Source organism: Raineya sp. (assembly GCF_053497555.1).
Window position 1 is genome coordinate 1 of record NZ_JBRCWE010000084.1, and the last position, 53,080, is coordinate 53,080.

The 53,080-nt window shown below is 38.2% G+C and carries 50 protein-coding genes; 15 read left to right on the forward strand and 35 right to left on the reverse strand.

The features are described 5' to 3' along the window. Window positions 1-232: 232 nt before the first annotated feature. The 3 genes from ACWITO_RS10965 to ACWITO_RS10975 all read right to left on the reverse strand — a co-directional run bounded on the left by ACWITO_RS10965 (window position 233) and on the right by ACWITO_RS10975 (window position 3,545). A complete protein-coding gene (locus ACWITO_RS10965; RefSeq protein ID WP_448530037.1) occupies window positions 233-1,216 on the reverse strand; it encodes a carboxypeptidase-like regulatory domain-containing protein in 984 nt (327 codons plus the stop codon). 531 nt (window positions 1,217-1,747) lie between these two features. Then, the gene (locus ACWITO_RS10970) at window positions 1,748-2,773 is read right to left on the reverse strand and encodes a quinone-dependent dihydroorotate dehydrogenase (protein WP_448530038.1); all 1,026 of its coding nucleotides are present in this window, start codon (window positions 2,771-2,773) and stop codon (window positions 1,748-1,750) included. A gap of 25 nt (window positions 2,774-2,798) precedes the next feature. After that, entirely contained in the window at window positions 2,799-3,545 is a 747-nt protein-coding gene (locus ACWITO_RS10975) for a Uma2 family endonuclease (RefSeq protein ID WP_448530039.1), read from the reverse strand. A gap of 114 nt (window positions 3,546-3,659) precedes the next feature. On the opposite strand from ACWITO_RS10975, the gene ACWITO_RS10980 reads away from it, so the two are divergent. Then, a complete protein-coding gene (locus ACWITO_RS10980; protein ID WP_448530040.1) occupies window positions 3,660-4,937 on the forward strand; it encodes a metallophosphoesterase in 1,278 nt (425 codons plus the stop codon). On the opposite strand, the gene ACWITO_RS10985 is transcribed toward ACWITO_RS10980, so the two are convergent. The 11 genes from ACWITO_RS10985 to ACWITO_RS11035 all read right to left on the reverse strand — a co-directional run bounded on the left by ACWITO_RS10985 (window position 4,934) and on the right by ACWITO_RS11035 (window position 18,670). After that, window positions 4,934-6,334 (reverse strand): anthranilate synthase component I family protein, encoded by a 1,401-nt coding sequence (locus tag ACWITO_RS10985; protein ID WP_448530041.1) that lies wholly within the window; start codon window positions 6,332-6,334, stop codon window positions 4,934-4,936. The genes ACWITO_RS10980 and ACWITO_RS10985 overlap by 4 nt on opposite strands. A gap of 50 nt (window positions 6,335-6,384) precedes the next feature. Continuing rightward, window positions 6,385-7,272 (reverse strand): cyanophycinase, encoded by an 888-nt coding sequence (locus ACWITO_RS10990; RefSeq protein WP_448530042.1) that lies wholly within the window; start codon window positions 7,270-7,272, stop codon window positions 6,385-6,387. A 71-nt stretch (window positions 7,273-7,343) separates the two neighbouring features. After that, window positions 7,344-9,206 (reverse strand): tRNA uridine-5-carboxymethylaminomethyl(34) synthesis enzyme MnmG, encoded by a 1,863-nt coding sequence (gene mnmG, locus ACWITO_RS10995; protein ID WP_448530043.1) that lies wholly within the window; start codon window positions 9,204-9,206, stop codon window positions 7,344-7,346. A gap of 75 nt (window positions 9,207-9,281) precedes the next feature. Then, window positions 9,282-9,929, reverse strand: coding sequence for an RNA polymerase sigma factor (locus ACWITO_RS11000; protein ID WP_448530044.1), 648 nt, complete (start codon window positions 9,927-9,929; stop codon window positions 9,282-9,284). Beyond that, window positions 9,920-11,059: a glycosyltransferase gene (locus ACWITO_RS11005; RefSeq protein ID WP_448530045.1), complete on the reverse strand. Its 1,140-nt coding sequence runs from the start codon at window positions 11,057-11,059 to the stop codon at window positions 9,920-9,922. The genes ACWITO_RS11000 and ACWITO_RS11005 overlap by 10 nt, the downstream gene beginning before the upstream one ends. Window positions 11,060-11,098: 39 nt before the next feature. Continuing rightward, window positions 11,099-11,404 (reverse strand): DUF4286 family protein, encoded by a 306-nt coding sequence (locus ACWITO_RS11010; RefSeq protein WP_448530046.1) that lies wholly within the window; start codon window positions 11,402-11,404, stop codon window positions 11,099-11,101. A 56-nt stretch (window positions 11,405-11,460) separates the two neighbouring features. Then, the gene (gene recA, locus ACWITO_RS11015) at window positions 11,461-12,591 is read right to left on the reverse strand and encodes a recombinase RecA (protein WP_448530047.1); all 1,131 of its coding nucleotides are present in this window, start codon (window positions 12,589-12,591) and stop codon (window positions 11,461-11,463) included. A 224-nt stretch (window positions 12,592-12,815) separates the two neighbouring features. Continuing rightward, a complete protein-coding gene (dacB, locus tag ACWITO_RS11020) occupies window positions 12,816-14,240 on the reverse strand; it encodes a D-alanyl-D-alanine carboxypeptidase/D-alanyl-D-alanine endopeptidase (protein WP_448530048.1) in 1,425 nt (474 codons plus the stop codon). Beyond that, entirely contained in the window at window positions 14,237-15,859 is a 1,623-nt protein-coding gene (gene lnt, locus ACWITO_RS11025; RefSeq protein ID WP_448530049.1) for an apolipoprotein N-acyltransferase, read from the reverse strand. Before lnt ends, dacB begins: the two co-directional genes overlap by 4 nt. Then, window positions 15,831-17,408, reverse strand: a complete 1,578-nt coding sequence (gene bshC / locus ACWITO_RS11030; RefSeq protein ID WP_448530050.1) for a bacillithiol biosynthesis cysteine-adding enzyme BshC — start codon at window positions 17,406-17,408, stop codon at window positions 15,831-15,833. The genes lnt and bshC overlap by 29 nt, the downstream gene beginning before the upstream one ends. A 98-nt stretch (window positions 17,409-17,506) precedes the next feature. Further along, window positions 17,507-18,670, reverse strand: coding sequence for a formimidoylglutamase (locus ACWITO_RS11035; RefSeq protein WP_448530051.1), 1,164 nt, complete (start codon window positions 18,668-18,670; stop codon window positions 17,507-17,509). Between the two features lie 109 nt (window positions 18,671-18,779). On the opposite strand from ACWITO_RS11035, the gene ACWITO_RS11040 reads away from it, so the two are divergent. Both ACWITO_RS11040 and ACWITO_RS11045 read left to right on the forward strand, forming a co-directional pair. Then, window positions 18,780-19,040, forward strand: coding sequence for a type B 50S ribosomal protein L31 (locus ACWITO_RS11040; RefSeq protein WP_101359547.1), 261 nt, complete (start codon window positions 18,780-18,782; stop codon window positions 19,038-19,040). A 74-nt stretch (window positions 19,041-19,114) separates the two neighbouring features. Further along, the gene (locus tag ACWITO_RS11045) at window positions 19,115-20,140 is read left to right on the forward strand and encodes a FecCD family ABC transporter permease (RefSeq protein ID WP_448530052.1); all 1,026 of its coding nucleotides are present in this window, start codon (window positions 19,115-19,117) and stop codon (window positions 20,138-20,140) included. On the opposite strand, the gene ACWITO_RS11050 is transcribed toward ACWITO_RS11045, so the two are convergent. From ACWITO_RS11050 to trpC, 3 genes are read right to left on the reverse strand one after another with little or no spacing between them, the layout of a single operon-like run. Then, window positions 20,130-21,335, reverse strand: coding sequence for an MFS transporter (locus tag ACWITO_RS11050; RefSeq protein ID WP_448530053.1), 1,206 nt, complete (start codon window positions 21,333-21,335; stop codon window positions 20,130-20,132). The genes ACWITO_RS11045 and ACWITO_RS11050 overlap by 11 nt on opposite strands. 1 nt (window position 21,336) lies before the next feature. Next, window positions 21,337-22,458: a hypothetical protein gene (locus ACWITO_RS11055; RefSeq protein ID WP_448530054.1), complete on the reverse strand. Its 1,122-nt coding sequence runs from the start codon at window positions 22,456-22,458 to the stop codon at window positions 21,337-21,339. Further along, on the reverse strand, window positions 22,445-23,314 hold the full coding sequence (gene trpC, locus ACWITO_RS11060) for an indole-3-glycerol phosphate synthase TrpC (protein WP_448530055.1): 870 nt from the start codon (window positions 23,312-23,314) through the stop codon (window positions 22,445-22,447). Before trpC ends, ACWITO_RS11055 begins: the two co-directional genes overlap by 14 nt. Window positions 23,315-23,454: 140 nt before the next feature. Here trpC and ACWITO_RS11065 point away from each other — a divergent pair, with 140 nt between their 5' ends. Next, complete coding sequence (locus ACWITO_RS11065; RefSeq protein WP_448530056.1) at window positions 23,455-24,597, forward strand: cysteine desulfurase family protein; 1,143 nt, start codon at window positions 23,455-23,457, stop codon at window positions 24,595-24,597. Window positions 24,598-24,758: 161 nt separating this feature from the next. On the opposite strand, the gene ACWITO_RS11070 is transcribed toward ACWITO_RS11065, so the two are convergent. The 4 genes from ACWITO_RS11070 to ACWITO_RS11085 all read right to left on the reverse strand — a co-directional run bounded on the left by ACWITO_RS11070 (window position 24,759) and on the right by ACWITO_RS11085 (window position 27,537). After that, window positions 24,759-25,856, reverse strand: coding sequence for a chorismate mutase (locus ACWITO_RS11070; RefSeq protein WP_448530057.1), 1,098 nt, complete (start codon window positions 25,854-25,856; stop codon window positions 24,759-24,761). 34 nt (window positions 25,857-25,890) lie between these two features. Continuing rightward, complete coding sequence (gatC, locus tag ACWITO_RS11075; RefSeq protein ID WP_448530058.1) at window positions 25,891-26,178, reverse strand: Asp-tRNA(Asn)/Glu-tRNA(Gln) amidotransferase subunit GatC; 288 nt, start codon at window positions 26,176-26,178, stop codon at window positions 25,891-25,893. 117 nt (window positions 26,179-26,295) lie between these two features. Continuing rightward, window positions 26,296-27,090, reverse strand: a complete 795-nt coding sequence (locus ACWITO_RS11080; protein WP_448530059.1) for an SDR family NAD(P)-dependent oxidoreductase — start codon at window positions 27,088-27,090, stop codon at window positions 26,296-26,298. Between the two features lie 105 nt (window positions 27,091-27,195). Then, window positions 27,196-27,537, reverse strand: coding sequence for a hypothetical protein (locus ACWITO_RS11085; RefSeq protein ID WP_448530060.1), 342 nt, complete (start codon window positions 27,535-27,537; stop codon window positions 27,196-27,198). A gap of 139 nt (window positions 27,538-27,676) precedes the next feature. Between ACWITO_RS11085 and lpxK the strand changes: the two genes are divergently transcribed. The 3 genes from lpxK to ACWITO_RS11100 all read left to right on the forward strand — a co-directional run bounded on the left by lpxK (window position 27,677) and on the right by ACWITO_RS11100 (window position 30,885). After that, a complete protein-coding gene (gene lpxK / locus ACWITO_RS11090) occupies window positions 27,677-28,723 on the forward strand; it encodes a tetraacyldisaccharide 4'-kinase (RefSeq protein WP_448530061.1) in 1,047 nt (348 codons plus the stop codon). 75 nt (window positions 28,724-28,798) lie between these two features. Then, window positions 28,799-29,599 (forward strand): DUF4476 domain-containing protein, encoded by an 801-nt coding sequence (locus ACWITO_RS11095; protein ID WP_448530062.1) that lies wholly within the window; start codon window positions 28,799-28,801, stop codon window positions 29,597-29,599. A gap of 86 nt (window positions 29,600-29,685) precedes the next feature. Continuing rightward, window positions 29,686-30,885 (forward strand): M20 metallopeptidase family protein, encoded by a 1,200-nt coding sequence (locus ACWITO_RS11100; RefSeq protein ID WP_101359556.1) that lies wholly within the window; start codon window positions 29,686-29,688, stop codon window positions 30,883-30,885. A gap of 34 nt (window positions 30,886-30,919) precedes the next feature. Here ACWITO_RS11100 and ftsZ read toward each other — a convergent pair whose 3' ends face one another. The 5 genes from ftsZ to ACWITO_RS11125 form a co-directional block, all read right to left on the reverse strand. Beyond that, complete coding sequence (gene ftsZ / locus ACWITO_RS11105; protein ID WP_448530063.1) at window positions 30,920-32,470, reverse strand: cell division protein FtsZ; 1,551 nt, start codon at window positions 32,468-32,470, stop codon at window positions 30,920-30,922. A 360-nt stretch (window positions 32,471-32,830) separates the two neighbouring features. Next, entirely contained in the window at window positions 32,831-33,025 is a 195-nt protein-coding gene (locus tag ACWITO_RS11110; protein ID WP_448530064.1) for a cold-shock protein, read from the reverse strand. Window positions 33,026-33,097: 72 nt separating this feature from the next. Next, window positions 33,098-34,720, reverse strand: a complete 1,623-nt coding sequence (gene pafA / locus ACWITO_RS11115) for an alkaline phosphatase PafA (RefSeq protein WP_448530065.1) — start codon at window positions 34,718-34,720, stop codon at window positions 33,098-33,100. 69 nt (window positions 34,721-34,789) lie between these two features. Next, a complete protein-coding gene (locus tag ACWITO_RS11120; protein WP_448530066.1) occupies window positions 34,790-35,221 on the reverse strand; it encodes a YbjN domain-containing protein in 432 nt (143 codons plus the stop codon). Between the two features lie 93 nt (window positions 35,222-35,314). Then, window positions 35,315-37,345 (reverse strand): M3 family metallopeptidase, encoded by a 2,031-nt coding sequence (locus ACWITO_RS11125; RefSeq protein WP_448530067.1) that lies wholly within the window; start codon window positions 37,343-37,345, stop codon window positions 35,315-35,317. Window positions 37,346-37,767: 422 nt separating this feature from the next. On the opposite strand from ACWITO_RS11125, the gene ACWITO_RS11130 reads away from it, so the two are divergent. Beyond that, window positions 37,768-38,391 (forward strand): DUF6252 family protein, encoded by a 624-nt coding sequence (locus ACWITO_RS11130; RefSeq protein WP_448530068.1) that lies wholly within the window; start codon window positions 37,768-37,770, stop codon window positions 38,389-38,391. Between the two features lie 28 nt (window positions 38,392-38,419). Continuing rightward, entirely contained in the window at window positions 38,420-38,977 is a 558-nt protein-coding gene (locus tag ACWITO_RS11135) for a hypothetical protein (RefSeq protein ID WP_448530069.1), read from the forward strand. Between the two features lie 229 nt (window positions 38,978-39,206). Here ACWITO_RS11135 and ACWITO_RS11140 read toward each other — a convergent pair whose 3' ends face one another. The 7 genes from ACWITO_RS11140 to rpsF all read right to left on the reverse strand — a co-directional run bounded on the left by ACWITO_RS11140 (window position 39,207) and on the right by rpsF (window position 44,407). Next, the gene (locus tag ACWITO_RS11140) at window positions 39,207-40,502 is read right to left on the reverse strand and encodes an aminopeptidase P N-terminal domain-containing protein (protein ID WP_448530070.1); all 1,296 of its coding nucleotides are present in this window, start codon (window positions 40,500-40,502) and stop codon (window positions 39,207-39,209) included. Between the two features lie 47 nt (window positions 40,503-40,549). Then, entirely contained in the window at window positions 40,550-41,827 is a 1,278-nt protein-coding gene (locus tag ACWITO_RS11145) for a hypothetical protein (RefSeq protein ID WP_448530071.1), read from the reverse strand. Continuing rightward, window positions 41,824-42,348, reverse strand: a complete 525-nt coding sequence (locus ACWITO_RS11150) for a hypothetical protein (RefSeq protein ID WP_448530072.1) — start codon at window positions 42,346-42,348, stop codon at window positions 41,824-41,826. The genes ACWITO_RS11145 and ACWITO_RS11150 overlap by 4 nt, the downstream gene beginning before the upstream one ends. A 69-nt stretch (window positions 42,349-42,417) precedes the next feature. Further along, the gene (locus tag ACWITO_RS11155) at window positions 42,418-43,188 is read right to left on the reverse strand and encodes a glycosyltransferase family 2 protein (RefSeq protein WP_448530073.1); all 771 of its coding nucleotides are present in this window, start codon (window positions 43,186-43,188) and stop codon (window positions 42,418-42,420) included. Between the two features lie 122 nt (window positions 43,189-43,310). Then, the gene (rplI, locus tag ACWITO_RS11160) at window positions 43,311-43,754 is read right to left on the reverse strand and encodes a 50S ribosomal protein L9 (RefSeq protein WP_448530074.1); all 444 of its coding nucleotides are present in this window, start codon (window positions 43,752-43,754) and stop codon (window positions 43,311-43,313) included. 16 nt (window positions 43,755-43,770) lie between these two features. Further along, complete coding sequence (rpsR, locus tag ACWITO_RS11165; RefSeq protein ID WP_448530075.1) at window positions 43,771-44,028, reverse strand: 30S ribosomal protein S18; 258 nt, start codon at window positions 44,026-44,028, stop codon at window positions 43,771-43,773. 13 nt (window positions 44,029-44,041) lie between these two features. Next, window positions 44,042-44,407, reverse strand: coding sequence for a 30S ribosomal protein S6 (rpsF, locus tag ACWITO_RS11170; protein WP_448530076.1), 366 nt, complete (start codon window positions 44,405-44,407; stop codon window positions 44,042-44,044). A gap of 132 nt (window positions 44,408-44,539) precedes the next feature. Between rpsF and ACWITO_RS11175 the strand changes: the two genes are divergently transcribed. The 6 genes from ACWITO_RS11175 (at window position 44,540) to ACWITO_RS11200 (ending at window position 51,575) form a co-directional block, all read left to right on the forward strand. Beyond that, a complete protein-coding gene (locus tag ACWITO_RS11175; RefSeq protein WP_448530077.1) occupies window positions 44,540-45,295 on the forward strand; it encodes an SDR family NAD(P)-dependent oxidoreductase in 756 nt (251 codons plus the stop codon). A gap of 64 nt (window positions 45,296-45,359) precedes the next feature. Continuing rightward, a complete protein-coding gene (gene ffh / locus ACWITO_RS11180) occupies window positions 45,360-46,700 on the forward strand; it encodes a signal recognition particle protein (RefSeq protein ID WP_448530078.1) in 1,341 nt (446 codons plus the stop codon). A gap of 119 nt (window positions 46,701-46,819) precedes the next feature. Then, window positions 46,820-47,422 (forward strand): hypothetical protein, encoded by a 603-nt coding sequence (locus ACWITO_RS11185; protein WP_448530079.1) that lies wholly within the window; start codon window positions 46,820-46,822, stop codon window positions 47,420-47,422. Window positions 47,423-47,424: 2 nt separating this feature from the next. Continuing rightward, window positions 47,425-48,966: an HsdM family class I SAM-dependent methyltransferase gene (locus ACWITO_RS11190; RefSeq protein ID WP_448530080.1), complete on the forward strand. Its 1,542-nt coding sequence runs from the start codon at window positions 47,425-47,427 to the stop codon at window positions 48,964-48,966. 50 nt (window positions 48,967-49,016) lie between these two features. Next, on the forward strand, window positions 49,017-50,294 hold the full coding sequence (mraY, locus tag ACWITO_RS11195) for a phospho-N-acetylmuramoyl-pentapeptide-transferase (protein ID WP_448530081.1): 1,278 nt from the start codon (window positions 49,017-49,019) through the stop codon (window positions 50,292-50,294). 45 nt (window positions 50,295-50,339) lie between these two features. Beyond that, window positions 50,340-51,575, forward strand: coding sequence for an ABC transporter permease (locus tag ACWITO_RS11200; RefSeq protein WP_448530082.1), 1,236 nt, complete (start codon window positions 50,340-50,342; stop codon window positions 51,573-51,575). Here ACWITO_RS11200 and ACWITO_RS11205 read toward each other — a convergent pair whose 3' ends face one another. Further along, window positions 51,576-52,493, reverse strand: a complete 918-nt coding sequence (locus ACWITO_RS11205; protein WP_448530083.1) for an AEC family transporter — start codon at window positions 52,491-52,493, stop codon at window positions 51,576-51,578. Beyond that, complete coding sequence (locus tag ACWITO_RS11210; RefSeq protein WP_448530084.1) at window positions 52,484-52,975, reverse strand: hypothetical protein; 492 nt, start codon at window positions 52,973-52,975, stop codon at window positions 52,484-52,486. Before ACWITO_RS11210 ends, ACWITO_RS11205 begins: the two co-directional genes overlap by 10 nt. Window positions 52,976-53,080: the final 105 nt, after the last annotated feature.

Genomic DNA, 53,080 nt, shown 5'->3' on the forward strand with positions numbered 1-53,080 from the left:
TTTCTTGGTGCAATTCTACAGCGAATACCAACTTTTTTCAAACTTTTTTCAAACTTTTTTCAAACTTTTTTCAAAAGTTTTTCAAAAGTTTCACCTTTCAAAGAAATTGATGATATTTTTCAAATATTTCAGGTTCAGATAAGTAGGTTTAATCCTTGTAAAATGCCATCTACTGCCAAGCCAAAAAGCACATATAACAAAGCGATAAAATCACGAAAGTAATATTATTGCTTCAATAAGCAACCTCTACTGCAAAACCATAAGTGTATCTTTTTTCCTTAAATTTCATTCCCATTTCTATTGCCTCTTCACGAGAAACTACCCAACCGCTTTTATTATCCAGATAGCCTTGTGAGATATTATTCCTTTTCCATTTTCCTTTCGTAAATAAGTAATCATAATGCATTTTTTTTGAAAAAAACATAGGAATACGCACATTTCCCCATCCATCTTTTCCATTTACCTCTATCACTTGCATTCCTGCAAAAACGCCATTTTCGGGAAACGGAACGTTAAATGTTGAAACATCTATCCACTGACTTTTAAATTCTCGGATTTCTAATACAATAGGCTCTTTGGATAAGTTTTGATAGGGAATAGTATCCTTTGCCGAAAAAAATAAAATCTTAATTTTCAAATATTCAGGAGGTTGAATTGAGAAATTTTGTTTCTTTTGAGTAAGACTTGGATTGATATGTGTCTTTTCCTTGACTTTATCTTGATAAATCTTTATGAATACTTTTTCAATAAAGCCTTCTTGTTTCCTTGGGTTAGGAATAAAAGTTACAATCGGAGAGTATGATGTAAAAAAGTATTGTGTATTTCTTACAAGAAAATTACTTTGAGGAACTCTCAAATCCCCAATTTTTACTCTTTCAGAATATTTCTTTTTTCTTGGCGTAATGGTAATCGCTTCAATCTCTTCATCAGTTTCCAAATAGCAATTAAACGGCACTTGAAAAGAGCTTAACGGAACTTCTATGTTTTTGTATGCGACTTGGCTAATTAGCAAGGTATCATCATTTTTTTGACTTTTTATAGAAAAAAAGCCTCTTTCATCAGTAAAGATAACTTTATTCTGACTTTTCAAATAAATGCTTACACCTTGTAAGGGCTTTTGAGTATTTTTTTCAAATACAAACCCTTCTAATAACCTCTGTGAGTATCCTCTGCTTGCAACAATTAGCAAGCAGAGGATAAAAACATTACCTTTCATAGTTTAATCCACAAAAGTACAAGGGCAAAAGTCGCCACATTCACAATTGGGGGTTACTGGATCTTCGCTGGTAGAGTAACTACAAAAGAACAAAAAACAACTTTGCGTAACTGTAATAATGGAAGTACATTGCCCATCGCAATAATTGATACTACCTTGCCAAACTACCTTTTTTCTAGTATCAATGTTTGTAGTAGGAAATCTATTCTCGGATGTCAAAGTAGCTCCTTCCAAGAATATTTTTTCTTTAATTTGAGAAAGGATTTTTTCTAACTTCTCATCATCACAAGTTATACAATAGTTAGAACGCACATTTTTGTGAATGTTGTAAACAGATTGAGAGGAAAAGCTAAATAACAAGCTGATACTGAAAATTAAACTCTTCAACATAAAACTTGAATTTTAAGGTGGAAAATAAAACTCGAAATTTTGAGCTCAAAAATTTCTTGGTGCAATACTAAAGCAAGTACAAACTTTTTTCAAAAATTGCACTATTCAAATATTTTCTTGTATAAATGCGAGAATGTTAGTTTAGTTTTTCGCTAAAAACATCTTGATTTTCCTAACCAAACTTACACCTTCATACACGAGTCCTGTATAGAGTTGGATAAGGTCGGCACCTGCGTGGATTTTTTCAAGAGCATCTTGTGGCGAGAAAATTCCCCCCACACCAATAATAGCAAAACGCTTCTGTGCTTTTTGAGCAAGGTAAGCAATTACCTGTGTAGAGCGTTTTTGTAGAGGTTTGCCGCTCAAGCCGCCTGTTTCTTTGCATAATTCAGGCTCACTTTGCAAATTTTCTCTGCTAATGGTAGTGTTGGTAGCTATCACACCTGCAATTTGTGTTTCAAGTACAATCTCCACAATATCATCAAGCTGGCTTTCCGAAAGGTCGGGAGCTATTTTAAGGAAAATAGGTTTGGGATTATTTTTTTGTTTATTTTGGGTTTGTAGAGCAAGTAAAATTTGCTTCAAAGGTTCTTTTTCTTGCAAGGCACGCAAATTAGGCGTATTCGGCGAACTAACATTTACCACAAAATAATCTACATAAGCAAATAGATTTTCAAAACAGAAAAGGTAATCGTCCAGAGCTTTTTCGTTGGGGGTATCTTTGTTTTTGCCAATATTGCCTCCTACAATTACTTTGGATTGGCGTTTTTTGAGATTTTCAATAGCTTTCACTACGCCGTCGTTGTTGAAGCCCATTCGGTTGATAATGGCTTTATCTTTTTTGAGCCGAAACAAACGGGGTAGGGGGTTGCCACTTTGAGGGCGAGGGGTAAGCGTTCCTATTTCTATGAAACCAAAGCCAAAAATAGCCAGCTCATCAATGGCAATAGCGTTTTTATCAAAACCTGCCGCCAGCCCCACAGGGTTAGGGAAGGTGATACCTGCTACTTGCCGAGCCAATTGGGGGCTTTCGTAATGATAAATTCGGCGAAAAAAAATTCTAATAAGTTTGAAACGAAAAAGCGTTTTGAGCAAGCTGAATGTAAAGTAATGAGCCTTTTCGGCAGACATCAGAAAAAGAAAAAAACGTAAAATTTTGTAAAACATAAGATTCTGCAAATGGCTTGCAAATCTACGCTTTTCTGAGAATATCTTCAGGGTTTATGCCTAATTCTTTGAGTTTTTGGGCAAGCAGACTTTTTTCTTCTTGTGTTTTTTCAAGGTTCTCTTGTGTTTTTTCAAGGTTTTCTCGTGTTTTTTGTAGATTCTCTTGAATTTCTTGTATTTTCGTTTCGGCTTCTGTCAGAAATTCGCTCATTTCGGTATAAGAGGCAAAACGCTCGCCTGTGGGGCGGTAGATGTGCATAGTGTTTTCATCAAGCACAAAGCGAATACCCATAAGGGGACTTTGCCAGTCGTTTGGGTTTTCTATTTCTTTGAAATGCTCGCCTTCACGCACCCAAACTAAAAGTTTGTTGCTATCGGGGTCGTAGAAATAGTATTCTTGTACGCCATAGTTTTGGTAAAATACAAGTTTCTGAGACATTTCGGCAGGTGTATTGCTTGGAGAGTTGATTTCAAAAACTACCTGCGGTGCAATGTTGTTCTCTTCCCATTGTTTATACGAGCCTCTGTAACCTTTCGGTCTGCCGAAGGCTACCAATACATCAGGGGCTTTACGGATATGAGGCTTGCCTTCCACAGGATACCAAAGCAAATCGCCTGCAACAAAAACATCAGGGTTTTTGGAATACATAGCCTCTAAACCCTCTTTGATAAGTACAATCCATTTGAATTGTTCGGTGTTATCTGCCATAGGTTTGCCATCGGAGTCGGGGTAAATGATTGTTTCTTTGCTATGTTTGCTGATGCTTTGCATAAGGAGCAATCTTTTTCCAAATTTACAAAAATTTCGGAGCTATGCCAAGAAATTACTTCTTACTGCCAAACTATTCTTACTTGTTTTGCGTTTATCTTTTGAATTTTTGAAATTATGACCTACCTTATTCCTCGCTTTCTGACTATTTTGCTCTCTTTACTTCTGATAGATTACATCACTTTTCGGGCTTTGAAAGTTGCTTTGCGAGATGCCACTGCTTTCAAACGCAGGTTGTGGTTTCGTGTGTATTGGACTATCAGTGCTTTTTGCCTTTTGAGCATAGGTTTGTACTTTTTTGGGATTTTCAAAGATATGTCGCCTCTGCGTGTGTGGGTACAGGGTTTTGTTTCGGTGGTGTATATTTCCAAAATTTTTGTTGTGTTCTTTGTGCTTTTTGAGGATTTAATTTTTTATGCAAGAAAAATACTTGCTTTTTTTACCCAAAGAGCCAATAAAAAAGCTACCGAAAATCCAGAAGCCAAGAAAATCACGAGAGCAAAATTCATTCATCAGGCAGGTCTGATAGCAGGATCAATTCCTATGGTTACGCTTAGTTGGGGCATTATTTCGGGGGCTCACGACTACCAAGTACGCAGACGAAAAATTTACTTGCCACATTTACCCAAAAGTTTTGAAGGTTTCACAATTGCCCAGATTTCGGATATTCATTCAGGCAGTTTTTACAACAAAACTGCTGTAAAAGGTGGGGTAGAAATGCTTTTAGCCGAAAAGCCCAATCTCATACTTTTTACAGGAGACTTGGTAAATAATCACCCTGACGAGATGAAAGAATACGTTAGTGTTTTTGATAAGTTCAAAGCTGATTTTGGTGTTTTTTCTGTAATGGGCAACCATGATTATAGCGATTATATTTTTGGAATTTCATTGGCAGAAAGGCATTTGCTTCGCAAAAAACTACATCAGGTTCATAAAGCAATGAACTGGCGACTGCTTCTTGATGAAAATATCTTTGTTGAGCAAAATGGTGAGAAACTTGCTATCATTGGCGTACAAAACTGGGGAACAGGGAATTTCCCCAAATATGGCAATCTTGCCAAAGCCTATCAGGGTGCAGAGGAAGCCGCTGTAAAAATTCTGCTTTCTCACGACCCCAGCCATTGGGACGCCCAAATTCGTCCCGAATTTTCGGATATAGACCTCACGCTTTCAGGGCATACACACGGAATGCAGTTAGGCATTGAATACGGAGATTTCCGATGGAGTCCTGTTCAGTATCGCTACAAGCAATGGGCAGATTTGTACCAAGAAAAAAGCAACTTGGGCAAAATGCAATATTTGTATGTAAATCGTGGTTTTGGCTATATTGGCTATTTGGGCAGAGTAGGTATTTTACCCGAAATCACCATTCTAACCTTAACGGCAAAAGCCTAAATCTGCTCGGCATCTTTCAAGGCTTTTCGCAAAGCACCTACTTTGTTGCTTACTTCTTGCAATTCGCTTTGCGTATCCGATTTTGCCACTACACCAGCACCCGCCTGAAAGTAGAGCATATTATTTTTGCTCAAAAATGAGCGTATCATAATGGCTTGGTTAAATTCACCATTGAAGCCCAAAAAGCCTATACAACCCCCGTAATAACCCCTATTACCTTTTTCGTAAGTATTGATAAGTTCCATAGCTTTGTGCTTGGGGGCACCCGAAAGCGTACCCGCAGGAAAAGTATCGGCTACGAGTTGTAGCGTAGGGATATGTTCGGGAATATCAGCTGTTACTTTGGAAACCAAATGAATAACGTGAGAATAATACTGAATTTCTTTGAAGGTTTCTACCTTTACATTAAAGCCGTTTCGGCTCAAATCGTTACGAGCCAAATCTACAAGCATTACGTGTTCGGAGTTTTCCTTGGGGTCGTTGAGCAATTTTTGGGCAAGGGCAAAATCCGCTTCATCGTTGCCTGTACGTTTGAAAGTGCCTGCTATCGGAAAAATACTTGCTTTGCCGTTTTTTACAACAATTTGGGCTTCGGGTGATGAACCAAAAATTTTATAGCTACCGTAATCAAAATAAAACAAATAAGGTGAAGGATTTATAGAACGCAAACAACGATATACATTGAATTCATCGCCTTGAAATTTTTGTTCAAAACGTCTTGAAACGACCATCTGAAAAACATCACCTAATTGGCAATGGTTTTTGGCTTTTTCAATGACAGCCAAAAACTCTTCATCTGAAAAGTTAGACTTCTCTGCGTCAAGAGTTTGGAAATGATATTGGGGAATATTTCTGTTGAAAATTAAATTTTCTATTTCTGTCAGATGACTTTTTTCCCCCTCTAAAAGGTGTTCAAAAAGATAGAGTTCATTTTTGAAATGGTTGATAGCAATAATGTACTGATAAACCTGATACACTATCGTAGGAATGGCACGATTATCATTTTCAAAATCTTTGATAGCAATATCTTCAAAATACTTTACGGCATCGTAAGCCATATAGCCAAAAAGCCCATTACTGATGAAATTGAAATCATTTTTTTCTACCTCAAAAGATTGAATAAACTGCTCCAAAGCAGTTATTACTTCTTTTCCCGAACTAATTTTCTGACTTTGAGCTTTGGTTTTGGGAAATTGCGTAAGAATAGTGCCATTTTTGACTTCAAATCTGGCGATAGGGTGAAAGCAAATATACGAAAAACTATTCTCATTGCCGTGATAATCAGAACTTTCCAAAAGTATGGAGTTGGCAAATTTATCACGTAGTTTCAGATAAATGCTTACAGGCGTAACCGTATCGGCAAGTAGTTGTTTGTAGCGAGTGTATAATTTGAGCATAGCTTGGTTTTTGAGGAATAAACTCAAAAAATGGTTTTTTATTGCAAAAATCAATATTCATCATCAACGCTGACGTGTTCGTGCATTGTGATAGTGTGGGAGTCTAGATAGTAGATGTCGTGCATACTAAGCACGTGTACGATAAGGTTTTCAATAGAAATAGGGCTACCCAAAGGCACTTGGGTTATATTAGTATGCTTGATAAATCTACCATCAACCAGTATCACCAGCCCCGAACCTACCACTTCCATTGATTTATTTTCTTTGATAACTAAGCCTGTGTCTTCACCCAAACCAATGCCCAGTACCTTCGGATTGCTCACAACTGCCTGAAAAAGCCTTCCGATTCTGCCTCTTTGTACGAAGTGCGTATCAATAATTACATCTTGAATAAGTCCTAAACCGCTTGTAATTTTTACTTCGCCTTTGAGCAGAGCTTCGCTACTACTGCCTTGGTAAATCATACTATCCGAGGCGGCGGCGGCACCTGCCGAAGTTCCTGCAATGACAAAATTTTCTGTAAAGTATTTTTTTAGAAGTAAGTCGTGGAATTTTGTTCCTCCGAGAAAAGTTGTGAGGCGAAGCTGGTCGCCCCCTGTGAACATTACGGTATCGGCACTGGCAAGTCTTTCCAAAAAGGTTTCATCATTTGCTTGCTCACGTTTATCAATATTGAGCATATCTACATTTTTAGCTCCCAGATAGTTAAAGGCTCTTACGTATTCGGTGCCTACTTTTTTGGGAATTTTGGAAGCCGTAGTGATAACTTCAATGCGAGATTCTTGTTTTTTTGAAGATTCACGAATAATTCTATTCAAAATGCCTTTTTCAAAAAAATTGAGATTTTTTTCTACATCGGGGTCAAAATTTTGTTCAGTGAAACTGCCTTTATCTACTGCACCACCAATAATAATGAGCGTTCCTTTGGGTATATTCATTGCTTTATGTGTTTGCGTTCAAAAAATATTTTGCAAATTACTGAAAAAATAATGATGTCAAAATTTTTATTTCATTTCCCCATATATACCATCAAAATAGAAATATCAGCGGGCGAAACACCACTAATGCGTGAGGCTTGTCCGAGTGTTTCGGGACGAATTTTTTTGAGTTTTTCTCGTCCTTCTGCCGAAAGAGCCTTTACAAGGTCGTAGTTAAAATCCTCACGTATTTTATAGTTTTCAAGTTCTTTCATTTTTTGGGCAGTTTCCTGTTCTTTCAGCAAATAATCTTCATATTTGATTTGAATTTCGGCTTGTTCCAATTCCTTTTCATCATATTTGCTCAAATAATTGCCCAGCTCTTTGTACATTTTGCCGAGTTCTTGCAAGGAAATTTGCGGTCTTTTGAGTAGATTGTAAAAAGATATTTTCTCCCGAATAGGCGAAGTTCCCATTGCCTCCAAGGCTCCGTTGATGTCCTCGGGTTGTACTTTTTTCTGTTTCAGGTCGTTGAGCAGATGAGCTACGGCTTCTTCTTTCTTTTTTAAGCGTTGCAAACGCTCTTCAGAGGCAAGCCCGATTTTGTAACCTAATTTGGTAAGTCTGCTATCTGCATTATCCTGACGCAAAAGCAAGCGGTATTCGGCACGAGAAGTAAACATTCGGTAAGGCTCTTCGGTGCCTTTGTTGATAAGGTCATCTATCAGTACGCCAATATAAGCCTCGTGGCGTTGAAGCATGAAAGGCTCTTGTTCTTTGATTTTCAGATGAGCATTGATGCCCGCCATAAGTCCTTGGCAGGCGGCTTCTTCGTAGCCTGTTGTGCCATTGATTTGCCCCGCAAAATAGAGATTTTCAATCAATTTGGTTTCAAGGCTAAGTTTGAGTTGGGTAGGAGGGAAGTAGTCGTATTCTATGGCATAGCCAGGGCGAAACATTTTCACATTTTCCAATCCGGGTATTTTGCGAATAGCTTTATATTGCACATCTTCGGGCAGGGAAGTAGAAAACCCATTGACATACACCTCTACGGTTTGCCAGCCTTCGGGTTCTATAAAAATTTGGTGTCGCTCTTTATCTGCAAAGCGATTGATTTTATCTTCAACCGAAGGGCAATACCGAGGACCTACGCCTTGTATTCTGCCCGTAAACATTGGCGATTTATCAAAACCTGTTCGTAAAATTTCGTGAACTTCGTGATTGGTATAAGTTATCCAGCAACTTAATTGTTTTTCAAGCAATGGAGTATCCAGAAAAGAAAACCGTTCAGGTTTTTCGTCGCCGGGTTGCTCTTCCATTGCTTGATAGTTGATGGTTCTGCCGTCAAGGCGTGGGGGGGTGCCAGTTTTCATTCTGCCTGCTTCAAAACCCAGTTCTACGAGTTGTTCGGTGATGCCTGTGGCGGCTTTTTCACCTGTTCTGCCACCCCCAAAGCGTTTTTCGCCAATATGTATGACACCATTTAGGAATGTTCCGCTGGTCAGGATAACGGCTTTGCTCCGAATTTCCAGTCCCATACTGGTTTTTACGCCTACTACTCTTTTATCTTTTACGAGTATCCCCGTAACCATATCTTGCCAAAAATCAAGGTTACCGATAGCCTCCAAAGCCAAACGCCATTCTTCTGCAAAACGCATTCTATCGTTTTGGCTACGAGGGCTCCACATTGCAGGACCTTTGGAGCGGTTGAGCATACGAAACTGAATGGCGGTTTTATCGGTAATAATTCCTGAAAGTCCTCCAAGAGCATCTATTTCTCTTACAATTTGCCCTTTGGCAACTCCCCCCATAGCAGGATTGCAAGACATCTGCCCAATAACCTGCATATTCATTGTTATCAGAAGCACTTTTGAACCCATTGCAGCGGCGGCGGCGGCGGCTTCGTTGCCAGCGTGTCCTGCTCCTACTACAATCACATCATATTCAGGAAACATTGCATAAAAATTTAGGTGCGATAAAAAATTTGTTTCACGTGAAACAACACGCAAAGTTACTAAAATTTCGTAGAATTAGCCTAAATTTTCGTGTTTGCGGATAAGTTCGTTGAGCAGTTCTTTAGCTCGGAAAAGTTGGGCTTTCACGGTGCCCATCGGGATATCCAGTTCATCAGCAATTTGCTGATAGTCCATATCCTCAAAATAGCGTAAGGTAAGCACTTTACGATAGTTGGTAGGTAATTTATTGATAAGCAAACGCAAAACTTCTATTTGTTGGCTTCGGATAGAGTTTTCTTCAATATTTTGGGCTTCATCAATTACATCATTGGTTTCTTCTTTGTCGGGTTTCTTTTCATCGGTTTTTTTCATAAATTGTTCAATGCTAATGACTTCTACGCGTTTTTTTCGGCGTATAAAATCAATGCAGTGGTTTGTTCCTATTCTGAAAAGCCAAGAGCTGAAAGGGTGTTCAAAGCGAAATTTATCTAAATTCTGAAAAACTTTTACAAAAGTTTCCACGGTAATATCTTCGGCATCATCTACATTGCGAACAATTTTGAGAATTACATAATACAAAGCCTTATTGTAACGCTTCATAAGCGTTGTCATTGCATTGTGGTCGCCTTGTTGAGCCTTCCGAATAAGCTCAAACTCTTTCTGAACCCGAGGGTTTTCAAATTCAAAATCTTCGGTAGGTTCTTTGTTCTCGTCTAAATCCATTGTTCAGGTTTGCTGAAATACGATTTTATGCCTACAAATACGATAAAAAACACATACAAAAAATCATACACCCACCAGCCTACAAAAGCAGAAACAAAATACAATTTTTTTGCGTTCAAGTATTGTACCAAAGTCCAAAAAATAAGCCGAAAGCCGCAAATTCCCCACAAGGCAATTTCTTGCCACTGCCAAGTTTCTTTTTGAAAAGGATATACACTTGCTAATAACGCAAAAGCTAACCAAAATAGTACGTGAGTGCCATTTTGTAGTGCCAAAAAAAACTGATGTTTTTTTCGGTAAAATTTTCCAACGCTCAAATGTCTTTTTTTCTGCCGAAACCAAGCCTTCCAAGTTCGTTTGGGTACAGAAAAAACTTGTGCCTGCAAGTGCGTACAAACACTGGTATTAGAAGCGTTTGCATTGGCATTAACGAATAAATCATCATCACCCCCTACAATTTTCAGATGATTTTGAAAGCCTTTGCTTGCAAGAAACAAACTTTTGCAGTAGGCAAGGTTTCTTCCTACGCCCATATAAGGCAATTTTGCCAAAGCATAACTAATATACTGAATAGCCGTAAAAAATGTTTCATAACGTATGAGCCAATTCAGAAAGCCTTTTTCTTTTTGGTAAGGGGAAATGCCCAAAACAATTTGTTTTTCCTTTGAAAATTCTTGTGCCATAAGGGCAATCCAATTTTCGGAATTGGGTAGGCAATCGGCATCTGTAAAGAGCAGATGCTCGTATTTAGCGGCACGAATAGCAAGCGTAAGAGCATATTTTTTGTGGCTAATGTGGTCGGGGGTGTGGTCTATGTGTAAAACCCGCAAGCGAGGCTCTTTTCGTCGCTCATCTCGTAAAAAAAACTCTGTTTCATCAGAGGAGCGGTCGTTTGCAACAATAATTTCAAATTCAGGGTAGTTTTGTCTGTACAAAATGGGTAAAAGTTTTTTCAGATTTTCCAGTTCGTTGTGTGCCGCTACAATAACAGATACAGGCTTTTGGAAATCAAAATCAATTTCTTTTTTGGTTTTATGAAACAGAATCCGTAAGAAAAAAAACAATAGGTACAAAATTTGAACCAACGCAAACGAAGCCGTTGCGTACAAAAGAATTTCCGAAAATAACATAGCGTAGAGGTGTTTTAAGTTAGAAATGTTGCAAATCTATCATTGCACTATTTCCAAAATGCTTCTGAAAGCCACAAATTTATCTTTGTAACGCTCAGAATGTTCGGCTTGGAGTTTGGGAGCAAACTCTTTCTGATAGCGTTCTAAATCCTGCATTGAGGCACAAATATACTGAAAGGCATACGTAAAACCATCGTTTTCGGTTTCTGTAAGCAAACGCATAATTTTATTTTCCAGAAAACAGCCTGTACGCATTACATCAGGAATATGCTGGTTGAGCATCCAATTGAGCCACTCCTCGTGGATATTTTTATCAATATTTACCGTAACGTTATAGACTATCATTCTTTCAAGGTTTTTGAATGCCTTTTAATGAGCATTAAAAGGCATTTAAGTGATTTTTACTCTTCGCTTTCCAATTCTTTTACTTCTGTTTCGGCATCTTGCTCTTCTTTTTTCACTTTGGCTTTCTCTTCGCTTGTGATTTCCCCGATTTTGGCACCTGATGCTACTTTTTCTTTAATTTTTTGCTTCAATTCTTCTACCAATTCGGGATTTTCTTCCAAAGTTTTTTGGAGTTTATCTTTGCCGAGAGCAATTTTAGTTCCGTTGTAGTAGTAATTAGCCCCCGATTTTTTCAAAATATCCAGTTCTGTTGCCAGTTCTGCTACTTCGCCTATTTTGTTGATGCCTTTTCCGTAAAGTATTTCAAACTCTACTTGCTTGAAAGGGGGAGCTACTTTATTTTTTACAATTTTTACGCGTGTTTTACTGCCAATGGGGTTATCGTCAGAATCTTTGAGTTGCCCAATTTTGCGAATATCTATACGTACCGAGGCATAATATTTCAGAGCATTACCGCCCGTAGTAGTTTCGGGGCTACCAAACATTACGCCAATTTTATCGCGAAGTTGGTTGATAAAAATGCAGCAGCAATTTGTTTTAGAAATGAGGCTGGTGAGTTTTCGCATAGCTTGCGACATCAGGCGAGCTTGCAAGCCCATTTTGCTATCGCCCATTTCGCCGTCTATTTCAGCTTTGGGAACAAGAGCGGCAACAGAGTCAATTACAACAATATCAATAGCTCCTGAACGTATGAGTTGTTCAGCAATTTCAAGAGCCTGCTCACCGCTATCAGGTTGAGAGATAATGACTTTTTCGGGGTCCATACCCAATTTTTCGGCATAAAACCTATCAAAAGCGTGTTCGGCATCAATGAATGCCGCAATACCTCCTGCCTTTTGTGCTTCAATAATGGTGTAAATAGCTAATGTCGTTTTTCCCGAAGCCTCTGGACCAAATATTTCTATAATTCTACCCTTTGGCAGACCGCCTACCCCCAAAGCCAAATCTACGCTTAGCGAACCTGTGGAAATAACTTCTACGTCCATTACTTTTTCATCGCTAAGTTTCATCACTGCTCCCTTTCCGTATGCTTTTTCAATGTTTTCCATTGTGGTTTTGAGTGCCTCCAATTTACTTTTCTGGTCAGTTGGCACTACAATCGCTTTGTCTTTTTCTTTTTTTGCCATAAATGCGAATATTTTGCTTCAAAAATACAAATTACAGATTTTTTTCAAAGGTTTTCACAAAATAAAAAATCTTGTCCGTAATTTTTTTGAGGAGTAAGCTAAAATTTCGTAACTATTTACGTTCAAAAAGTAAAGGTTCAAAGGTTTGAATTAAAAGTTTTACTCCGTCTAAATATCCAATTGTTCCAAATTCTGTTTCTTGCTTCTTGTTTCCTGTTACCTCGTTACTCGGCGGCTTTGAGCAATATTTTCTCAAATTTGCTACGCATAGAGGCATATTTACCTTCGTATTGGTTCGCAATGATTGCAAAACAACGTTTTTCGCCTTTTTTAGTGCTAAAATAACCTGCAAGTGCTATCACGCCTCGCATACTACCTGTTTTGGCTTGTAGATTTCCTTGTAAAATGGTGTTTTTAGCAAAACCCGTAAGCGTTCCCGATACGCCTGCCAGTGGCAAACTTTTCAAAAAAGTATCGTTTTGAGCCATTTTGCTAAGCAGTTGGCAAATAGAATGAGCCGTGGAAGTATTGAGGCGAGAAAGCCCACTTCCGTCATTGAAGTTTAATCCTTTGATTTCAATGCCTTTTTTTTGCCAAAATTCCAATATTTTTTCTCCTGCTTGGTTTTCTTTGCCCCAATATTTTCCCAACTGCTTGAAAAGTCCTTCGGCATAAAGATTTACACTATACAGATTGATTTCTCTGACTATTTCGGCAAGTTTAGGCGAGGCTAAACTATCTAAAACAAGTAGCTTTTCATTGAGGCTCTCAAAGATGAATGTTGGTTCTTGCGTGATGTGAAGTCCCTTTTTTTGCAAAAAATCATTGAACAAAAATGCTGTTGTATAGGGCGGATTAGGCATAGCCCCTTTGATGAAAAAACTACTTTCCTGCTGTGGAATAGTGCCACTGACAAAACACTCGTAATGAAACGGATAGCCATCAATGTAGGCATTGTCGCCTGTTCCTTTTGGAGCGGTGAGAATTTGCCCCTTGAATTTCAGAAAAGGAAGTGCGGGTTCTGTTCCGAGAATATCGGCTTTTTCACCTATTTTAGAGGCAGGTTTTAGGAGTAATTTGTATTCGTTATCGCTGATGTTCAAACCATAGGCGGCAGAGCCATAATAATTACCTAAGTCTTCTTTTATCCAGCCTTCGGGAATGGCGTTTTGTTCAAAATAAGCACCTACGCCCACGATTTGTCCCTCTATTTTTTGAATATTTTTGCTTTGCAAAATTTTGTACCAACGCTCCCAAATCTGCTCTTGGGAGAGATTATTTTTGAAATCGGCACTGCCCAAAGTAACATCTCCACCGCCCAGAATATACAAATTGCCTTTGAGTGTTTTATTTTCTATTTTCCCGCTGTAAGCCAGTTGCGTTTGAAAGCGAAAATCTTTTCCCAATACTTCTAGAGCAGTAGCGGTTGTCCATAATTTATGGCAAGAGGCTACATTCATTTTTTTGAACATATTCTTTTCAGCAAGCACTTTGCCTGTTTGTGAGTCCATTAGGCAAAATGCCAAAAAGCCTTGTTTCAATAGGCTATCATTTTCAAGGGTATTCAGTGCCTCCGAAAGGCTTTGGGCTTGCACACTTTGCCAATACAATAACCCTATACAGATTTTTAGGAGAATAGCGTTTTTCATAAAAGCCTATTGTTTGATTTTTTTCTGAACAAGTTTGCCAAAATCCAAAGAAAAAGAATTCCTACTATGCCAAGTGCTATTCGGGGCAGAAAATCTCCATAACACACATAAAAGGTTTTCTTTGAGTAGGTAAAAGCTATTTCTTTCATTGCAGTTCTTTGGTTATAGGGAATTTCTTTTCTTACTTTGCCCCATACGTCAATAATTGCCGAAGCTCCCATATTAGAGCAATGCAACATTTCTCGGCGAGTTTCTATGCAACGCAAGGCTCCCAAATACAAGTGATGTTGCTCCCATTGGGTATCGCCGAGCCAGCCATCGTTGGTAATGGTGCATAGCAAATCTGCACCTTTTTTTACAAATTGGCTTACAAACTCGCCATACATAGATTCATAACAAATAATTGGAGCAACTTGTGCTTTTGGAGTAGGGAAATTGATAATTTCTTTTCCCGTACCTAGCAAAAAAAACGAAGCACCAATATCGCTGATAAAATCTTTCAGAAAAATAGTGTATTCGGGAAAAGGAATGGTTTCAACACCGGGAACAAGTATCATTTTTTTATACCAAAACATAGTGTCTTTTTGCAAAAGCAATGCCGTATTGAAATCCTCGTAATAGGAGTGTGCAAGAGGTGCGTATTGGCTCGTAGGACTGCTTTTTTCTTTGGTAAAAATCCGAGTAGAAACCCCCAGAAGTATCGGTACATTTAATTTTTTTTGCAGGCTATCAATTTTTTGAAAAGTAGGATATTTTCGTACCAAGCGTTCGTCAAAATTTTCATCAAGAGCCGTTTCAGGAAAAACGACTAAATCGGTGGTTTTATCAAACTTTTGCAAAGTTAAATCTGCTAAAATTTGTGCCTGCTTGGCAAAGGGTATGAAGCGGGGACAATCGCTGAATTTTTCAGTAAAGGGGTCAATGTTGGGCTGAACAAGTACCACATTCAACTTTTGCAAAGCTGAGATTTTTTGTCCTTGCAAAAACCACGAAAAGCCAAAAGGAACGACTAATGCAATGGCACAAACGATTATTTTTTTTATGGAAAAACCTTCTTTCAAGTTCCAAAAAAGTACATTCATTAATAAAATCCAAAGAGAGCCGCCCCATACGCCTGTGTATTCGTACCATTGTACCCACTCATTCCGATACAAAAAAGTATTTCCCAAAGTGAGCCATACCCAAGTCAGTTGCCACTGATGATGAGCAAACTCAAAACTTATCCAAATAGGAACAAATATCCATTTTTGGTATTTTTCTGAAAAAAATTTTCGCACCCACCACCAAAAAATAAGTGCCACAAGCATTACAAGGCTATTGGCAGTGCTTATGACCCATAAAGCCCCCGTAATACGCACCCACCAAGTAGCTACTACGTTCCAAACGAGTAGAAAGAAAAATGCTCCGAGCAATCGCCAAAGAAAAATTTTCTTTGTAAAAGTTGCTTCCAAAATTTTTTCGGCTTGCCACCAAAATACCCAGCCCACAAAGCTCAAAAGTACCCAGTTTTTGCCCCAAAAACCCGCCTGCAAACAGATGGCTCCTGCTATGGCAAGTAATAAGATAATAAAAACACTGAACTTTTGGCTACTATCGTATCTGAATAATGTAAAGTTCATTGCTGAAAGGTTCAAAAATATGGTGCAAATCGTCTAAAAAATCTGCGTGATTGAGGTAAAAATTCAAGAAATTGTCCTTGCGTTCTTGTAAAACCCCTTCGGGAAAAAGTTTTTCTTTGAGTGAGAGCATTTGTTGAACTTCTATTTCGTATTTTTTTTCTTGTGCTTTCTGGATACGTTTTTCTAAGTGTTCAAGGCTTTTGAGTGTTTTTTGCTCTTCGGCTTCCACTGCGGAAAGCAAGGATTTATCAATTTCTGCTGTTTTGCTCTTGATTGCTTCAAAGGCTTGCGAAATGGCTTTTTGCTCTTGCAAAAGCGAAAATTCATTTTGCGTGTATTTGGATAAAAATTTCTTTTTGAGCAAGCTATCTTCTTGAAAAAAGTCTTGAACAGATAGCTGTAATTTTTGCATTTTCTCACACTGATTTTGCGTAAGCACCAAAGCAAAATTACGAGGCAGTAGCATTGGCATTGCAAGGGTTGGCTCTACCTGCTTGAAATACTCAAAAGTGCTTTTGAGTTGCAACCAATAGGCAATTTCGCCAGGTCCGCCGATATAGGCAAGATTAGGCAAAACAAGTTCCTGATAAATAGGACGTAGCAGTGCATTTGGGCTGAATTTTTCAGGATTTTTTTCTGCTAAATCTAAAATCTCTTTTTCTGAAAAACGCAAATTGGTGTGCAGTACCTCATAGAAATCTCCTTTGCGTTCAATTCTTTCTCGCAAACCTTCATCAAGATAGAAAAAATTGATAGGTCGGGCTTGTGCCTGTGCGTGATAGCCCAAGCGTGTGAGTTGCAAAGAGGTATCTTTGACCAAAATCTCTGTTTTTTGTTCTTGAAGCTCGCTTTTTATGATTGGGAATAAAGATTTTTTGACTTTCTCATCATCTCCATCAATAACCAGCAAGCCTTTTTCCCCGAAAAACTCGTGCAAGGCGTAGCGAGTGGCTTGGGCAAGGGTTGGAAATTGCGTATAAGCCTTTTCAAAAATGGGCATTTTTTCGGGCAACACAGAGAGAATTTCTGCAAGTTCGTCTGTTTTCATCTTGCCCACCGCCCCTTTTTGCTTGCTGTGCCACTCATATTTTTTGCCAAAAAGCCTGAAATGCGATATTTCTGCAAAATCGTGGTCTTCGGAGCCAAGCCAAAAAACAGGTACAAAACGATATTCGGGCAAAAATTCTTGTAGAATTTCTGCCAAAAGAATGGTGCTAATCGTTTTATACACAAAATAAAGCTCTCCAAAAAAAATAGAAGGTTGGTGAGCGGTAGTGAGTGTAAATGTGTTTTCAGAAAGTAGGGCTTCAATATTTTGCTTTTCTGCTTCTGTGAGGGAAATCTGCTGATATTGTTTTTGCAGAACCTTGTGCAAAGTTTCTCTTTTTTCCGCAGAAAATTGTTTTTGAGCAATTATTTGCCTGAAAGTTTCTTTTTGAGGTAAAAACTGAAAAAAAGGCTCTAAAATGGGGTTCTGATTTACATAATCCAAAAAAATTTTGGAAAAAAAAGGAGTTTCTTGTAAGGGAATTTTTTGAAAAATTGGCATATTGATACTAATTTCGGACAAATATAACGTTTCTACCCGATTGTTATTGAGGTAAGAAACGTTAATCTTTCAAATCCTTGTAATCTCGCTAAAAATCGCTACGGCAATTTGGCTTGCGTGCTTATCCACCTATCAGGAATAATGCCCCCTTCTACTGCCGAAAGATAATCTTGATAAGAGCAGGCTATCATCACAGGCTCTACCTGAATGGTAGTGTAGGGGACTTCCAGCCACCAATAGCCCGTAGAAAGTTGCTTGTAGAAGGTGAGGGTAGGGGCATTCAGACTATCGGAAAGCGGCACGATAAATTTTTGAAACTCGCCCTCACTTTTGAAATCCAACTTTTTTTTGCGATGATAAAAGCCTTCAATAAAATACCAAACCAATACTGCCAGAACCTGGGCATTGTGTCCGTGTGTATCTAATTGCGGATTGTATTCATAAAAACCAATAGAGCTTACTTTGGGGCTGATACCTGCATACCAGCAAAATTGAGCCATTTCATCAGAGCTTAGCCCAAAGGGTTGGGCATAGATGCTTGCTCCTGCATCGGCTTTGCGAATAGCAGAAATATCAATGGCTACCATATCGGCATCGCGAATAACAGGCTCTACATTCAGGATATTTTCGCGAATTTTGCCGACACCATAGACATCAAAATACATTTTTTCAAAAATATCCAAAAAACTTGCCGAACACAAATAGCCTTGATGACCTATTTGGCTGAAATTGAACAAATAATTGGGCTGGTGCGTAAGAATTTGCAAAAGATGTTTTTTATTGGGTTCATTGTCCAGTTCATCAACATCTACGGTGCAATCAATATTTACAATAGAAATGGGTTGCTCTAAGCCCTGATATGCCCAAAATTGTCCTATCATCATATCGTTGGAGCTACCTATCAGAATAGGGATTGTGTTTTCAGCAAGAAGCAATTCGCATACTACTTTAAGCCTTTGGTATGTTTCCTGCAAACTGGGGGCGGAGCGTAAATTTCCCAAATCTACCACTTTGTAAGGGACTTTACTTTTTCGGAGTTTGTAAAAGTGTTTGCGAAAAGCATCGGCGGCACCTGCTACGCCTATATTTTTTTGTGTTCCTCGCTCTTCTATCAGTCCGATAATTGCCAAATCAGCATCTTGCCAATTCGGAAACTGATGAGCGTGAATAGCAATTTGGTTGTAAATGCAGGTTACATCTTCTTTGCAATCTTGCCAAAGCTCATCATCAAGGCTATTGAAGAAAATCATCAAATCCATCATAAGCGAGAATTTTGGGGCTTGGCTTCAAATATTTAATTTTTTTTTGGCAATTCCAATTTTTATTGCTACATTTGCAACCTAATTTTTGGGAACATAAAAGCATTTGGTTATGAAAAAAGACATTCACCCCGAATATCGTGAAGTTGTTTTTTGGGATTTGAGCAGTGATTTCAAATTTCTTACACGTTCTACAATGAAATCCAAAGAAACCATCAAGTGGGAAGATGGTAAAGAATACCCTGTAATTAAGGTAGAAATCAGTTCTCATTCTCACCCTTTCTTTACAGGTAAGAAAGTATTTGTGGATACTGCGGGACGCGTAGATAAATTCAATCAAAGACTTGCTAAAAAGCAATCTCCCAAAAAATAAATTTTTTCGGTTTGTTTTGTAATGAAGGGCGAGCAAAATAGTTCGCCCTTCCTTGTTTCAATATGATTAGCAATTTGAAACCCACCTTTTCGCTATTAGGTTGGCTATTTTTGGGCTTGCTACTGCTCACATTGTTTTTAGTGAATATTAGCACAGGAGCAGTAGCGATTCCACTTTCTGAAATTCTAAAAACATTTTTTGGCTCACAAGAAAACAACGCTTGGGCGTATATTGTGCTTGCTTTTCGCTTGCCCAAGGCTCTTACAGCTATTTTGGTAGGGGTAGCTTTATCAGTGGCGGGGCTTGTTATGCAAACGTTTTTTGCCAATCCTTTGGCAAGTCCTTCGGAGTTGGGCGTTTCGGCGGGGGCAAGTTTGGGGGTGGCTTCTATTACTTTGAGTTCGGGCGTTTCTTGGTCGGCTCTGCAAAATTTGGGTATAATTGGCAATAGCCTCGTTGCAACAGTTGCCATTATAGGCTCAATGGCAATAATGGTACTTATCCTGCTTATCAGTCGTTTTACAAACAACAATACGGCACTGCTTATTATTGGTTTGATGCTGGGCAGTTTGGCAATTTCCTTGATTGGCTTATGGCAATTTTTGAGTAGCCCCGAACAAATTAGAGATTTTTTGTGGTGGTCTTTTGGCAGTTTGGCAAGTACCAATTACGAGCAAGTTTTCATTATTGCTATATCCATTGGTATTAGTTTTATTCTACTTCTTTTCCAAATACAAAAACTCAATGCTTTGCTTTTGGGTGAAATGTATGCTCAAAGTATGGGCGTCAATGTTCGCAGGCTTCGCTGGGTTCTTATTGTGTTGGTGAGTGTGCTTTCTGGTGTAACTACTGCTTTCTGCGGACCAATTGGTTTTGTGGGTTTGGCTGTGCCTCATCTTTCACGAAGTATTTTTCGGACTGCCAACCATTGGGTTTTGCTTCCTGCCTCTGCACTGCTCGGAGCAAGTGTTTTACTTTTCTGTGATATTTTAGCACAAAATCTCTTTGCAAATTTTTCTATGCCTATCAATCTGATAACCTCCTTATTAGGCTCTCCGCTTGTAATTTGGATTGTAATGAAAAGAGGGATTAGGTTCTGATTTTTTTCTGTAAAACTTTCGGCAAAAATGCCACTGCATACCAAAGCAAGATAGCCACAACCGCCGCAACCCAATAAGGTAGATGAAAATCTACATCATAAATGGCGAGCCCAAGTGTGGGACCTACAATGCGAGCAATAGCTCCAAAAGACTGATTGATACCTAATACCCGTCCTTGTTCTTGTTCGGAAACCGCTTGTGAAAGCAAAGCATTGAGAGCAGGGGTAAAACAACCACTGGATACTCCTGAAAAAATGATAGCTATAAGCTCGAAAGGTATAAACCAACGCATAGAAGCAAATAGGGGAAAACTGATACCTGCTATCACTAAGGCTATACAGCCGAAAATGAGCAAACGATATTCACCGAATTTTTTGTTTAGCTTTCCTACAAATACGCCTTGCATCAGTGCCGTAACCAGCCCCATAAACGCAAAAGCGTAACCATTTTGCTTATCACTCAAACCCGCTTGCTCTTTCCACAGGAGAGCAAGCGTAGGCTGTATCATCATAAAGGCGGCAATAAATACAAAAGAAAGCCACAGAAGCCCTTTGATGTCTTTACGACGTAGAGCCAAACGAAGGTCGCTTAATGGATTGATTTTCAATTTTTTACCGATATTCTTTTCAGAAATAGTTTCAGGTAAAAAGAAAAAAGCTATCAAAAGATTTACTCCACAAAGTAAAACAACAAACCACCCAATAGCTACAATGCCGTAGGCATCATTCAGGATACCTCCGATGCTAGGACCTATGATAAGCCCCAAGCCAAAAGCCGCTCCGATAATGCCAAAATTTTTAGTTCGTTTGCTGGGTTCGGAAATATCGGCGATATAGGCTTGTGCGGCGGCAATATTTGCCGAACCTATCCCCGCAATGATGCGTGAAGCAAACAAAAGCCAAAGCGTATGGCTATATGCAAAAACAATATAGGCAACTCCTGTAAGAGCTACACTAATCAGAATGACGGGCTTTCTGCCCATTTTATCGCTCAATGCTCCCCAAAATGGTGCAAAAATAAAGTTCATTAAAGAATACGATGCCACCAAAAAGCCTATTTGCCAAGAACTTGCCTGTAAAGCACGGGCAAAATTGGGAAGTATAGGAATGATAACCCCAAAGCCGAGTAAGTCTATGAAAATGGTTAGAAATAAAACGGAGAGGGCGTTTTTAGCGGAATAATTTTTTTCCTGCATTTTAGTTTTCAATAGGTTTCATTGTTTGGTATGCTTTTGCAATTTTTGCAAGAAAGGCTTGCAAAGAGGGTTCAGTGTCTGTATCGTTTTTTACAAGAATTTTTTCTCTATTTTCTATCCGAAACACGTGTCTTTTTTCATTGCTTTTATTGAGCAAAACATCTTTTTTCTTGGATTTTTCGTTTGAAATATTTTGTGCTTTAGCCACTTCGTACTCATCTTTTTCAAAGCTAATAGTAATTTTATCTCGGCGTCTTATGATTTTTTTTACTTTTGTTTTTACTTTTCCCCGAAAGTTTTTTTTATGTACTTTTCGTACTATCAGGGTATCTGTCATTTCTACGGCAAGCGTGGTATCATCAGCCATTTTTAGAGAAAAAATAAGCCAAGGATAAGTATAGATTTTTGTAATTACGATGGGATATGTTTTCAATGCTACTGACACAGCGAAGGCAATGAACAAAAAAATAAAGGCAAATACAAAATAGAAGCCTTCGCCAGGTTCAATGCTCATCACCCAAAAAAATGCTATAATATTTACAATAATTAGCCCTAACCATATCTTGCTCCAAGAAAATACTTTTTTAGGTGGGGTACGAGTATTTGATGTCAAAAATTTTTTATTTTCTGAGGAAGCAAGCTCCATTGTCAGTGTCAGAAGGCTTTGCTCTTCACTTTCGCGAGCAAGTATTTTGAGCAATGGCACAAAGAAGGTTCGTAAGCGATTGCTTAAATCAAATTTTTTCAATATCCAATAGGGAAGCAAGTGTAGGAGTAGAAAAAGAAGCACTACTCGCCATAATATATCCAGCAAAGCGGTATTTTCTACTCCTATAATTATTACCATTGCAAAAAAACTGAGCACTACTCCTATCCATACGTGCATAATAAACACTTTTCGGCTATTATCAGCGTGTTTATCAAATTCGGCAAGTTGTTCAAAGAGCCTAAGCCATTCGCTAATGGTTCTTTTTCCCTCAATTTTACGTTTGAAAAGCAGAGAGGTCTGCTCACTTGTAAGGCGTAAAAATAAAATAAGCATTTTTGCTACGGAAAGCAGTGAGTATTTCACCGCTCCCTTCTGATTTTGCGTACTATTCAATTTGGTTTTAGTTTGGCTCATCTTGCGAAGTTTGATTACTTTCTTCCATTCCTATATCAGAACTTTCTGCAATAGCTTTTTTGGGCAAAGGGGGCAAATTTTGTACCCATTCGGCAAGTATGGTGGCGGGCTTTTCGTGCTGCATAAAACTTTCACCTATCAAAAAACCTTCATATCCAAACTCTCTTAGCATTACAATATCTTCCACTTTTTCAATGCCGCTTTCAGCGATTTTGAGAAACTCCGAAGGAATTTTATCTGCCAAATTTTTAGCAATTTCCAAGTTGGTTCGGAAAGTTCGCAAATCTCGGTTATTTACGCCAATAATATCTACCGTAGGCACAAGGGCTTTCTGCAATTCTTGTTCGTTATGAACCTCGCAAATAACTTCCATACCCAATTCTTGTGCAAATTGTGAGAGTTCTCGGATTTGTCCTTCGGTGAGGATAGCGGCAATTAGTAAAATAACATCAGCACCTGCTCCTTTGGCTTCAGTAATTTGGTAAGTAGTGAGAATGAAGTCTTTTTGCAAAATAGGCACTTCCAGACCTGCTCGGGCGATTTGCAAATCTTGTACCGAGCCACCAAAAAATTTTTTATCAGTCAGAATAGAAAGTCCGCTTGCTCCTGCCTGTGCATACCCACGTGTAGTTTCTACTACCCCCGCTTTATTATTGATAATGCCTTTGGAAGGTGATTGCCGTTTGAATTCTGCTATAATTTGAGAGGCATTTTCTTTGCGTAAAAATTCTTTCAAAGAAAAACATTTACGCACATATTCAGGTGTATTTTCCCATTTGCTTTCGGGGTAATGCGTCATTCGCAAGGAAATTTCAGTGCGTTTGAAAACAACGATTTGTTCTAAAATATTGAGCATAAAACCTTTTTTAGAGCAAGTTGCAAATTTTATTCAAAAAAACAAAATATTTGAACTGATGAAATGGAAATTTTTAATCTCTCAAAGAGTTTTTGAAAATTGGATTTTTTTGAGTAGGTTTGCATAAAAACAAGATTTTTATGCGAGTATATTTGGACAACGCCGCTACCACTCCTTTGGATAAAGCCGTTATTGAAGCAATGCTCCCTTTCCTAACCGAAAACTTTGGCAATCCCTCTTCTACGCATTGGCACGGCAGGCAAGTAAGAGCTGAAATTGAAAAAGCCCGAAAAACCATTGCCGAGCTATTGCATGCAAGTCCTTCGGAAATTTTTTTTACTTCGGGTGGCACAGAAGCTGATAATTGTGTTTTATGGGGAGCAGTAGAAACAATGAAAATAGAACATCTCATCTCTTCTCCGATTGAACATCACGCTGTTTCGCATACATTAGAAGAAATCAGCCGTAGCAAACATTTGCCTCTGCACTATGTAGATTTAGATGAAAAAGGGAATGTTCATTTGGCTTCTTTGGAAAATTTATTACAAAAATATCCGAATGCTTTGGTTTCGCTGATGCACGGCAACAATGAAATTGGCAATCTTTTGCCCCTGCAAGAAGTAGCCGAAATGTGTAAGCACTACAAAGCCTACTTTCATTCCGATACCGTGCAAACAATGGGTCATTATCCTCATCATCTCAAAGAAACACCTTTGGACTATTTGGTAGGTGCCGCTCACAAATTCCATGGACCCAAAGGCGTTGGTTTTATGTTTATTCGTCAAAAATCTAAAATTCACGCATACATTACAGGCGGTTCGCAAGAAAGAAATATGCGTGGCGGCACTGAAAACGTGGCGGGCATCATTGGGCTTGCCAAAGCTCTTGAACTTGCCTATCAGGATATGCCTGCTCATCAGAATTACATCAAAGCCTTAAAGCAAAGAATGATAAAAGGCTTGCAAGAAGCAATAGAGGATATTCAATTTAATGGAATGAGCGGAGATATAGAAAAAAGTCTTTACACGGTTTTGAATGTTAGCTTTCCTGCTTCGGAAATAGGGGCAATGATGCTTTTTAATTTGGATATTGCGGGCATTTCGGCATCGGGGGGGAGTGCTTGCTCTTCGGGTTCAGAAAGCCGCTCACACGTTTTACAGGCTCTTAATACTCCACCTGAACGTCCTGCGGTGCGTTTTTCTTTTAGCCGTATGAATACCCAAGCAGATATTGATTTTGCTCTACAAAAAATTGCTGAAATTTATCAAAGCAAAACGGCTTGATGTTCCACGTGGAACATTGGGAAAATATAGCGAGCTAAATTGATTTTTTGAAAAGCTAAAAACAATTTCCTCAATCTAAAAATCACTTTAATCTTGGCAAAAAAATATGTTCCACGTGGAACATTAAAAAAGCAACTCTTATCAGAGTTGCTTTTTGATTTTTATACTTTTTCAGCTAACCTACTCATTACTTCGGTTTGCTTGCGAATAGATTCTACGTGAATGAGCTTGTAAATTTCTTGAATAAGCTCTTTGTTGAGTTTCATTTTTTCTGCCCATTGGGGGCGAGTACGGAATATTTCGTCCCATCGTTCTATCTGAAAAATGCTGATATTGTTTTCTCTTTTGTACTCACCTATTTGCTCTACCAAGTACATACGAGTAGCCAAAATTTCTACGAGTTCTCTGTCTAGTTCATCAATTTGCTTGCGTAGCTCATCAAGGCGATTGTTGAACTCAATATCGTCCGTTTTTTGCTTTCTAAAATTGAAAGAATGAATCATTTCTTCCAATTCGCTGGGGGTTACTTGTTGTTTAGCATCACTCCAAGCCTTGTCGGGGGTGATGTGCGTTTCTATCATTAAGCCATCGTAGTTTAAATCAAGAGCTTTTTGGGCTACTTTGGCAACCATTTTTCTATCGCCTGTGATGTGGCTGGGGTCGCAAATCAGCGGTAAATGAGGGAAAATTCTTTTGAGTTCCAAAGGAATTTGCCAGTTGGGCGGATTGCGATATTTGCTTTCTTGCAAAGAAGAAAAGCCTCTATGAATTGCCGCTATTTTACGAACTCCTGCTTTATGAATACGCTCAATCGCTCCAATCCATAGAGCCAAATCAGGATTGACGGGGTTTTTTATCATTACAGGAACATCTATGCCCTGCAAGGCATCTGCCAAATCTTGTACATTGAAAGGATTGACCGTAGTTCTTGCTCCAATCCAGAGAATATCTACACCATACTTTAAGGCAAGCTCTATATGTTGAGGTGTTGCAACTTCAATGGCAAAAGGCAAATCTACGAGTTTCTTGACGGTTTGCACCCAAGGCAAAGCTATTTCGCCGTGTCCTTCAAAATTACCCGGTCTTGTGCGAGGCTTCCAAATACCTGCACGCAAGGCACTCACGCCTAAATCTTTTAGTTGCAGACAAGTTGCAACGAGTTGCTCTTCGGTTTCAGCACTGCAAGGTCCTGCAATGATAGCAGCTTCTTGGTGAGGAAGCCATACGGAAAGTGGTAATATATCCAATTCAAATTCCATACATCTATGGTCTAAATTTTCGCAAAAAAATATCTTACTCTATAACTTTTGGAACACGGAAATAGTTTGCATCACGTTTAGGTGCATTGAGTAGTGCCTTTTCGTGATCAAGAGAGGGCATTGGCTCATCTTCTCTGAAAATGTTGATTTCAGTAGAAATATGTGTAAGAGGTTCTACGTGGTTGGTATCAATTTCATTGAGTTTTTCCATCCAAGTGAGAATTTTACTCAGTTCGTTCATCATAGTTTCTTCGCGGCTATGCTCAATTTCTAAGCGAGCGAGGTGTGCAATGTTGGATAAAATTTCCTGATTTATCTTCATATTTTTTCACGTTTAAGGAACAAACCTAACAATCTTTTCCCACAAATCCAAAGGGTAAAATGAGAAATTAAGCCTATGGTTGCTTGAAATTTGCCAATACTGAAACTCTTTTTAATCTTATTGCACTTTCTTTCTTAAAGCATTGGCGATAATTTTGGCTTGCCAAGTTTTAGGAAAAATCCAACGAAGGTAGCTGTATAGTTTTACTTGCCATTTGGGAACAACAAATTTTCGCTGGTTTATCATTGCCTTTACGGCTACTTTGGCGATAAACTCGGGGCTTGCGGTTAGTATTCTGCCCAATTTACCCATTTGCTCTACTCTTTCCAAAACTTCGGGATTGGTGGTTATACCACCTGGGCATACAACAGTTACACTGATATTTTTATCCTTTAACTCTTCACGCAAAGCAAAGGATAATTCTATAACATAGTGTTTGGAAGCTGAATAAGCGGCTTTGTAGGGCATTGTGAAAAGACCTGCCATACTGGCAACATTCAGAATGTAAGCGGGGCTATTTTCGGCAAGTGTAGGAATAAATAGCCTTGTCAGTTGCGTAATAGCCACCGTATTGATTTTTAATAATTTGTCCAAGAATGTTGTAGAAAGTCGCTCAAACTTATCCGTATAACCTATGCCTGCATTGTTGATGAGGTATTTTACTTTGAAATTATTGCTTTGCACAAATTCAAAAACCTTTTCAGGAGCATTGGGCTCGGTAAGGTCAATTCCTAAGGTTTGTACTTCTACTTGGTAAGTATTTTGCAAGTAATGAGCTGTTTCCGTTAATATTTTTTCAGGTAGGGCTACTAAAATGATAGGAATCTTTCTTTGAGCCAAATTTTCTGCAATAGCTTTTCCTAATCCCTGACTGCCACCAGTAATAAGGGCAAATTCTGAATTAACATTCATTATGGCGAAGTTTTCTGCAAATAAACGAAAATTTATTTGCGAAAAAAAAGACCTATAAGATTTCAATGATACTCTTATAGGTCTTGGAGCTATTTGCGAAGTTTTCTAAAATCTACCTACAATCATCTGACTTATCAAAAATCCGTACAAAATAACCAGCACAAGCCAATAGGAATTTTTGACGTATTTGAAGGGAGCAATCAGCCCACCAACGCCTACAATACTTCCTATGATTGCACTAATCCACAAGGGTTGTTGCATTTGTAAAAACACAAAGGCAATCATCAAGCCCAGTACAGGACCTACCATAAAACGCTTCGCCCAACGAATAAATAGCTTTTGGCGTTTGTAGAACCTTTCAAGGCTTTCAGCATTTGCCAAGCTATTTTCGGGGGCTACCAGCCACACACCATTGACCAAAAAGAGCTTTTTTTCTGTGTTTTTCATTTCGCATAAAATCAGTTAATTGGTGAAACCATCATTTTTTTGTTAAAGCAGAGTACAAAAATAATTAACATTAAATTAACATACAAATTTCTTGCCAAAAATTTTTTGGAAAAACGTAATTTTGTCAAAATTTTATACAATGCAATATTTACTTTTTCCTTTGGCGGTGCTATATGGCTGGATTACAGATTTGCGAAATTGGCTTTATGATACAGGTAGGCTCAAATCCATTCAGTTTGATTTACCTACTATTGGTGTAGGAAATTTGAGGGTAGGTGGTACAGGTAAAACACCTTTTATTGAGTATCTGATACATCTCTTTTCATCAGAATATCAAATTGCCACATTAAGCAGGGGCTACGGCAGAAAAACCAAAGGATTTCGCTTGGCTACCCCTCAAAGTTCTGCCCAAGAAATAGGAGATGAACCTTTGCAATTGTACGCCAAATTTGGGAATAAAATCAAGGTTTGTGTGGGCGAAGAGAGAATTTTAGCAATACCCGAACTCTTGGCTTTACACCCCGAAACGCAAATGATTTTGCTTGATGATGTCTTTCAACACCGAAGCGTAAAACCTCACATTCAAATTTTACTTACCGACTACAAAAATTTGTTCTATCAAGACTGCCTTCTCCCTGTGGGTAGGCTTCGCGAGAGCCGCAAACAAGCCCGCAGAGCCGATTTGATTATCGTAACCAAATGCCCACAACAAGTTTCAAAAACAGAAAAGGAAAATATCAGGCGAAATATACAAAAATATGCCCCTGCTTGCAGGGTGCTTTTTACACATTTTAGGTATGGAAAACCCCGCAACATTTTTAACCAAAGCGAAACCCTTTTATCAAAGGTAGCCTTGATTTCAGGAATAGCCCAGCCTCATTATTTTGAAAGAGATATGCAGGGGCAGTTCAATGTACAAAAACATTTCGTTTTTCCTGACCATTATTTTTTCAGTAAGCAAGATATAGCCATTTTTAGTGAGTTTTTGGAGCAAAACCCTGATACCTTTCTTCTTTGCACCGAAAAAGATGCTGTAAAACTGCAAAAAATGAATTTTGCGGAGAAATATAAAAATCGTGTTTTTTGTATAGGTTTGGAAGTCGTTTTTTTGGATAAAGAGGATAGCGGTTTTTTCAAAAATTTTATGCAAGAACGCCTGAAATCTTTTCAGGAAAAAGTGAGCTAAAAATCTTGGAAATCAAAAGATTTTTGCTAAATTTGGTATCAAATTTGAAGGTGTTTTTTCTAAATACACCTATTTATGCTAAAAACTTTACTAATAGCTTCGTTTTTTTGGGGAGTATCTCATTGTTTTGGGCAGTTTTCGTCTATTGCTGTGCAAAGTCTTGAAGGAGAGCCGTTTATGATGTATGTCAATGGAAATCTTGTCAATGCTACTCCTTCTTTATATGCTCGTGCCGATAATCTTTGGGACGGATTCTATTGGATAAAAATAGTTATCAATCCCCAAACAGAGCCTATTGTTTTGGAGAAAAAAATACCTTTGCTTGGCTTGAACAATCTTTCTTTTGTGCTTCGTAAAAAACGAGGCAAATACAGGTTAAGTCTGCAAGGTTTGAATGACTTTACGGGAATTTTTCGTTTTCCCGAGCCAATTTTTCGCAACCCTTTTCCGACATTTCCTAATCCACGCAGGGAAGAACCAAGCGAGGAGCCAGAATATCCTACACAGAAACCTAATCCTGAGCCACAAACCCAGCCTGAAGCCAATAAATCTGAACAACCTATGCCCACTGACCGTTATGCTATGCGTGTTCTGGATAGCGAATTTGAGGAGATTAAACGCAATATGAAAGAAGAACCCAATGATGAGGAGAAATTGCGAATCGCTAAATTTTCAATGAAAAACACAGGATATTTCTCTTCCGAGCAAATAGCTGAAATGGTAAGTCTTATTGGTTTTGAAAAAGAACGTCTGGAACTCGCTAAGTTTGCTTACGATTATGTGTATGACCGCTACCAATATTACACCAAAGTATCTCGCAGTCTGAAAACTAACGAAGCTCGTAAAGAACTTTTTGAGTTTTTAGAAAAAAAATAAAAAAAGCAGTGTTATTTCAATAAAAAGCCTCGTAAGTTCGTTTCTTATGGGGTTTCATTTTTATTTTCTTTCAAAACGACAAAAAAATGACTATCAACCCTGAAATTGTTCAAAATTTGGCAAAAGCTCATTTTGCTGATATACAAAAACATCGTAGGCATTTACACGCCCACCCCGAACTTTCTTTTCAGGAGTATAAAACTGCAGAATACATTGCAGAGCATTTGAAAAATTATGATATTGAGTTCAAGGCTGGGGTAGCGGGTACAGGGATTGTAGCTACTATTCAAGGGAAAAATCCTCATAATAAAACAATAGCTTTGCGTGCCGATATTGATGCTCTGCCCATTGTAGAGGAAAATGATGTTCCCTACAAATCTCAAAATGAAGGAGTAATGCACGCCTGCGGACACGATGTGCATACGGCTTCGCTTTTGGGTTGTGCCAAAATTTTACAAGAACTTAAAGATCATTTTGAAGGAACCGTTAGGCTTATCTTTCAACCCGGTGAGGAAAGAATACCCGGAGGAGCATCGCTTATGATACAAGAAGGCGTTTTAGAAAACCCTAAACCCCAATCAATTTTCGGACAACACGTAATGCCTCTTTTGCCTGTGGGTAAGGTAGGGTTTCGGGAAGGTATGTATATGGCAAGTGCCGATGAACTTTATGTAAAAGTTATTGGAAAAGGCGGGCACGCCGCTATGCCTGAAAATTGCGTAGATGCAGTTCTGATAGCCTCACATATCATTGTAGCTTTACAACAAATTGTTAGTCGCAATGCCCCTCCCAAAATTCCTTCGGTGCTTTCTTTTGGAAAAGTAATTGCGAATGGAGCAACGAATATTTTGCCTAATGAAGTGTATTTAGAAGGCACTTTCCGAACTTTTGATGAAACTTGGCGAAATACGGCTCACGAAAAAATGGTAAAAATGGCTCAAAGCATAGCTGAAGCAATGGGTGGCAGGTGTGAATTTGAAGTAAGGCGTGGCTATCCTTTTCTGAAAAATAACCCTTTGCTTACGCAAAAAGCGAAATCTTGGGCAGAGATGTATTTAGGAAAAGAAAATGTAGTAGATTTAGATATTTGGCTTGCGGCAGAAGATTTTGCTTACTATTCGCAAATAGCTGATGCCTGTTTCTATCGTTTGGGTACTCGCAATGAAGCAAAAGGCATTGTTTCGGGCGTACATACACCTACTTTTGATATTGACGAGCAAGCCCTTGAAATAGGTGCAGGGCTTATGGCTTGGATTGCTTTGCAGAGTTTAGAAAAAAGCCTGTAAGAAATTGTTTCTTACAGGCTTTTTTAGCAGATTTTTAATCGGGTTTATCGGTAAAAAATTTATTGTTGGTTGTAATTTGGTTATCGCCGTCTAAACTATACCGAGAAATTTCTTTATCTGAAAGTTTTACTTCTTCTAGCTGAATCCCTCTACGTTTGAATGCAGGCACATCACTTTTGTATTTGATATCTTCGGAGGAATTCTCATAGTTATTGCTCAAAGATTTAAGAATTTCTAATCGTTTTTTTGCAGATTCTTCTTCTTTGCGTTTCAGCTCTTGTTTAGCTTTTTCTTCTTCTAATTTTTTCAAATCTTGGGCTGTTTTTTCGGGTGCTTTTTCCTCCAAGTTATACACAATTTTTTCGGGTATGCTTTCTGCAATAGGTTTTTCAATGCTTACGTTTTCTATTTGAGGGCTAATTTCAAATACTACTTCTTTTTCTTTTTTCTCTATTTTCTCTTCGTTTTGGTCTTGTGTCTTTTTAGGGTGAATGGTAGGAATAGAGCTAATTTTTTCATCAGGTTCTACCAATTCTTGCACTTTTTTGGAGCCTGTTTCTAAATCGTGTATGATTTTGGTATCATTTGTTTTTTTTTCATAAGGACTATCAACTTCTCCTACAAAACCTGTGGCGATAACCGTTACACGAACAGCCTCTCCAAGGGTAGGGTCTATGCCTTGCCCCCAGATTACATTATCAGCTTCTCCACCTATTTTTTCGGTAATATAGTCCATTACGGTCGTAAATTCATCTAATCGCAGTTCTGCCTTGTCGGAGGACATTACGGAAACAAGCATTTTTTTTGCTCCACGTATATCACGATTATTAAGTAATGGTGAATTGAGGGCTTCTTCTACTGCTTTGGAAGCTCTATCTTCCCCTTCGGCTTTGGCAGAACCCATTACGGCAGTACCCGAGTTGGTCATTATGGTTTTTACATCTTCAAAATCCACATTTACATAACCGGGAACCGTGATAAGCTCAGCGATACTTTTGGCGGCAGTGAGCAAGATATTATCTGCTTGTGCAAATGCATTGGACATAGAGAGATTGCCATAGACTTCTCTCAATTTATCATTTGAAATAATAATGAGTGTATCGCAATACTTGCGTAATTCATCTATTCCTTGTTTGGCTTGTTCAATTTTCTTTTTACCTTCAAAACTGAAAGGAGCAGTAACAATACCTACGGTCAGAATACCCAAATCGCGTGAAATTTGGGCAATGACAGGAGCGGCACCCGTACCCGTACCACCACCCATACCCGCTGTTACAAACACCATTTTCGTATGATTGGCAAGCAATTCTCTGATATCCTCTCTACTTTCCAAAGCCGCTTCTCTACCTTTTTCGGGATTGGCTCCTGCACCCAAACCTTCAGTAAGATTGATCCCTATCTGTAATTTAGTAGGCACAGGGCTGGCATTAAGAGCCTGAGCATCTGTATTGCATACTACAAACTCTACATCTTTAATGCCTCTATTAAACATATGATTGACCGCATTGCTACCACCACCGCCCACGCCAATTACTTTGATAATAGACTTGCCTTGAAAATTTTGTTTGACAAATGTATAAGACATATAAAGTAAGTATTTCGGTTTAAGAGCTGTTTGCTTGCTTTGAGAAAAAGATACTTTTCCAAACTCAAAGTAAAAGAAATGTTTTGAGAAAACAAAATTTTTTGGTGTTTTTATTTTCGTGCAAGATATTTCTTTGGAATGAAACTTTTTATACCGAAATAAAATTGATTTTGAAAGTTCTTGTTTTCTGCAAATCTTTGAAAATCAGGTTTATATTAGCTTTGCTTTTTTTATGAGGTTAAAATCTTCTAAAAGCTAAATGGTGGCAGAAGCAAAAAAGTTAAGGGCAGGTTTTTTACCTGCCCTTGAACCCAAGTGAAATGTGATGTAATTCGGTATTTCGGATATATGAGGGAATACTTACTTTATCAATTTCACATTCACGGCGATTAAGCCTTTCTTGCCCTGTTCTACTTCAAAGGTTACCTCGTCATCTTGTTGGATTTCGTCGATAAGCCCTGAAACGTGAACAAATACATCTTGCTGAGTTTCAGCACTTTTAATGAAACCGAAACCTTTGGTTTCATTAAAAAATTTTACTTTTCCTTTTTGCATTGTAATTTGAAATAAAAATGTTTATGCACAAAGGTACGCCGAATAATTGGCAAAACCAAAGAATTTGGGTTTTTATTTCAAATTTTTTAGCAATGCTTCAATAGGGTTGCCTACACAACCATTGGGCTGAAGCAAATTGAGCATTGCGGCAAGTGTAGGGGCAATATCAGCAATATGAGTACGTTGGGAAGTTTCGCCTTTGGGTGTTTTCCAGCCAAACCAAAGCAAAGGCACTTGGGTATCGTAATTGTAAAAAGTGCCGTGAGTTGTGCCTCCTTTGTTAAAACCATAATACCAAGCAGGTTTGAGCAGTATCATTATCTCGCCACAACGTTTGGGGTGATAGATATTTTTCACCATTGAAGCATAATAGTCGGGCAAGGCTTGTTCTATTTCATTATCCCACAAATTAACAACATTATACACTTCGGGCTGGCGAAGTAAGGTTTTTCGTACTACTTCGTAAATTTCTTTTACACTTACCTTTTTTTGTTCCAAAAGGCTATGATTGAGATATAATTGCTGGTTTTCGGTGTATAAAATCCATTTCCCTTGTCCGAATTTTTTTTCTATGGATTCTTGCAAAATTTGCAAATGATTGCTACCAGAGGCAGAGCCTGCGGGGATTTTGTTTTTTTGTGAAAAGCCTGCTACATCGGCTACGCCGTGGTCGGCGGTAAGAAATAGTAAGTAATTATCTTTACCAAATTCTTTATCAAGAAATGCCAAAATATCGCCAATTTCTTGGTCTAAACGTACATACATATCCTGATTTTCAAGGGAAAAAGGACCAAAACTATGCCCTGCAATATCGGTAGAAGAGAAGCTAATGCAAAGAAAATCTGTTTCTGAACCTTTGCCGAGTTTTTCGTTTCGGATAGCCTCCAAAGCAAATTCTTTGGTAAGCGTATTGCCCCAAGGAGAGCTGGCAAGTAGGCTAAAAGAATTGATTTGATGCGGGAAAACAGCATTTTTTTCTCCTTCCAAAGGTCTTTCATAGGACTGGTTATCTTCCTCAGCATTTTTGTAATTGCTTGGGGCTTGTAGAGTTTGCCAAGTTTGCAGTAGTTGTTTGGCTCTGCCCGACTGATTAAACTTTTTTACCCATTCGGGCAAATCTTGCATATAGTAATTACTGCTTATCCAGTTGCCTGTTTGGCTTTCGTACCAATAGGCGGCATTGGCGGTGTGTCCTGCGGGCAGAATAGCCCCTCGGTCTTTAATGGCTACACCAATCACTTTGGAACGAAATTGTGTGGCAAGTCGCAGTTGGTCGGTGATAGTGCTTGTAAGCATATTGCGAGGCGACATCTTGCCCGCAGAGCCATTTGTTCCAACCCCCTGCACAAGGCTATCTTCTACTACATACGTGAGCTTTCCTGAAAGTTCGTACCACTCATTGCCTACAATGCCATTGATAGCAGGAATAGAACCCGTGTAAATGGCGGCGTGTCCGGGTCCTGTATAAGTTGTAGCATAATGATAATGATTGTTTTTACAATGGAAACCCTCTTTCAATAGTCTTTTGAAGCCTCTTTCCGAGTAGCTATCGTAATAGCGATAGAGGAAATCATAACGCATTTGGTCAATAACAATACCTACTACCAATTTGGGTTTAGCAGGAACTTGAATTTTCTGTGAAAAACTTACTTGAAAACTTACAAGTAAAATGGCAAAAACAAAAACTTTTTTCATAAAGCAAAGGGGTTGAAGGGGTTGTTTTGCAATAAAAAAAGGCAGAACATTCTGCCTTTTGGGTTGGGTTTATCTACCAAAAAATTGTTGTTTGAGTTGGTCATCAAGCGTATCAGCCCACCATTCCAAATCGGCGATGCAAGTAGAAACTTCGTCATAATCAATGCCTTGAATATCACGCTCATAAGTCGCATACACGGTATCGGAGCCGGGCATAATGGTAAGTTTTACGCCGAGCTTAGAGTCGTTGAGCTCTAGTAAGTGGCGATAAAAACGAAGTTCTTCGTGTTTAGGCACTTGCATCAAAGGGGAAAAAATACGCAAGAAATGCCTTTGCGTGCCATCTTTCATTGGAATAGCTTGAATGAACACTTCAATTTTAGCAGAGCCAATTGTCCAGTACCAGGCTCTACGTTCGGGGTTGTAAGTACCCTCTTTGGTCAGACCTACCGATACCACGTAACGGTCAATCATTGCTTCTACTTGCTCGCGAGTAGTCATAATTGCGGTTTTTGGGTGAAAGAAAAATTAAACAGATTGTTACAAATCTAAATTTTTCTTACATTCTTTCAAAAATTTTGATAAAAATATTTTTCAAAGTAAGCCTGCACGCTTCAAAAGGGCTTTGGGGCTGGGTTCTTGCCCACGAAAACGCTTGTAAATTTCCATTGGTGGTTCGCTTCCACCTTTGGAAAGCATTTCTTTGAAACGATTAGCGGCTTCTTTATTGAAAATTCCTTTTTGCTCAAAGAGTTCAAAAGCATCGGCATCTAATACTTCAGCCCATTTGTAGCTATAATATCCCGCCGAATAGCCACCTGCAAAAATATGATTGAAGGCAGAGCTTGTACTAATTCCCTCTACGGCAGGAAATAAGTCCGTTTTACTGATAGCTTGCTTTTCAAAAGCCAATATATCTTTGATTTCGCCATTATCTTTGCCGTGCCAAGCCATATCCAGCATAGCAAAAGAAAGCTGTCGCATTGTAGCATATCCTTCCATAAAATTGGCGGCTTCTCGCAATTTTTTTACCATTGAGGTAGGAATTACCTCGCCTGTTTGGTAGTGCTTGGCAAAAGTTGCAAGCACTTCGGGTTCTTGTATCCAGTTTTCAAAAACTTGGGAGGGTAGCTCTACAAAATCCCAAGCCACATTTGTTCCTGAAAGGCTTTGGTAAGTAGTATTGGCAAGTATTCCGTGCAAGCAATGTCCAAATTCGTGAAAAAGGGTAGTTGCTTCCTGAAACGTAAGCAGGGAAGGTTTGGTATCGGTAGGGCGAGTAAAATTGCAGGTAAGCGAAACGTGGGGGCGAATGTTTTTCCCTTTGAAAATCTTTTGCTCTCGGTAGCTGGTCATCCAAGCACCGCTACGTTTGCCTTCGCGTGGAAAAAAGTCGGTATAGAGAATAGCAAGAAAATTGCCGTTTTCGTCATATACTTCATAGGTTTTTACTTCCGAATGGAATACAGGGATATTTTTTACTTCTTTGAATGTAAGTCCGAACAACTTGCCAGCTGTATTGAAAGCCCCCTGCAATACATTTTCCAGCTTGAAATAAGGTTTCAGAGCTTCATCATCAATGTTGAACTTTTCTTTTTTGAGTTTTTCTGCATAATAGGCATAATCCCAACGTTGCAGGCGATTTTCGGGAAAACCTTGCTTCTTGGCATATTCTAGTAGCTCTTGCATTTGCTTTTCGGCAACAGGTTTGGCGTAGGTGTAGAGTTCTTCTAAGAATTTATTGACATTTTCAGGGCTTTGAGCCATTCGCTCTTCCAATACAAAATGAGCGTGAGAGGCGTATCCTAAAAGTTTGGCTCTTTGGTGGCGAAGGCTCACAATTTCACGCATTACCGAGCTATTGTTGTTCTGATTGTTCTTGAAGGCTCTTGTGTTGTAAGCCATAAAAAGTTTTTGTCGTAAATCTCTACGAGCCGAATAGGTCATAAAAGGAGTATAGCTGGGTGCTTGTAGGGTAAATACCCAACCTTCTTTGTTTCGTTTTTTGGCATTGGCTTTGGCGGCTTCGCGTACAAATTCGGGTAAGCCTTCCAAATCTTTTTCATCAGTAATTTGCAAAAGAAATTCGTTGGTATCGTTCAAAACATTTTCGCCAAACTGCAAGGTAAGCTCTGAAAGGCGTTTGTCTATATCTCGTAGAAGTTGCTTTTGGCTTGGGTTCAGGTTGGCACCATTTCGTACAAAGCGTTTGTAAGTTTTTTCCAAAAGCATCTGACTTTCTTTATCCAAATTGAGCTGATTACGCTTTTCATAAACGGCTTTGATACGCCAAAAGAGTTTTTCGTTCAGTAAAATATCATTTTGGTATTCAGAAAGCATTGGAGAAACTTCTTTGGCGACTTTTTGCAACTCAGGGGAGGTTTCTGCCGAGTTGAGGTTGAATAAAATGGTAGAAACCCTGTTCACCAGCTCACCTGCATTATCCAGAGCTACAATGGTGTTTTCAAAAGTAGCAGGTGCAGAATTGCTTGCTATGGCTTCAATTTCTTTTTTCCCTTCCTGAATAGCTTGCTCCAAAGCGGGTTTGAAATGTTCAGTCTTGATTTTATCAAAAGGAACTACTTGATGTGGAGTGTTCCATTCTTCTAAAAGCGGATTGTTCATAATTTTTGCGTTTTGAGAATACAACGAAAAACCTGAAAAAATAAGCGGTAGGAATAAAAACTTTTTTAGCATAAGCATTGCGTTTTTGAACCATACAAAAGGAAGCCTAAAAATAAAAAAAATTATCCACTTTACAGTGTAAATTGTTTTTTAGGAGCGAGTAAAAGTTTCTCACGCTTTTGAGGAAAGAGATTTAGGGATAAAAACTTTCTTGAATCAATTGTATTCGGGCATAATATCAAAACTCAAAATAAAATCTTTTAGCTAAAATAAAGTCTTTGAAGATTTTTTTCATTTCCAGTTGATAAAATTTAATAATTTTTTCATATCTTTCTCTGAAATTTTTTTTAGTGTTTTTACGTAGAAAACAATAGAAGTTCTTGCTTCTGTAATTTTTTGTTTAATCTTTAAATTTTAGTTTTATGTTGTACAAAACCCAAACCTGCAAAGAAAGCCGAGTCGCTCTTTTAGAGAGGCGTACTTGGGGGTGGAGGCTTTTAGCCTATGCTCTTTTATTTTCCCTTGCCTCTTGCAAGTCTTGCAAGAAAACCGTTGACCCCTTACCCCCTGAAACCCAAGAAGGTAAAAACACTTTTGGCTGCCTGATTGATGGCAAACCTTACATACCTGATGGCAGCGGAGGTTTTGGTGGAGCTGAGCCTGTTACTGGTGGGTATTTGACAAACTATTGTAATGGCAGAGAATTGCATGTATGGATTAGAACTTACAGAAAGGATGGTTGGGATTTTAGTATTTATTTAGAAAATGTTGGTAATAAAACAGGTAAGTATCCTCTGAAATACACAACACCTGGTGCTCCTACGGTTTTATGTCCACCTAATCACGCTATTTTCTACAAATACATTAGCCCTTCGGAAACTGCTGTATATGCAACCGACAGCGAATATACAGGCGAGGTAACTATCACGCGTGCCGATACGGTAAATAAAATTGTTTCAGGCACTTTCTTTTTCAAGGCTCGCAGACCAGCCACTGGCGAAATCATTGAAATTACCAATGGTCGCTTTGATGTACAAAATCAATAAACATTCAAAATCTAAAACTTAAAAATTTATGAAACGATATCTCATTTTCATTTTTTGGCTTTTGTGTTTAAGCTCACAAGCACAGGTCAATCAAGCTCAAATAGATGCTATCATTCCTAAAGAAAAAGTAAAAACAGGCATACTCTACAATCGTGTAATGCCTTTTGCAGGTTTGCAAACATTCGGGCAAAATGGTAGAAAAGATACTTCTCATTACGAGCATTTTATACAAGCGTATTATGAGTTGTATCAGGCTTCTTACAACAACAAAGAAATGCTTAGGTTGGAGCAAATCCGTAACTGGATACGCTACAAATCAGAAAGAAATATGCTTCTTTTGGGGCTGATTCATTATAATTTCAATTATTCCGAAGACTTATCTTTGGATAAAATAAGTCAGGAAGGTTTTACCCCCCCCCATTCTAATAATCTGAAAATCAGAGATTTAACTACTTTTGTTGTAGCACCTCTTTCTAAAACTCCTCTACAAGCAGGTAAACCCATAACAGTAGAGTTACACGAAAAATTAATTTTCAGCAATACTACTTCTTCAATAGTTTATATACAACGTGAGTTGCAAGATTAAAAATTTGATTATCAAGTTTTTATTTTTAATAACTTAAACCATCCCTTATTCCCCTTGAAAAGGATGGGAGATAATTATACCTAAAATTTTGATTTTCAAGCGTATAGCTCGCAACTCCTTTGGAGAAGGGCTGGGGGCGAGGTTAAAAAACACAATATTGCAAAAACTATCAAATTTCTTAACAAATTGTATTTCAAATACTTTGTACTTATCATTTACGCTGGTATGTTTAAGGCTTGCTATTCATAATTTCTTCAATCTCTTCGGCTTCAATAGGGATGCTTTCCATTAGGTCAATGTTGCCGTCTTCGGTAATGAGAATATCGTTTTCCAAACGAATACCGATACCTTCTTCGGGAATATAAATACCCGGCTCGCAAGTGAAAACCATACCTGCATCAAAAATACGATACTTACTGCCTACATCGTGTACATCTAAACCCAAAAAATGCGAAGTGCCGTGCATAAAATACTTTTTGTAGAGTGGGTGTTCGGGGTCTTGCGATTCTACTTCGTGTTTTTTGAGTAAGCCCAAACCTATGAGTTCGCTTTCCATCATTTTTCCTACTTCTTTGTGATATTTTTCCAAATTATTGCCCTTTACAAGCATAACTCTTGCCCCACGCATTACACGTAAAACTGCGTCATAGACTTCTCTTTGGCGGGGTGTAAAACGCCCATTTACGGGTACGGTACGAGTGAGGTCTGAGGCATAATTGGCGTATTCGGCGGCTACATCAAGCAAAACCAAGTCGCCGTCTTGGCATTGTTGGTTATTGGCGTTGTAGTGCAAAACGCAAGCATTTTTACCTGAGGCAATAATAGGCTGATAAGCAAAGCCACGTGAGCGATTTCGTATAAATTCGTGTATCAATTCGGCTTCAATTTCATATTCCCACACACCGGGCTTGATGAAATTGAGTATTCTACGAAAGCCTTTTTCTGTAATTTGGCAAGCCTTTTTCATCAAGAAAATTTCCCAAGACGATTTCACAGCACGCAAGCGGTGCATTATGGGAGCTATACGTTTGTAATTGTGCAGAGGGAATTTTTCTTTGCAATATTTAATGAAACGAGCATCACGAGTTTCTACCTGAATAACCGCTCGGGTATGTTCGTTGGTATTGAGGTAGATATTTTCAGATTCAAAAGCGAGCAGAGAAAGCATTTTTTCAAATTCGCTCAGCCATTGTACATTTTGTATGCCCGAAATTTCGCGAGCCTCGTCCTTACTGAGTTTTTTACCTTCCCAAACAGCAATGTGTTCGTTGGTTTCTTTGATAAAAAGGATTTCACGCATTTTTTTATCGCGAGCATCAGGGCAGATAATCAGAATGGTATCTTCTTGGTCTATGCCTGTTAGGTAGAAAAGGTCGCTATTTTGGCGAAATGGCATAGTGCCATCGGCATTGGTGGGCATAATATCGTTGGAATGAAACACCGCCAGCGATTCGGGATAGAGTTTGTTGGCAAAATTTTTACGATTTTCAATAAAAAGAGCCTGCGGAATGGGTGCGTATCTCATAATTGTAAAGATTTATGGAGGCAATTTTAGCAAAAAATAAGCAGAAATCAATTTTTTCGTAAATTTTTGATTTTCTTTTGAAGCCAATTTTCCCAAAACACAGCCAGCCAAAACCAAAGCACCCACGAAAACCCCACCCGATAGCGGCTCAAAGTTCCAAAATTTGGCGAAGAAAGCCCTAAAAAAGTTGCCATAAGCCCTACAAATAGCAAAGAAGCTATCAGCAAAGAAATAGCTAGTCTCACTTCGTCTTTATTCCCCCTCTCCAAAGGAGAGGGGGCAAGGGGGTGAGGTGCAAAAAAAGTTGTCCCAATTATCAATAGCAACAAAAGCGTATTTTCTATGCTTGCCAGTAGCATAGCTACATTTTTAGTTTGCCAAGGCAAAGGGGCAAAAACTCCAAGCCAAGTGCCTTTGTAACTATTGAGCAGACAAGATTTCCAAGTAGGCTCTAAATCCAAATTTACGGCAGAGCCTTGTGGAGAGGCTTGTAGCGTGATTTGGTAGTTTTCGTGTAGGGCTTTTGGGAAAAAATCCCAATGCAGATTGGGGTGTAAAAAAGAAAGTAACCCAATAATGATTAAAATTAGCAGAGAGGAAGCCCATTTCAATTTTTTTGTAAAATTTTCACTTTGCCAAAAAGAAATCCAGCGTTCTGCCAGTAGAGCAAAGGCAATACCGAAGGCATAATAATACTTTGCTTTCCAAAGTATAAAAAACAAGCAAATGATGATTATACTACGCCAAAACGCTTTTTGGTGCAGATAAAATATCTGCAAATGCAGAGCTACCATTCCCCATATACACGTCAGGAGCCAAATTTCTTTGGAAGTCCCCGAAGTCCAGAAGGAAATTGAAGGCAAGTATATTATAACATAAACGGATATTTTCAGTTTGGGAAAGAGTTTTAGCAAAGTTTCTGATAGATGATAAGAGGCAATAAGATACAAAAGCAAAGCAAACATACTGCTCAGTAGCCAATTTTTTTGAGCCAAAAAGACAAAAAAGAAAAACAATTTGGCAGTAAAAAAAGCACGAGGTTGTTCGGAAAAATAAAATAATTCGGGTTTGTGAGGCTCATAAAAAAAAGTTTGCCCAAAATCATTCAGATTTTGCCAAAATAGGTCGTTGAGTTGGCAGGCATCTAAAAAAATAAGCCAAAAATCCCACTGATAGTGTGAGTAGTATTTTTGATGAACATAAAAGAAAAACCACAAAAAGGCTAATTTGTACAAAAAAAGAAAAGCCCACAAATTTCTTTTGGGGGCGGGTATTTTCCAAAGCAGAATACTACAAAGTGCTACAAAAATAATCCAGCCAATCATTGTAAAGAAACATTACGAAAACCAGCTATTTGGGCTACCCATTTAGAGGGTATTTTTTGGGTGAAATTGTTGTAGTATTTGAGGCTAAAAGCATATTTGCGGTAAAGTTGTTCGGTTTGGCTTTCAGATTTTTGCAGTTCAGTGGCTTTGTTTTGAATATTTGTATCTTGCAAGAGTTCGGTTACACTGCGAGTAAGTTCTTGCATTACTGCAATTTCTTTTTGTAAAGATTTTTCGGCTCGCAGGCGTTCTGCTACGGAAACATCAATGCCCTGAATGGTGCTACAAAGTTTTAGCACAAGGTCGTAAGTATGCAGAAAATCGCCTTTGGCGTGAATCAGATTGGCTAATTGAGTAGCTAACTGAGCTTTTTCTTGAATGGCTTGCAAGTAGTTTTCAAAATTTTCTTCAAGTGTTTTTTTAGTGCGTTTGAGCGTATTGTAGCTCAGAAGCACTACCAAAAATAGCAAACTAAATAGTGCCAGCAGTACAGGAAATAGACCTATGGGTTCAAATTTCATAGCTTGAAATAGTTTTATCCAAAAACACTACAAAGCTACACTTGTTTTCGTAAAATTGTAAAAATTCTGTTATTTTTCCTTGAATTTTCTTGATAACTCTCTGATTTTTAGATATTTTACAAATGTTGCGAAAGCAGAAATCGCACAAACCACAAAGCCATAATAGCCATCTAAAAAACCTAAACGCAACACATAGCTGTAAAAAAATTTCCAAAGGGGATTGATAAAAAGTTTGTAAAGAGGAGCTTTTTTACCATTTTTTACGAGTGTTTCAGCCATTATACTCGTAAAATGATTGAGTTGGGCAATGTGTTGTGGAATAGAATAGTAGCTGTAATGGAGAATATCGCCATTTAGTTTGCCCACCGCCGAGTTTTTGTTTTGCATCTGAATATAATCGTGAGGATTGATACCAGCCCAGTAGGCTTTTTTTCTATGAAATAGTCGTATCCTTCTATCGGGATACCAATCGGTGTGGCGTATCCATTTGCCCAAATAGTTTGTTAGGCGAGGCATTGAAAAGGCATCGGCTTGTAGGTTTTCTTGTTTTTTTAGTGAAAGAATTTCGTTGGTGAGTTTTTCGGAAAGGGCTTCGTCGGCATCAAGGGAAAGAATCCAATCATAGGAGGCTTGGGCACTGGCAAAATTTTTTTGTTCTACATATCCCAAAAAGGCTTGCTGAATAAACCGGACTTGGTATTTATGGCAAATTTCAGCCGTTTTATCCGTAGAAAAAGAATCTACTACCACAATTTCATCGGCTACGGCTTGCACCGATTCCAAACACCGCTGAATGTTTTGCTCTTCGTTGAAAGTGATGATAACAACAGATAGCTTCATAGCTCAAAAGTAAGCAAAAAGAGGATTGCAAGCACAATCCTCTCTGAAATTTTGTTATTTTCCCAAGAATTAAAGTTTAACTTTTTGAACCTTAAACTTTGAACTCTAAAACTCCTTGTATTTTACTCTGCTACTACTCTGAAAGCAATGGTGTGCTTTACTTCTCTGTGCAAATCTAAGGTTGCTTTGTATTCGCCAATCATTTTCACTTCGCCCGCGATAGCGATTTTCTTGCGGTCAATATCAAAGCCTTGTTTTTTGAGAGCTTCAGAGAGTTGGGTAGTAGTTACAGAACCGAAAATTTTACCGCTTTCACCTACTTTAGCGGGGATTTCTAGCACGAGTTCGCCGATACGCTCAGCCAGAGCTACAGCTTCATTTTTGAGTTTTTCGGCTTTGTGAGCGGCTTGTTTCAAGTTTTCGGCGAGCATTTTCTTATTGCCTTCGGTAGCAAGTATAGCAATGCCACGAGGAATAAGATAGTTGCGAGCAAAACCGGGTTTTACCTTTACAACATCATTTTTATAGCCAAGACCTGTGTAGTCTTCTTTCAAAATCACTTCCATAATCAAAAATTTTACGTTATTTCAAACCATCGGTAACGAAAGGCAAAAGAGCCAAATGACGGGCACGCTTGATAGCCTGTGCCACTTTACGCTGATATTTCAGGCTGTTGCCTGTGATACGGCGAGGTAAAATTTTACCTTGTTCATTTACAAATTTGAGCAAGAAATCGGCATCTTTGTAGTCAATGTATTTGATGCCCATTTTGCGGAAACGGCAATATTTCTTTTTGGTTTCCTGCTTAGCACTGTGTATAGGTTCGTTGATGAGTGTCATAATTCCTCCTTTTTTATGCTACTGTTTGAGCCTCTTTTTTCTTTCCTACCAAGCCTTTGCGGCGTTTTTCGTTGTATTCTACGGCGTATTTATCCAAGGCGGTAGTCAAATAACGCATAATGCGTTCGTCGCGGCTGTATTCAATGTGAAGTGTATTCACAATGCTTACAGGGGCTTTGAACTCAAAAAGTTGGTAAAAGCCTGTACTTTTGTGCTGAATAGGATACGCCAATTTTTTCAACCCCCAGTTTTCCTCGTGGATAATTTCAGCACCATTATCTACGAGAATTTTGCGGAACTTTTCTACGGTATCCCTCATCTGTTCTTCAGATAAGACGGGAGTAATAATGAATACCGTTTCGTACTGTTTGTGGTTCATTGCAAACTTCGTTTTTTAGGTTAAATTTTGAGGGTGCAAATATACAAAAGAATTTTTTTCTCGCAAAAAAATATCTTGCTTTTTGCAAAAAATAGTCAAAAGTATTAAGTTTCAGGCTTCAAAAGGTGGCTTATGCAGTTTTTTTCTCAAAAAAATATTCTCGTTACAGGTGCTTCTTCGGGCATTGGTTTGGAAATGGTAAAATTGCTTTTAGATTTTCCTTGTAAAATTATTGCTGTGGATATTCACCCTTTGCCCGAAAGCCTTTTAGCCCAAGGAAAGGTATACTTTTTGCAAGCTGATTTGAGCCAAAAAGAACATTTAGAACTGCTTTTTGAAAAATTAGCTTCCGATTTTGATAAAATTGACGTTTTTATAGCCAATGCAGGTTTTGCTTATTACGAAAAATTGCAAGAACCCGATTGGGGGCATCTTGAAAAAATTTTCGCTCTGAATGTGTTTTCACCGATTTATAGTCTTTTGAAAATGCAAAAAAGCAATACGGAAGTAGTTTTTTGTATTACGGCTTCGGCTATGGCAAAAATGGGTTTGGCAGGCTACAGCCTGTATAGTGCCACCAAAGCCGCCCTTGACCGCTTCGCAGAGGCTTTTCGTTTGGAAAACCCGCATTTTCGCTTGGTTTTGGTGTATCCGATAGCTACTAAAACTCATTTTTTTGAAAATGCAGGCAAAGCTCCTTTGTATTTCCCTTCGCAAGAGGCTTCTCGTGTTGCTTTGAGTATTCTGAAAGGCATTTCTAAAGGCAAAAGAAAAATTTATCCTTCATTTTTGTTCCGATTGAGCTATTTTTGCGGCTTTTTACAAGAAAACCTGAACTACTTTTACCAAAAATATACCCAAAAAATATTTCGCAAGCGTTTTGGATAAGTTTTTGGGAAAAATAAGAAAAACTCCTAATTTTGCCGAATTGTAAAGCTAATTGTAGAAAGTTATGTTTCAAAATTTAAGCGAAAGATTAGAAGGTGCCTTGAAGGTTATCAAGGGCAAGCATAAAATCACTGAACTCAATGTTGCTGAGGCGGTAAAAGATGTTAGAAAGGCTCTCGTGGAGGCTGATGTGAATTACAAAATTGCCAAAGAAATTACAGAAAGAATTAAAGAAAAAGCCCTTGGACAGAAGATTTTGATAGCCGTTGAGCCTTACCAATTGATGATAAAGATTGTAGAGGACGAGCTGGCTCAACTAATGGGTGGACAGAAGGCTGATTTGATACTTACGGGAAGTCCTGCGGTTGTTTTGATGGCAGGTTTGCAAGGTTCGGGGAAAACGACTTTTTCGGCAAAATTAGCCAATCAAATCAAAAGACAAGGGCGGCAGGTACTTTTAGTAGCTTGCGACGTATATCGCCCTGCCGCTATTGAACAGCTCAAAACACTTGCCTCGCAAATAGGCGTAGATGTGTATAGCGAACCTGAAAACAATAATCCCGTAGCTATCGCTCAGAATGCTATTCAGTATGCCAAAACGAATCACAAAAATGTTGTAATTGTAGATACAGCGGGGCGTTTGGCGGTAGATGAGGAAATGATGAATGAAATTGAGCAAATCAAGAAGGCTATCAATCCTTGTGAAATTCTCTTTGTGGTAGATTCTATGACGGGGCAAGATGCCGTAAATACTGCTAAGACTTTCAACGAAAGGCTGGATTTTACAGGGGTTGTGCTTACCAAACTTGATGGCGATACAAGAGGTGGGGCGGCTCTTTCCATTCGGGCAGTAGTAGAAAAACCCATTAAATTTGTAGGTACAAGCGAAAAAATTGACGGCATTGATGTTTTCCACCCCGAACGTATGGCTCGCCGTATCTTGAATATGGGCGATGTGGTAGGTCTTGTGGAAAAAGCTCAACAAGCCTTTGATGAAAAAGAAGCTGAAAGACTCAACAAAAAACTTCGCCAAAATCAGTTTGATTTCAACGATTTCCTTTCACAAATTCAGCAAATTAAGAAAATGGGTAATATCAAAGATTTGATGTCTATGGTACCAGGTATGTCCAAAATGATGAAAGATGTAGATATTCCTGAAGACGCCTTCAAGAGTACCGAAGCCATTATTTTTTCAATGACTCCCAAAGAAAGAGAAAATCCTCAATTATTGATTTCGGGCAATGGAAGCGGAAGCCGTCGCAAGCGTATTGCCTTGGGAAGTGGAACAAGCATACAAGAAGTGAATACCCTTGTAAAACAATTTGAAGAAATGCGAAAAGTTATCAAGAAAATCAATGCAATGCAGAATACAGGCAAAAGACTTGGTAAAATTTTTGGAAGATAATTAGAAATATTTGATTTTTAGCTTAATAGCTTATGTATTTGGAAAAAGATTTTTTAGAAGCTATATCTGATTCTTTCAAAAAATATTTGGAATATGGAGCTAGAAGTACAAAAAAACTTATGCCTTTACACGCTTTTTGGGCTAAATACTTGAAAAATGTTTTTGGAAATGATTATGAAATACACTATTTAGGAGAAGGTTCAAAAGAATTTACCATTGAGGGAAAATACTATTCCAAAGATGTAGATGTAACCGTAACGCATCAGCAAAAACCTGTATTTGGTTTAGGGATTAAATTTGTAACTTCTAATTTGAAGCAAAATATCAACAACTACTTTGAAAGTATGATGGGGGAAACTGCGAACATTCAAAGAATCAATGTACCCTATGCACAGCTTATTGTATTTAGACATAAAACCCCTTATTACAAAAAAGATAGCAATAAAATCAAACACAAAAAGGCTACTAAAATTGAAATAATCAATGAAAATGATTTGAGAAAGTATGTAAATTTAACTTTTGATATACAACAGGCTCATAGACCTTTGGGAATTGGAATTATGATAGTGGATATAGATGAAAGCACTTGTCAGGTAAGTAAAGTTGAGCCAAAAATGATTTTGAGAGAAGAAAAACTTGCGAACTTACTGCAAGAAAAAGTTTCTGTAACAAACTTGTGCAAAGAAATAGAAAGTTTTGCCCAATTTCATAAAATTCAGTAGCTATGGCTTCCCTGACGAAAATTTATGATAAACAGAAACTTTTTGGTAAAATTTACACGCCTCGTTTTATTGTAGAAAAAATTTTGCAAGAAATTGGTTTCAACGATAGCTCTATTTTGGGAAAAACTATTTTAGACCCCGCTTGTGGCGATGGACGCTTTCTCATTGTTGTTGCAGAGAGTATCATAAAATTTTCTCCCAAAGAAATGTTGAAAGAAAATTTAGAGAAAATATATGGTTGGGATATTGACGAGCAAGCAGTAGCTCTTTGTAGAGAAAATCTGAACAATCTTACCAAACCTTTGGGAGTAGAAATTAATTGGAATATTGAAGTATGCAACTCTTTGAAAAAAATTATAGACTTTGAAACTACTAAATTTGATTTTATCATAGGCAACCCACCTTATATTCGCATACAACATCTGCCTCATCAAGAAAGAAAATTTATACAAACTTTTTACAAGTTTTGTAAAAACGGCTCTACCGATGCCTACATTGCTTTTTATGAATTATGCCTTTCTCTGCTCAAAGAAAAAGGTATTTGTGGGCTAATTACCCCAAATACTTTTATGTATAGCCAAGCGGCTAAAGCAATGCGTACTTATTTTGCAGAAAATCAAAACTTAATAAAAATTATCAATTATGCTGATATACAACTCTTTGATAATGCTACGACTTATAGTGCTGTTGTAATTTTTGGAAAAACAAAACAAAATCATTTTATCTACGAACAAGCAGAAAGTTTGAATAAATTTTTACAAAGAACGTTATCATTTGAGGAAATTAGACATAAAAAGAACTGGAGTTTAAGTGTTAAACCGCAACTTTTGCTACAAGGAGCTAAGCTAAAAGATATTTGCAAAATTCACGTCGGGATAACCACTCTTTGCGATAAAGCCTACATTTTCCCTATTCAAGAAATAGAAAATGAACCTGATTATGTGCTTGCCAATACGTATTTCAGAGGTGTTGCAAAGATAGAAAAAGCTATTTTGAAGCCAATCATCAAGGCTTCAAGGCTCAAAAGCAGTTCGGATAAGATTACAGAATATATTTTATTCCCCTATCAGAAAGTTGGCGGTAAGCATAAAATAATTTCAGAAGAATATCTAAAAAACATCTTTCCACTTGCTTATGAATATCTTTGTAGTGTGAAAAATGAACTGGATAAACGAGATAACGGAAAACCTAACCCTGTGGCTTGGTATGCTTTCGGAAGAAGCCAAGGGCTGGATACAAGTTTTGGGAAAAAGATACTTTTTTCGCCTATGAATAATAAACCTAATTTTATCTTGATAGAAAATGAGGAAACTACTTTTTATTCAGGATACTGCATTAAGTATGACGGCGATTATGAGTTCTTATTACAGCAATTAAATTCTGAAAGACTTGCCGAATTTATTGAATATTCCAGCCGTGATTTTCGTAATGGTTGGAAAGCCTACAACAAAAAAATATTAGAGGAATTTATTATTACTTCAATACCCAACGAAAAGAAAAAAACACCTAAAAATGATGTTAAAGTGTTGAGTATTGAATTTTAGAAAAATTTTTGACTTGAAAATTTCAAAAACATAATTCAACATAAACAAAAATGCTTTACTATCTTTTTGATTACCTTGACCGTGAGTTTGATTTTATCGGGGCAGGTGTGTTTCAGTATATTTCTTTTAGGGCTGGGGCGGCAACTTTTCTTTCTTTGCTTATCAGCACTATTTATGGAAAAAAAATTATTTTGTATTTGCGTAGAAAGCAAATAGGAGAAGGTATCAGAGATTTAGGGCTGAGTGGGCAAATGGAAAAAAAAGGCACCCCTACAATGGGAGGAATCATCATTATTCTTTCTATTGTTGTGCCAACCTTACTTTTTGCCAAGCTGGATAATATCTATGTAATTTTGCTATTAGTTACGCTGGTAGGTTTGGGCTTTATTGGATTTCTGGACGATTACCTTAAAATTGCCAAAAGAAATAAAGAAGGACTTTCAGGAAAATTCAAAATCGTTGGGCAAGTGGGAATAGGTTTGGTAGTGGGAATTACACTTTACTACAATAGTAATGTAGTAGTTCAAGAAAAAATTGCCTTGGGCGAAGAGAATAAAATTATAGAACTGCAAAAAACAGAAAAAAACGTAAAAATTGATACTATTCGCCGAAAAAATGAAAAACCTTACTATGCTGTTTCTTACAAATCTACTAAAACCAACGTGCCTTTTTTCAAAAACAATGAATTTGATTACAACGTACTCAATATTTTAGAGGCTAATTGGCTGGAGGCTCTTATTTATGTAGGAATGGTCATTTTTATCATTACGGCAGTTTCTAACGGAGCAAATATCACTGATGGCATAGATGGGCTTGCCGCAGGAACTTCGGGCATTATCGGGCTGACACTGGCTATTTTTGCCTATCTTTCAGGAAATCTCATTTTCGCCGATTATCTCAATATTCTCTACATTCCTCATATGGGCGAAGTTGTAATTTTTGCTACGGCTTTTGCGGGGGCGTGTGCAGGCTTTTTATGGTATAATGCTTATCCTGCACAAGTTTTTATGGGCGATACGGGCAGTTTGGCTTTGGGGGGAGTTATTGCTGTTCTTGCTATTGCTGTACGAAAAGAACTGATGATACCTGTCTTGTGTGGTATCTTTTTTGCTGAAAATCTTTCTGTTATTTTGCAGGTAGCTTATTTTAAGTATCAGAAAAAGAAAAGAGGTTTAGAGTATGCACAAAAGCACCGACTTTTCCTAATGGCACCGCTTCATCATCATTACCAAAAAAAAGGTTATCACGAAACAAAAATTGTAGTACGTTTCTGGATTGTGGGAATCTTACTTGCTATTTTCTGTCTTGTAACTTTGAAGTTACGTTAGAAAATACCAAAAAACTTATTTTTCCGTTTCTTGAAAAACATTTCTATGAATTTTCTTGAAAACATTAAAGTAGCTCTTGGGGCAATACGCGAAAATTTGCTTCGTACAGTACTTACGGCTCTTATTATCGCCATAGGCATAATGGCATTAGTAGGCATTCTGACAGCAGTTGATGGCATACAGTCCTCTATCAATGATAGTTTTTCCGATTTAGGAGCCAATTCTTTTAATATTGGGCAAAAATTTGCCAAAGGAGGCAGAAATAGAGGTATGCGTGAAAGTGTTTCTACACCTATTACCTACTATCAAGCCCAAGAACTTAGAAAGAAGTTGAGCTTTTCGGGGGTAATGGGTATTTCGGTAGGAGTTTCGTTCAATACGGAAGTAAAGCACGGTTCACAAACTACCAATCCCAACTCACAAGTAATAGGAGTTGATGAAAACTATTTGGGTTTGAACGGCTTGGAGCTAAAAACAGGCAGAAATTTTATTACTTCCGAAGTAGAAAATGGAATACCTGTGGTGATTATTGGCAACGAAATTGCCGAAAAACTTTTTGGTAAAACCAATCCTTTGAATCGTTTTGTAAATTTCTTGGGCAAAAGGTATCAGATAATAGGCGTTTTGAGTAGCCAAGGGGGCAATATGGGCGGCAATGCAGGCGATAGAAGTGTGCTTGTACCTTTGGAAAATGCTCGTACTTTGCTGAAAAGCGAAAACACAAATTTTGACATCAAAGTAAAAGTGAGCAATCCTGCGGAAATAGACCAAGTAATGAGTGAGGCTCGTGGGCTAATGCGTAAAATTCGCCACGATTTACCCGGCAAAGAAGATTCTTTTGAAATTAGCAAAAGCGAAACCCTTGCCGAAAGATTGGAGGAAATTAGCAAATACCTGAAAATTGGTGGTTTTATTATTGGTTTTATTACACTTTTGGGGGCTTCGGTAGGGCTGATGAATATAATGCTGGTTTCGGTAACAGAGCGGACGCGTGAAATTGGTATCCGAAAGGCTCTGGGAGCTACGCCTCGCCGTATTCAGGAGCAGTTTTTAGTGGAGGCAATTGTGATTTGTCAGATTGGGGGTATCGCGGGCATTATTTTGGGTATTTTGGCGGGCAATGGCGTTGCCTATCTGCTGGGTTCGCAGAAATTTCTTGTGCCTTGGCTTTGGATGCTTTTGGGAGTAATTATTTGCATAGTAGTGGGAGTTATTTCAGGTTTTTACCCTTCTTACAAAGCCTCTCGTTTGGACCCCATTGAGGCTTTAAGATTTGAGTAATCAAGCCATTACCCACCACCAAAAACTTACCGTGAGCAAAGAAATAGGAATACCTATCCGAATGAGCAAATTGGCTAATTGCGGAGCTAAACCATATTCTACGGCAATGATAGAAGCCGTTATCATTGGAGCCATAGAAGCCTGTAAAATCACTACTTTTTCAGGTAAATTTAAGTTTTGAGGCAGAAACAGCCAAAACAAAAAAGGGATAAGCAAAAGTTTGTAAAAAAGCCCCCAAAAGGTTTCTTGCCAAAAGTTTTTTTCTTTTTGCAAAGAGATTTGCCAACCCACCGAAAACAAAGCCAGTGGCGAAAGCGTATCGGCAAAGCGTTTCCAAGTAGTTTGCAAGGCTTCAGGAAAATCTATTTGCATTAAGTTGAAAAGCAGTGCTACCAAAAAAGCCGAAAAAGCAGGAAAGGAAAGCAACTTTACCCCAATAGCTTTCCAAGAGGCTTTCTTGCCCGCTTGCAAGTTGGCAAGCAAAATGCCCAGCGTAGAAAGCACCAAAAAAGTGCCTTGGTCGCAAAGTACAGCGGTTTTGATGCCTTCTTTTCCATAAAAAGCCTCTACCAAAGGATAGCCCATAAACGATACATTTCCAAAGCCACAACACAAAACCAAACAACCCAAAACATTTTTGCTGAAATGTAATATTTTTTGCAAAATTGTAAAAAATAGTACCGCGACTGCAAGCACTATCAAGCCCATTGAAAGGGGCAAAAGGGCTTTTGCTGAAAAGCTAATTTTAGGAATATAGTAAAGAGCCATCGCAGGGAGCGAAACATACAGCACAAAAGCATTGATACCTTGCGGAGTGCTTGCAGGCAAGCGGAGGCGTTTGTGTTGCGTTTTGAGCAGAAAGCCCGCCACAAAGCAGAAAAGAATAAGCAAGAAATTACTCATTTCGGCTAATCCCAAATGGAATATTTGCGTATGCGAAAGCGTATGAAAATATACGCCAGCGATAAAAGAATGATAGCAAGACCAATCAGCCAGAAAATAGTCATATCTACGGTGTCTTGTATCATTACATTGATTTCCCAAACCTTAAAAATCAGAAACGAAGCATACAAATTCACAAGAGCCGTAAAAGTATAAAACCAGGCTTTCAGGACATTGTAAAACTCTTCCTTACTCAATTCGTTTTCTTTCCAGAAGTCTGCTTGTGGAATTTGAAGTTTTTCGATAGGGATATTTCTCAAAAATTTTTCAAAAAATACCATTATCAGGTTGAATGTTCCGACAAAGCCCAGAGCCACATACAAAAACCAGTGTTTAGAAATGAGGTTGTAAGGATAATGCAAAGAAATTTCGGCGGGTAAATTGGTATTTGTTATCAGCCATACCGCCGCAAAAACTACTACCGAAAAGTATTTGAAAAAAGCAATAAATAAGTTCATAGGTGGCAGATTTGTTTGTATCTATAAACCAACGCAAGTTGCAGAAGTTTTTTAGTTTTTCAAAAAATTCTGATGCAATCTTTGATAAATATAGAAATATGGAGA

What these genes read in the sequence shown, in the direction of transcription:
- ACWITO_RS10965 (WP_448530037.1), bottom strand. Translation starts at nt 1,216, where the DNA reads ATGAAAGGTAATGTTTTTATCCTCTGCTTGCTAATTGTTGCAAGCAGA.
- ACWITO_RS10970 (WP_448530038.1), bottom strand. Translation starts at nt 2,773, where the DNA reads ATGTTTTACAAAATTTTACGTTTTTTTCTTTTTCTGATGTCTGCCGAA.
- ACWITO_RS10975 (WP_448530039.1), bottom strand. Translation starts at nt 3,545, where the DNA reads ATGCAAAGCATCAGCAAACATAGCAAAGAAACAATCATTTACCCCGAC.
- ACWITO_RS10980 (WP_448530040.1), top strand. Translation starts at nt 3,660, where the DNA reads ATGACCTACCTTATTCCTCGCTTTCTGACTATTTTGCTCTCTTTACTT.
- ACWITO_RS10985 (WP_448530041.1), bottom strand. Translation starts at nt 6,334, where the DNA reads ATGCTCAAATTATACACTCGCTACAAACAACTACTTGCCGATACGGTT.
- ACWITO_RS10990 (WP_448530042.1), bottom strand. Translation starts at nt 7,272, where the DNA reads ATGAATATACCCAAAGGAACGCTCATTATTATTGGTGGTGCAGTAGAT.
- mnmG (WP_448530043.1), bottom strand. Translation starts at nt 9,206, where the DNA reads ATGTTTCCTGAATATGATGTGATTGTAGTAGGAGCAGGACACGCTGGC.
- ACWITO_RS11000 (WP_448530044.1), bottom strand. Translation starts at nt 9,929, where the DNA reads ATGGATTTAGACGAGAACAAAGAACCTACCGAAGATTTTGAATTTGAA.
- ACWITO_RS11005 (WP_448530045.1), bottom strand. Translation starts at nt 11,059, where the DNA reads ATGTTATTTTCGGAAATTCTTTTGTACGCAACGGCTTCGTTTGCGTTG.
- ACWITO_RS11010 (WP_448530046.1), bottom strand. Translation starts at nt 11,404, where the DNA reads ATGATAGTCTATAACGTTACGGTAAATATTGATAAAAATATCCACGAG.
- recA (WP_448530047.1), bottom strand. Translation starts at nt 12,591, where the DNA reads ATGGCAAAAAAAGAAAAAGACAAAGCGATTGTAGTGCCAACTGACCAG.
- dacB (WP_448530048.1), bottom strand. Translation starts at nt 14,240, where the DNA reads ATGAAAAACGCTATTCTCCTAAAAATCTGTATAGGGTTATTGTATTGG.
- lnt (WP_448530049.1), bottom strand. Translation starts at nt 15,859, where the DNA reads ATGAACTTTACATTATTCAGATACGATAGTAGCCAAAAGTTCAGTGTT.
- bshC (WP_448530050.1), bottom strand. Translation starts at nt 17,408, where the DNA reads ATGCCAATTTTTCAAAAAATTCCCTTACAAGAAACTCCTTTTTTTTCC.
- ACWITO_RS11035 (WP_448530051.1), bottom strand. Translation starts at nt 18,670, where the DNA reads ATGATGGATTTGATGATTTTCTTCAATAGCCTTGATGATGAGCTTTGG.
- ACWITO_RS11040 (WP_101359547.1), top strand. Translation starts at nt 18,780, where the DNA reads ATGAAAAAAGACATTCACCCCGAATATCGTGAAGTTGTTTTTTGGGAT.
- ACWITO_RS11050 (WP_448530053.1), bottom strand. Translation starts at nt 21,335, where the DNA reads ATGCAGGAAAAAAATTATTCCGCTAAAAACGCCCTCTCCGTTTTATTT.
- ACWITO_RS11055 (WP_448530054.1), bottom strand. Translation starts at nt 22,458, where the DNA reads ATGAGCCAAACTAAAACCAAATTGAATAGTACGCAAAATCAGAAGGGA.
- trpC (WP_448530055.1), bottom strand. Translation starts at nt 23,314, where the DNA reads ATGCTCAATATTTTAGAACAAATCGTTGTTTTCAAACGCACTGAAATT.
- ACWITO_RS11065 (WP_448530056.1), top strand. Translation starts at nt 23,455, where the DNA reads ATGCGAGTATATTTGGACAACGCCGCTACCACTCCTTTGGATAAAGCC.
- ACWITO_RS11070 (WP_448530057.1), bottom strand. Translation starts at nt 25,856, where the DNA reads ATGGAATTTGAATTGGATATATTACCACTTTCCGTATGGCTTCCTCAC.
- gatC (WP_448530058.1), bottom strand. Translation starts at nt 26,178, where the DNA reads ATGAAGATAAATCAGGAAATTTTATCCAACATTGCACACCTCGCTCGC.
- ACWITO_RS11080 (WP_448530059.1), bottom strand. Translation starts at nt 27,090, where the DNA reads ATGAATGTTAATTCAGAATTTGCCCTTATTACTGGTGGCAGTCAGGGA.
- ACWITO_RS11085 (WP_448530060.1), bottom strand. Translation starts at nt 27,537, where the DNA reads ATGAAAAACACAGAAAAAAAGCTCTTTTTGGTCAATGGTGTGTGGCTG.
- lpxK (WP_448530061.1), top strand. Translation starts at nt 27,677, where the DNA reads ATGCAATATTTACTTTTTCCTTTGGCGGTGCTATATGGCTGGATTACA.
- ACWITO_RS11095 (WP_448530062.1), top strand. Translation starts at nt 28,799, where the DNA reads ATGCTAAAAACTTTACTAATAGCTTCGTTTTTTTGGGGAGTATCTCAT.
- ACWITO_RS11100 (WP_101359556.1), top strand. Translation starts at nt 29,686, where the DNA reads ATGACTATCAACCCTGAAATTGTTCAAAATTTGGCAAAAGCTCATTTT.
- ftsZ (WP_448530063.1), bottom strand. Translation starts at nt 32,470, where the DNA reads ATGTCTTATACATTTGTCAAACAAAATTTTCAAGGCAAGTCTATTATC.
- ACWITO_RS11110 (WP_448530064.1), bottom strand. Translation starts at nt 33,025, where the DNA reads ATGCAAAAAGGAAAAGTAAAATTTTTTAATGAAACCAAAGGTTTCGGT.
- pafA (WP_448530065.1), bottom strand. Translation starts at nt 34,720, where the DNA reads ATGAAAAAAGTTTTTGTTTTTGCCATTTTACTTGTAAGTTTTCAAGTA.
- ACWITO_RS11120 (WP_448530066.1), bottom strand. Translation starts at nt 35,221, where the DNA reads ATGACTACTCGCGAGCAAGTAGAAGCAATGATTGACCGTTACGTGGTA.
- ACWITO_RS11125 (WP_448530067.1), bottom strand. Translation starts at nt 37,345, where the DNA reads ATGAACAATCCGCTTTTAGAAGAATGGAACACTCCACATCAAGTAGTT.
- ACWITO_RS11130 (WP_448530068.1), top strand. Translation starts at nt 37,768, where the DNA reads ATGTTGTACAAAACCCAAACCTGCAAAGAAAGCCGAGTCGCTCTTTTA.
- ACWITO_RS11135 (WP_448530069.1), top strand. Translation starts at nt 38,420, where the DNA reads ATGAAACGATATCTCATTTTCATTTTTTGGCTTTTGTGTTTAAGCTCA.
- ACWITO_RS11140 (WP_448530070.1), bottom strand. Translation starts at nt 40,502, where the DNA reads ATGAGATACGCACCCATTCCGCAGGCTCTTTTTATTGAAAATCGTAAA.
- ACWITO_RS11145 (WP_448530071.1), bottom strand. Translation starts at nt 41,827, where the DNA reads ATGATTGGCTGGATTATTTTTGTAGCACTTTGTAGTATTCTGCTTTGG.
- ACWITO_RS11150 (WP_448530072.1), bottom strand. Translation starts at nt 42,348, where the DNA reads ATGAAATTTGAACCCATAGGTCTATTTCCTGTACTGCTGGCACTATTT.
- ACWITO_RS11155 (WP_448530073.1), bottom strand. Translation starts at nt 43,188, where the DNA reads ATGAAGCTATCTGTTGTTATCATCACTTTCAACGAAGAGCAAAACATT.
- rplI (WP_448530074.1), bottom strand. Translation starts at nt 43,754, where the DNA reads ATGGAAGTGATTTTGAAAGAAGACTACACAGGTCTTGGCTATAAAAAT.
- rpsR (WP_448530075.1), bottom strand. Translation starts at nt 44,028, where the DNA reads ATGACACTCATCAACGAACCTATACACAGTGCTAAGCAGGAAACCAAA.
- rpsF (WP_448530076.1), bottom strand. Translation starts at nt 44,407, where the DNA reads ATGAACCACAAACAGTACGAAACGGTATTCATTATTACTCCCGTCTTA.
- ACWITO_RS11175 (WP_448530077.1), top strand. Translation starts at nt 44,540, where the DNA reads ATGCAGTTTTTTTCTCAAAAAAATATTCTCGTTACAGGTGCTTCTTCG.
- ffh (WP_448530078.1), top strand. Translation starts at nt 45,360, where the DNA reads ATGTTTCAAAATTTAAGCGAAAGATTAGAAGGTGCCTTGAAGGTTATC.
- ACWITO_RS11185 (WP_448530079.1), top strand. Translation starts at nt 46,820, where the DNA reads ATGCCTTTACACGCTTTTTGGGCTAAATACTTGAAAAATGTTTTTGGA.
- ACWITO_RS11190 (WP_448530080.1), top strand. Translation starts at nt 47,425, where the DNA reads ATGGCTTCCCTGACGAAAATTTATGATAAACAGAAACTTTTTGGTAAA.
- mraY (WP_448530081.1), top strand. Translation starts at nt 49,017, where the DNA reads ATGCTTTACTATCTTTTTGATTACCTTGACCGTGAGTTTGATTTTATC.
- ACWITO_RS11200 (WP_448530082.1), top strand. Translation starts at nt 50,340, where the DNA reads ATGAATTTTCTTGAAAACATTAAAGTAGCTCTTGGGGCAATACGCGAA.
- ACWITO_RS11210 (WP_448530084.1), bottom strand. Translation starts at nt 52,975, where the DNA reads ATGAACTTATTTATTGCTTTTTTCAAATACTTTTCGGTAGTAGTTTTT.